We start from the raw sequence: 56952 nt of genomic DNA on the forward strand, positions 1-56952 counted from the left end.
GGATGTGGATGCCCGGTTCGCGCGTGTCGACGGGATCGTTGCTGCTGACCTTGCTGGTGACCTGCGGTGTCGCGCTGTTCTTCACCAGTCGCGCCCGCCTGTTGAAGGCCGAGACGGCGACGGCAACCGAGCGGGCGCGAGCGGAGGCCGTCGAGCGCCAGGCTTTACAGGCGCAGCTTCAGCTGCTTCAGGCGCAGATCGAACCACACATGCTGTTCAATACGCTGGCGAACCTGCAGGGGCTCATTGCGCTCGATCCCGCGCGCGCGCAGCAGATGCTCGACCAGCTCATCCAGTTTTTACGTGGCACGCTGTCGTCGTCGCGCGCGGCCGAGACGACACTGGCGCAGGAGTTCGCGCTGCTGGAAGCGTATCTCGGGCTGATGGCGGTGCGGATGGGCGAGCGGCTGAGCTATTCGTTCGCGCTGCCGGACGAGCTGCGCAACGTGGCCATCCCGCCGATGCTGCTGCAGCCGCTGGTGGAGAATGCGATCGCGCACGGGCTGGAGCCGACGATCGATGGTGGCCAGATCCGTATCGAGGCGGCACGGCACGATGGCATGCTGACGCTATCGGTATCCGACAATGGCCGCGGCCTGGACGCCGGTCCCGGCAAGGCGGGTACCAGTGTCGGCCTGGCCAATACCCGTGCGCGGCTGGCCGCCCTGTTCGGCCAGCGCGCCGCCGTTACACTGGCGCCAGCCGATGGCGGCGGCGCTGTCTCCCGCATCACCATCCCTCTCTGAAGACCATGACGACTGCCCTGATCGCCGAAGACGAACCGATACTGGCCGCTACGCTGGCTGCTGCCTTGACGCGCCTGTGGCCCGAGCTGCAGATCATCGCGACATGCCCGCATGGCGTGGCGGCGCTGGACAAGGCGCTGGCGCTCCAGCCGGACGTGCTGTTCCTCGACATCAAGATGCCCGGCAAGACGGGGCTGGAAGTGGCGGAAGAACTGGCCGAAGGGTGGCCTGGTGCGAAGCCGTTTCCGCAGGTGGTGTTCGTCACGGCGTACGATGAATTCGCGTTGCAGGCCTTCGACAAGGCGGCTGCCGATTATGTGCTGAAGCCTGTCAGCGATGAGCGCCTGGGCCGCACCGTCGCACGGCTGCGCCAGCGGCTCGATGCGCCGAAGGCGGCCGATGGCATGGACGCGCTGGTGGCGCAGTTGCGCGCATTGGCGCTGCCGGTCGCCGCGCCGGTCGAGCGGCTGCCGGTGATCCGCGCGGCCGTCGGCAACCAGGTGCGCATGATCCCGATCGGGGAGGTCGTGTACTTCGAGGCGCTCGACAAGTACGTCAATGTGGTCACCGCGAACAGCGAGGCGCTGATTCGCACGAGCCTGAAGGAGCTGCTGCCGCAGCTCGATGACAAGGTGTTCTGGCAGGTCCACCGGGGCACGATCGTCAACGCCGGCTGCGTGCTGGCGGCCGAGCGCGACGAGGCGGGCAAGCTGTCGCTGCACATGAAGCATCGGCCGGAGAAGGTGCGCGTCAGTCCTCTCTATGCACACCTCTTCCGCCAGATGTAGCGCCACATTCCACGGCCGAGCCCGTGTCCATGTCGGGGTCTGACCCCAAGGTGGACACGAACTCGGCCGTAAGTGGCGCGGCTATCTCACCACATACACCATCCCCGCGCCGCCCACGTTCATGCCCTGGCTGTTCTGCTGCGCCACGCCCAGCATGAACTGCTGGCCGGCGGTGGCGGTGCCGGGGATCGTGGTGCGCACGGCCAGCGGGTAGACGATGCCGGGTGCTTTCTCCATCGTGATGCTGACCAGCGGCTGCTTGATGTCGACGAAGCGCTGGCCGTTGCGCACGACGACGTCGCCGCCCTGCACGCTGATGTTGCGCAGTTCGTGCTTGCGCTTGCAGTCGAAGCGCGAGCCCTTGCCCAGCGTGAGGATGCCGTTGCAGCAGCCGAAGCGGGTCTTGATCTTCGTCTCGGACAGGAATTCGAGGCCGTCGCAGGCCGCGTTTTCCGTCGTCTCGCCCGGTTCCACCTGGCCTTCGAAGTCGATGGCGGGGAAGGCGATCCCCGGTTCATCGAGCGACAGCGTGACCCCCATGCCGGCCGGCAGGCGGCTGCGGTCGACCTGCAGGGTCATGCGGCTCTCCAGGTTGAAGCGGTTGCCGGCAATGAAGTGGAACACGGCCGGTGAATTGGCCAGCACGTCGATGACGGACAGGTTGCGCTGTGCGAGGTTGTTGCGCCGGGCCGTGATCGGGTCGCCCGTCAGCGGCGCGGTGGCGAACGCATAGTCGTTGTCGGCATTGACGACGGCCATCAGGCAGCCGTGCCAGCCGTTGTTGGCCACCCAGCCGTACAGGGTTTCCGTCTGCGCCGCTTCGATGCGGAACTTGGCCAGGGCCGAGGCGCCCGGGGCCAGCGTGCCGAAGCTGGTCGTGATGCCGGTCGGCGCCACGTGGGTGGCATCGGTCAGCGTCCAGTCCTGCGGGTAGATGAACTGCGTGCCGACATACGGCGTGATGCGCGTGCCGATGGTGACATTGCGCGCTTCCCGCGAACCGGTATTCGTCACGCGCACGTAGATGTAATTGGCCTGGCCCCGTTCCACGTTCTTCGACTGCAGCGGATCGCCCGGCTGGAACACGCCGTCGTCCGTGATGCGCACGACGATGTCGGAAAAGTCCCAGAAATTGCCGCCCGTGTAGGGTTCGTTGCCGTTGTCGGCGGGCGCGTCGCGGATCATCACGTCCGCTTCGTCGAGGGCGCGGTAGACGTTGATGCGGCCGTAGCCCGTCTCCTGGTTCCAGCTACCGTTCGGGCGGCCCACCGTGTCCGCGTAGGCGACTGCGCCCACCTTCTGCGCGGTGCGTTCGATGTGGGCGCGCACCTGCACATTGGTCAGCGTGGGATAGGCGCTGCGGATCAGCGCTGCAAGGCCGGCGACGTGCGGCGTGGCGGACGAGGTGCCGTTGAACACCAGGTCATAGTCGCCCGCATCGTAGCCGCCGGCGCCCTGGATGTCGGTGGTGGGGATGTGCACGCCCGGTGCGACGACGGAGATCTCCGGGCCGAAGTTCGAGCCCCAGGGTTCGCCGTCCGGCGACAGCGGCGTCTTGCGGTTGTCGATCTCGTCCGAGGCGCCCACCGCGATCACCAGCGGATTGGTGGCGGGGTAGGTGATCGGGCCGTTGTAGTTGTGGGTGGCCACGCACATCACCACGTCGTTGTTGAACGCGTTCTGGATGGCGGGGTCGATGATGGCCGGGCTCCACGCATTCCAGCCGAAGCTCATGCTGATGATGCTGGCGCCGTTGGCGCTGGCGTAGTTGATGCCGGCGGCCACTTCCACGTCCGTCCACGCATCGAAGGCGACCGGCAGGATGCGCGAATTGCCGGCCACGCCGGTCACGCCGGTGCCGTTGTCATAGGTGGCCGCCACGATGCCGGCGCAGGCCGTGCCGTGGTTGCCGGTGGGGGAGCCGTCCGGCACCATCGTGCCCAGGTTGATGCCGGGGTCGGCGAAGCGCAGGTCGGGGTGGGTCAGGTCGCAGCCTTCGTCCAGCACGCAGACGACCACGGTCGCGACGCCGGTGGTGATGTCCCAGCCGGTGGTGCCGGGGCCGCCGGCCTCGATGCGCGTCATGTCCCACTGCTGCGGGAACAGCGTGTCGTTCGGGGCGATCGACGTGGGGGTGAGCAGGGGCATGGTTTCGAACTGGAAGTCGAGCAGGGCGCCGTTCGGGGCCTGGCGCACGCGGTCGCGCAGTTCATAGGCGTTCACTTCGCGGGCGTTGGTGATCTGGTAGTAGCGGAAGCCGTTCAGGTACTTCGATTTTTCCGGGATCTCGCGCAGCACCGGCGCCGGCTGGTTGTCACGGCGCAGCACGTCGGCCAAAGGGACGCGGCCGTTGTCCGGATCATGGTTGTCGCGCAGGCGGATCACGCCCACGTTGGGCAGCGGCGCCATCAGCGCGCGGCGGCCTTCCTGGCCGGCCATGCGGTACACGGGGCCGAGGAAGTCCAGCCCGATCGGCCCGCCGGCCTGTTCGATCTTGCGCAGGCGTTCGTCGTCCAGCGGGCGGCGCGACTGCGCCCAGAACCTGGTCTTCGTATGGTTGACCCGTTCGCCCGGAATCCTGTCGCCGTCGTTGCCGCCTTCCGGTTCGTCTTCCAGGTACATGTCCTGGCTGCGCAGGAACTGTTCGACATCGGTCCGTTCGCGCGGCGCCTTCAGCGCCAGCAGGATGCGGCCGCTGTCCAGCACCAATGGCGCGCCGGTGGCGTGGGCCATCATTTTGGGGTAAATGCTCATGGCGTGTCCTTGAGGGTTGATCCTTGTGGTGGGGATGTCCCTCGGCCGGGGAGACGTGATCGCTGCGGGCGATCGACCCCAGTCTAGGCCCTTTGGCGGGGCATTCAACCAGCCTTTTGTCTTTATCTGAATCCGATTTGAGACAACTCATGACAGTTTTCACAAAATTGGTGTTGTTGACTTAGCTGGGCGCCGCTATAATGCGGCCTCTTTTCCCTGATAGCTCAGTCGGTAGAGCGACGGACTGTTAATCCGCAGGTCCCTGGTTCGAGTCCAGGTCGGGGAGCCAGAATAAAAACAACAGGCCGCGTTCATACGCGGCTTTTTGTTTATCACGGCATTCGACTCGCAGCACACACATGAGGCGCCCACGAAGGCAGCCCGGACACGAGCACGGAGACAGTTGTAACCCTTGCAGGCTTCTACTATCTAAACCAGGAAAACACATGATGAAACTGTCCAAGATGCACAAGCGTCTCCTTGCTCTGACGGCCGCCCTGCCGATGGCCGCCATGGCCCAGGATGCCACCCAGTCCAGCACGCAGGCGAATGCCCAGCAGAACGCCGCCAGCGGCCAGCTGGAAACGGTGACCGTGACGGCGCAGCGCCGTACCGAGAACATCAAGGATGTGCCGGTGTCCGTGTCCACCATCGCCAACGAGAAGCTGGACGTGATCCTGTCCGGCGGCGAGGACGTGCGCGTCCTGTCCGGCAAGGTGCCGAGCCTGAACATCGAATCGTCGACCGGCCGCGTGTTCCCGCGCTTCTACATCCGCGGCTACGGCAATGCCGACTTCTCGATCTTCGCTTCGCAGCCCGTCTCGCTGATCTATGACGACGTGGTGCAGGAGAACCCGATCCTGAAGGGTTACCCGATGTACGACCTGGCCAACGTGGAAGTGCTGCGCGGCCCGCAGGGCACGCTGTTCGGCCGCAACACGCCGGCCGGCGTGGTGAAGTTCGAATCGGCCAAGCCGAGCCTGAAGGGCACGGAAGGCTACTACAACTTCTCCGTTGCCTCGCACGGCACCACCAACGTCGAAGCGGCCGCCAACGTGCCGCTGTCGAACGAATGGGCGGTGCGCGTCTCCACGCTGCGCCAGCACCGCGATGACTACGTGTCGAACGGCCTGGCGGGCGACGGCAAGGACAGCCTGGAAGGCTACAACGAACACGCCGAACGCGTGCAGGTGCTGTACCAGCCGAACGGCACGTTCAACGCGCTGTTCAACATCCACCAGCGCACCACCGAAGGCAGCGCCCGTCTGTTCCGCGCCAACATCATCAAGAAGGGCACCAACAGCTTCGTCGACAACTTCGACGACGGCACGGTGTTCACCAACGGCCAGAACTACCAGAACCTGACGACGCGCGGCGGCAGCCTGCGCCTGTCGTGGGACCTGGGCGGCGTGAAGCTGTACTCGGTCACCGGCTATGAAACCATCGCCGAATACAACAGCCGCGGCGACATCGACGGCGGCTACAACGGCGGCCCCGGCGTGGTGCCGTTCCAGGTCGAGACGGCCTCCGTGCTGCCGGACCTGAAGCAGTACTCGCAGGAGTTCCGTGTCGAATCGAAGAACGAAGGTCCGCTGAACTGGCAGGCCGGCGTGTACTACTTCGACGAAGACGCCACCGGCGGCAGCGACAACTTCAACTCGACGACCGGCGTGCGCACCAGCCGCGTGCTGAGCAACCAGAAGAACAAGGCCTGGGCCGCGTTCGGTTCGGTGAACTACGCCGTGACGGACGCACTGACCGTGCGCGGCGGCGTGCGCTACACGAACGACAAGAAGGATTTCCACACGATCGAAGCCTCCGGCACCACGCTGCAGGGCCCGTCGACGATCAACTCGGAAAAGCACAAGACCAACTGGGATCTGTCGGCAACCTACGCGATCAACCAGGACGTGTCGGCCTACGCCCGCGTGGCGACCGGCTTCCGTGCCCCGTCGATCGGCGCGCCGTCGGCCTCCGGCCCGGCCACCATCGCCGATGCGGAAACCATCACCTCGTATGAAGCCGGCATCAAGGCGGACCTGCTGAACCGCCGTGCCCGCGCTTCGCTGTCGATCTTCGACTACGACGTGAAGAACCAGCAGCTGACGGTCGTCGGCGGCAATTCGAACGTGACCGCGCTGATCAACGCCGACAAGACCAAGGGCCGCGGCATCGAAGCGGAAATCGAAGGTTTCGTCACGCCGGACTTCAAGCTGGCCGCCTCGACCAGCTACAACTACACGAAGATCGACGATCCTTCGCTGTCCGTGAACCGCTGCGCTTCGTGCACGATCCTCGATCCGATCAATGCTGCCGGCCGCGTCGTCATCAACGGCAATGCGCTGCCGCAGGCACCGAAGTGGATCGTCAACCTGTCCGGCCGCTACAACTGGCCGCTGGCAGAGGGCAACCTGTTCGTGCTGACCGACTGGTCGTACCGCAGCAAGGTCAACTTCTTCCTGTACGAAGCGGCCGAGTTCACCGGCAAGCCGCTGACGGAAGGCGGCCTGCGCGTGGGCTACAACTGGGCGGGCGGCAAGTATGAAGTGGCTGCCTTCGGCCGCAACATCACCGACCAGCAGCGCATCACCGGCGCCATCGACTTCAACAACCTGACGGGCTTCATCAACGAGCCGCGTCAATGGGGTGTGCAAGTGAAGGGCGCCTTCTAAAGGCGAGCGGCTGGCACGGGGGACAGTATTCCCTTGCCAGCAGCAAACCGGGCCGCTATAATGCGGCCTCTTTTCCCTGATAGCTCAGTCGGTAGAGCGACGGACTGTTAATCCGCAGGTCCCTGGTTCGAGTCCAGGTCGGGGAGCCAGAATTTAGCAAGCACGAAGCCCAGCCCGCAACGGTTGGGCTTTTTGCTTTACGGGACAATCGGGGGAAACGACATGGACAACGACGATCAGCGCTACCTGGTGCAACAGAACAAGATCAGCGACGGCGACACGAAACCGCCCGTCTTCGCGAAGGTCATGCGCAGCAAGGAGGGCGTCTTCGAGGGCGTCTCCTTCATCCGCAACAAGGACAAGGCCACCGTGATGACGGTGGCGCAGGCGCAGGAAGTCATCGACTGGGCCGCGAAGAAGAAGGCGGCTGCCAGGGAATACGTGACGAAGATTATCTGCCTGGGGCAGTGAGGCATCGCACTGCGTAAAACAAGGCGCTGTCACCGCAGCCTGTGGAAACCACGGCGTCCCGCCAGTGGTCGGGCCCGATGCCACAACGTGCGGTGACAGCGCCTAAAGCAAAGCCCGGCTCGCACAGCCGGGCTTTGTCGTTACAGCGGACCTGGATCAGCCGCCCGTCAGCTGCTGCAGGATGGCCTTGTTGAAGGCCGGGATATCGTCCGGCTTGCGGCTGGTGACCAGCTTGCCGTCGACGACGACCTGCTCATCGGTCCACTCGGCACCCGCGTTCTGCAGGTCCAGCCGCAGGGTCGGCCAGCTGGTCAGGCGCTTGCCCTTGGCGAGGCCGGCGTCGATCAGCGTCCACGGGCCGTGGCAGATCGCCGCGACCGGCTTGTCCGCCGCGCCGAATGCGCGGATGAACGCGATCGATTCCTTCGACTGGCGCAGCTTGTCCGGGTTGGCCACGCCGCCCGGCAGCACCAGCGCATCGTAGTCGCCTGCGACGGCATCCTCGACCGCCAGTTCCACGCCGAATTTCTTGTCGGGGTCCAGCTGGTCGAAGCCCTGGACCTGTTCGCCCTTGGCCTTCGGCGACACCAGCGTCACCTGCGCGCCGTGCTCTTCCAGGAAGGTGCGTGGTCCCGTGTATTCCACCTGCTCCACCCCGTCCGTCATGAGGATGGCGATCTTCTTGCCATTCAGTTCTGTTGCCATCGTGTTTCTCCTTCCATTGATGAGAATGCGAAACTGAATGGTGCCACGATGCGCACCGCGCCGATGTGCGCGCACGAACACTTCAGGACTGAAGTATCTTTCAGGTGGCGGGGAACGGTCGGGCCCGTGTCCTGGTGCCTGGCACCAGGACACGGGCTGAACCGGATGCCTAGTCGGCGCGGCAGGCGGGTTCGGCCGGCGCGGCGGCGCAGATGCGGGCGCGGCACACGCGGTGTTCTTCGCCGGGCAGCGTGGCACAGCGCCCCAGCATGGCGGCCGTGTCGGCGATGGGGGGCGTTTCGCGGTGGCGCTTGCCCGCATTGGCATGGGCCACCAGTGCGGCCAGCAGCGTGACGTCGCTGTCCTGGGAAGGTGCCGCGGTTGGACGGGCAGGGGCAGGGGGATTGTTGCGCACGGGTGGTTTGATGCGCGCGACGGGTTCCTTGCGTGGCGGTTTGACGGAAGGCTTGCGCGGCGCCGGTTCGCTGCGCATGACGACGGAGGCAATCGGCGTCGTCGCCAGCGCCGCTGCCGCGACCTGCCGCGTGGTTTCGCCAGGCGGCGGCGTGTCGTTGATGATTGCCGCCGCTTCCGGCTCAGCGGGCGGTGCCGGATGGGCGGCAAGCGGCGGGGCGGGTGACGTGGCTGGCGGCAGGGCTGCCCCGCGCAGTGGATCCTGCACCAGCAGCGGCGACGGCCCGCTCAGTACCCACCACGCCAGCAGCAGCGCCAGCAGTAGCCCGCCCGCACCGATGAACGCGGCGCCACGCGCACCGGGGGTGGTGGTACGGCGGGGCGCCGCCACCGCCCGCTGCTCCAGGCTGGCCAGGATGCCCTTGCCGGGTTTTGACGTATCCACCATGCACCTCCAAAGCTTGATATAGGCGTCCTCTACAGTGCGGTTCGACCGGTACGATGATCGATCCGCCCCGCTCGTTAGTGTCGCGCGGGCATCATCGGCTGGCCTTGACGGAGCGCACCATGTTTCTCGTTTCGATGCTGCTGTTGTTTGCCGCTGCCTGCGTGGCCGGCTGGCTGCTGATGTTCCCGGCGGGCCGCGATGCGCTGGGTGCCTCACTACTGGGGCTGGGGCGCGGGATCGAACATCGCTGGCGCGGAATGGCCCGGCATGGCGTGCGCGGCGCGCGGTCCGTGAGCGACAGAGCGGCCGGCATCCTCGTCACCGTCATCGCGTGGGCGCGGCATCATGCGCTGCTGTCGGGTAGCGCGGCGGCCCTGGTGCTCGTGCCGCCGCTGCTCGCCCTGTTCCTGGGCGGGCGCGCGGCGCTGCCGGATGCCGGCACGGGCGAACGCGCCGTCGACGAGCAGATCGCCTCGCTGCTGCGCGGCGAGCGGCTGGTGGCGCCGCCGCCGTTGCCGCCGGCCGTCTTCACGACGGCGGAGGTCACGCTGTTGCGTCCGCAACTGGCGGGCGCGAACCGCAACTGGGACCTGCTCGATCCGGACTTCACCCAGCGCCTGCTGCTCGTCTTCAAGGTGATGCGCGAGCAGTACGGCTATGAAATGGTGCTGCTGGAAGGCTATCGCAGTCCCGCGCGCCAGAACGAGCTGGCCGATGCCGGCAGCCACGTGACGAATGCCCGCGCCTTCCAGAGCTGGCACCAGTTCGGCCTGGCCGGCGACTGCGCCTTCCTGCGCGACGGCAAGGTGGTGATTTCCGAACGGGACCCCTGGGCGATGCGCGGCTACCAGCTGTATGGCCAGGTGGCCGAGGCGGCCGGGCTGACATGGGGCGGGCGCTGGAAGCTGTTGGATTTCGGTCACGTCGAACTGCCGAACCGGCGGCGCTGAGCGGTCCGGCGCACTGCACAGGTTGCGCAACGTCAATAAATTGCCCTAGGGCAGGTGGCACCATCATCCGATCCGAACCACGCGGGTGCCGCCATGATGCGCAGACTCTGGATCTTCCTGACCGACTCCCGCCACCTCACCGTGCTGGGCCTGGTGGCACTGGCAGCCATCTACTACCTGGGGGGGGAGGCGCTGGAACTGGCGCTCGTCTGGGCGATTGCTGCCACCGCCGTCACGCTGCTGGCGTGGCTGCTGGTCTGGTGGTTGCGCCGCCGCCTGGCCACGCGCCGCGCCGCCACGCTGGAAGGGGCGATCGAGGCGACGGCCGGCACGCCCGAGGGCACGGCCGAACGCGGCGACCTGCACGTGCTGCGCACCGGCCTGCTGGGCGCCATCGACACCATCCGCACGTCGAAACTGGGCATCCGTTCCGGCAGCCGCGCGCTCTACGAACTGCCGTGGTACATGATCATCGGGAACCCGGCGGCCGGCAAGAGCAGCGCCATCGTCAACTCGGGCCTGCAGTTTCCCATCGCCGAAGCGAAGGTGGTGCAGGGCGTGGGCGGCACGCGCAACTGCGACTGGTTCTTCACCACCGAGGGCATCCTGCTCGACACGGCCGGCCGCTATTCCGTCGAGGACGAGCACCGCGGCGAATGGCACGGCTTCCTGGACCTGCTGAAGAAGCACCGCGCGCGCGCCCCCGTCAACGGCATCCTCATCGCGGTCAGCATCGCCGAACTGCGCGGCGCCGATGCCGATGCCGGCCTGCGGCTGGCACGCAGCCTGCGCAAGCGCGTGCAGGACCTGATCGAGCGGCTGGAGATCTTCGCGCCCGTCTACGTGGTGTTCACCAAGGCCGACCTGGTGGCCGGCTTCTCGGAGTTCTTCGCCTGGTTCGAGAAGGGCGAACGGGAACGCGCCTGGGGCGCCACCATGCCCTACCAGCGCAGGACCGGCACGCAGGAGATCCTCGCCTTCTTCGACCAGGCCTTCGACGAGCTGCACGAGGGCCTGAAGGAGACCTGCATCGCCAACCTCACGCTGCAGCGCCGTGGCGAACTGCCGGCCGGCGTGCTGACGTTCCCGCTGGAGTTCGCGTCGCTGCGCGTGCCGCTGCGCGCCTTCCTGGCCACGCTGTTCGAGGAAAACCCGTTCCAGTTCAAGCCCCTGTTCCGCGGCTTCTACTTCACCAGCGCGCTGCAGGAAGGCGTGCCGGCCTGTACCCAGTCGCAGCGCGTGGCCGAACGCTTCCACCTGTCGTTCGACGCGGCGGCACGCGCCCAGGAGGGCGTGCGCCAGACCGGCTACTTCCTGCTCGACCTGTTCCGCAAGGTGATCTTCGAGGACCGCAACCTGGTGTCGCAATATGCCAGCCGCGCCAGGCTGCAGTGGAAATATGCCGGTTTCGTGGCGGTGGCCGTGGTGCTGGGCGTGTCGCTGGCCGGCTGGAGCTGGTCGTATCTCGCCAACCGGCAGCTGCTGGCCACCGTGCAGGCCGACCTGGACAAGGTCGTCCGGCTGCAGGACCGCCGGCTCGACCTGCAGCCCCGCCTGCAGGCACTGGAGCTGCTGCAGGACCGCATCGAACAGCTGGAGCGCTACCGCCACGAACGCCCGCTGGCGCTCGGCCTCGGCCTGTACCAGGGCGAACTGCTGGAGCGCAAGCTGCGCGAGGAATTCTTCGGCGGCATCCGCGAAGTGATGATCAAGCCGGTGGCCGCCAGCCTCGAAGCGCTGCTGTACGAGATGAACGCGAATCCCGACCAGCTGGCGGTGCCCGCCGCGAAAGGCGCGCAGCCGCCATCGGCCACGCGCGCCTATGCCGATGCTTCGCCAGCGAATGTCGAGGATGCGTACAACGCGCTGAAGACCTACCTGATGCTGGCCGATCCCGCGCACGTGGAGCCGGGCCACCTGAACGACCAGCTGACGCGCTTCTGGCGCGGCTGGCTGGAAGCGAACCGCGGCGCGATGCCGCGCGAGCAGATGATCCGCAGCGCCGAGCGCCTGCTGACGTTCCACCTGGCGCAGGCGCGCGACCCGTCCTGGCCGCGCATCGAACAGAAGCTGGCGCTGGTGGACACGGCGCGCGACAACCTGCGCCGCGTGGTGCGCGGCATGCCGGCGCGCGACCGCGTGTACGCCGAGATCCGTGCCCGCGCCGCCACGCGCTTCCCGGCGATGACGGTGGGCCGCATCGTCGGCGAACAGGACAGCGCGCTGATCGCGGGCAGCCACGCGATCTCCGGCACGTTCACCCGCGAGGCCTGGGAAAAATACGTGGAGGGTGCGATCCGCGAGGCGTCGGCAAAGGAACTGCAAAGCACCGACTGGGTCCTGAAGACCGCCAGCCACGACGACCTGACCCTGGAGGGCAGCCCGGAACAGATCCAGAAGCACCTGGTGGACCTGTACAAGGCGGACTACGTGAAGGAGTGGCAGAAGTTCGTGCAGGGCATCGCGATTGCCGACATGAACGGCTTCAATGGCGCCGTCGCGGCGATGAACCGTCTCGGCGATCCGCAGTCCTCGCCCATCGCGAAGATCCTCACCACCATCAACGAGCAGACCGCGTGGGACAACCCGGGCGAGATGAACGCGCGCATGAAGGAGGCGCAGACCGGGTTCGTCAACTGGATCAAGACGCACATCCTGCGCCGCGCGCCATCGCCGGTCAGTTCGAACGTGAACGTCAACATCCAGCTCGACACAAGCCGCTTCGAAAAAGTGATGGGACCAATCGGCCGCGAGTTCGCGCCCGTGTCCCGTATCGTTGCCACCCGCGACCGCGACGGTTCGCTGCTGCGCTCCTACCTCGATGCGCTGTCGCGCTTACGCACGCGCCTGAACCAGCTGAAGAACCAGGGCGATCCCGGTCCCGGCGCCAAGCAGTTCATGCAGCAGACGCTGGAGGGCAGCGGCTCGGAACTGGCCGATGCGCTGCGCTTCGTCGACGAGCAGATGCTCAACGGGATCGGCGAGTCGCAAAAGGCCGCCGTGCGGCCGCTGCTGGTGCGCCCGCTGATGCAGACGTTTGCCGTGATCGTGGCGCCGGCCGAAGCGGAGATCAACAAGACCTGGCTGGCGCAGGTGTACGAGCCGTTCAGCCGCACGCTGGCCAGCAAGTATCCGTTCACGCCGTCGGCCCGCATCGAGGCCAGCCAGGCCGAGATCGCCCAGTTCTTCGGGCCGGACGGGCTGGTGGCCAGGTTCGTCAACACGTCGATGGGACCACTGGTGGTGCGGCGCGGCGACGTGCTGGCGCCGCGCACCTGGGCCGACATGGGCATCACGCTGCAGCCGCAGGCCGTGCAGCGCTTCCCGGCGTGGATCGCGCCGGCCGGTGCCGGCGGCGTGCAATCGGCCACGGCGCAGACGGTGTTCCAGCTGCTGCCGATTCCCGCCAGCGGCGTGCTCGAATACACGGTGGAGATCGACGGCCAGCAGCTGCGCTACCGGAACACGCCGCCGCAGTGGGCCAGCATGGTCCATCCCGGCGCGCAGGGCGTGCCCGGCGCACGCATCACGGCCGTCGCCTTCGATGGCCGCACGATCGAACTGTTCAACGAGCCGGGCGGGTTCGGCCTGAAGCGGATGATCGATGCGGCCACCAGGCAGCGCAAGGAGGGCGGCGTGCACGAACTGCGCTGGAGTGCCGGCGGGGTCACCGTGGCGGTCGATCTGCGCATCACCAGCAGCCCCGCCGTGAATGCCGGCGGCGCCGCGCCGGGAGCGGGCTTTTCCGGCATGCGGCTGCCGGAGACCATCGTCGGCACCGGCACGCCGGCGCTCGCTGCGCCGGTGGCCACCAGTCCTGCGGCGCCGGTGGTGCCCGCAGCGGGTGCCAAGGTCATCAACGCCGCCATCCCCATCAACACCGTCAATGCAGCCAACGCAGGAGGACTCCAGTGAAGACCCCGTTCCGTATCGGTTACTTCGGCAAGCTGCCGGCCCGCTCCGACTTCGTCAAGGGCGGCGCCCAGCACGAGCTGACCGGCCTGCTCGACGACTGGCTGGCCGCGACGATGCAGCAGCTGGCCGCCAACCCGCGCTGGAAGCAGCATTACGATGCGGCCGAGCCGCTGCACTTTGCCTTCGTCGGCCCGCGCAGCCGGCTGGCCGTGGCCGGGCATCTGGCGGCCAGCAACGACCAGTCCGGACGCCGCTTCCCGTTCATCGCCGTCGGCACGCTGGAGGTACCGCGGCCGGAGGACTTCGTCGCCATCAGCCCGCTGGCCCTGGCGCCGCTGTGGCAGCGGCTCGGCAGCCTGGCGGACGATGCGCTGACGTCCACCGAACCGGCCGCGCCTTTGCAGGTGCTCGGTGCAGCCGTGCTGGAAGGCGATGCGGAGTGCGATGGGGACAGCGATGGCCACGGCACCGCCTTGCGCCGTTTCGCCGAACAGACCGACCTGGCAGCGCTGGAGGCGCTGCTGGCCCATGCCGGCCAGGCCTATTCGGCGCGCGGCATCCTGCTCGGCATCGGCCTGCTGCTGCAGCCGTTCGAATGGAGCGGCAGCACGCGGCTCGACAAGGGCCTGGCGCTGCCGCTGCCGCGCGCAGGTGCAGCGCAGGCGGCCGTGGCAGCGTTCTGGCTGGCGCTGATCATGCCGTTCCTGCGCCGCGTCGAGATCGAGCTGGCCCTGTTCGTGGCCGAGATCCGCGGCCAGGCGACGCTGGTGGTGGGCTTCTCCGGTGCCACGCCCGGCACGCTGCACGCCATCCTGGATCCGGAAGCGGCCGGCGACAGGCTGATCGCGTTCGATGAAACACGCTGGGTCGACGACATGATCGAACACGATCCGGCCGTGCTGCGGCTGTCGGCCTGCCTGGCGCAGCGCGACCTGTCGCTGGCCGCCGCGCGCCAGCTGTTCCGCGAAACGTTCACCTGATGGAGGCGGTATGAAGAAGGCAGCGCTGTTCATGATGCTGGCGGCCACCGCCGCGTCGGCGCAGGTGCCGGCACCGCAGACGCCGATGCCCGGCCAGGTCCTCGTCAGCGGCACCGTGCCGGACGAAGCGACCAAGGCCGCCATGCTGGCGCGGGTACGCGAGCTGTATGGTGCCGAGCGCGTGGTCGACCAGATCGCCATCGGCAACGTGGTGCAGCCGCCCAACTGGAACGGCTATGTGCAGAAGCTGATCCAGCCGAACCTGAAGCTGATCAGCAAGGGGCAGCTGAAGGTCGATGGCAACAATGTCAGCCTGCAGGGCGAGGTGGCCAACGAGGCGCAGCGCCAGCAGATCGCCAGCGACATCGCCGCCAGCCTGAATCCCACGTACACGGTGCGCAACGGCCTGCGCGTCAGTGCCGCTGAACAGAACCTGCTCGATGCCACGCTGGCCAAGCGCATCATCGAGTTCGAGAGCGGGCAGGCGGTGATCCGGCCGTCCGGCACGCAGATCCTCGACGAGATGGCGGCCGCGCTGCTGAAGGTGAAGGGCAAGAAGGTGGAGGTGATCGGCCACACGGACAATACCGGTCTGCGGGAAAGCAACCTGGCGCTGTCGCTGGCCCGTGCCGAAGCGGTACGGACCTACCTGTCGGCGAAGGCGATCGATCCGGCGATGATCACGGTGTCCGGCCAGGGCCCGGACCGCCCCGTGGCGGACAACGCGTCCGCCGACGGGCGGGCCCGCAACCGCCGCATCGAGTTCCGCGTCGCCGACTGATCAGGGCAGCGTGATCGTCACGCTGGCCGGGCGGGGCGCCAGCTTGACGAGGTCCGCGTAGGCCGAAAGCGTGGTCTGCGCATCCCGTTGCAGCGACGCGCGCAGTCCCGTGAATACCCCCAGGCCCACCAGCGCGAAGACGGCGCACACGGCCCACAGCGGCACGTTGCTGCGCAGTTTGTTGACCACCTGGTCCGGCCTGGCCGCACGCGGCGCAAAGCCGCCGCTCCGGCCCTTGATGTGGGCGATCTCGTCGCCCAGGCGCGCCGTCATGTAGGCCAGCTTGTCGCTGCCGTCCAGCGCGTACTTGCCGTGGAAGCCCAGCAGCAGGCACATATGGAACACCTGCAGCGCCTGCAGCCGCGTGCTGCCCTTGCTGCGCAGCGCATCGAGGCGGTCGAAGAAGTGCTCGCCGGCCAGCTGGTCGCCGAACAGGGCCAGCTGCAGCGGGCGCCGCTCCCAGGCGGCGCGCAGGCCGAACTGCGACGACAGGATGGTCTCGTCCAGCGCCGCGCAGTAGGCATACTTGGCCGCATCGATGTCCTCGCCTTGCGCGCGCAGGTCCTTCGCTTCCCGTTCGAAGCCGTCCAGGAAGGTGCGCACGCGGTCCATGAACTCCGTCTCGCCGGGCGGCGCCGAGCCGCTTTTCAGCAGCACCAGCAGATGAAACCCTTCGTGCATCAGGTCGAGCAGCGAATGGATGCGCATGCCGTCCGGCGAGGCGGGGCGGGCGCCGAACAGCGACGGTGCGGCGCGGCGTTCGATCTGCGGCGCCGTCATGGCGCCACCGTGCATGGGGATGGGGGCATGGTCTCTCCTGGTTGATGTCAGGCGCAATGCGCGCCACTGCGAACCGTGTTCTCGGGACGCGCCGCGGCACCCTGGCCGACCGTCATCGAGCAGCCGGTCAGGCCGATCGTGATGCCGGCCTTCTCCGCATCGAGCACGGGAAATGCGGCGCGCCAGCGCTGGCCGCCGGGATAGCGGAACAGCGCCACCACGCCCACGTAGCCCGCTTCACGGCTGACCTTCTCGGTGACCTCGTGACGCTGGCCGGGAATCAGCAGCACTTCCTTCACTTCCAGCAGGTCCGGCCCGAGCAGTTCGCGTTCCGCATGGACGCTGGTGAACCCTTCGAACGACACGCGCTCGAACGCCTCGGCCTGGCGCAGCTTGTAGATGCGCGCCACCAGCGCCAGCGGCGGACCGGCATCGCCGCCATTGAGCGTGCCGGCCGCATGCAGGCGGATCGTGACATTGCGGGGTGGTTTCTGCGCTTCGGGTACTTCGGGCGGACGGTGCATACCGGCCACCTGCAGCATGGCGCCGGCGAGCGTGCCGCCGGCGCCGCAGCCGCAAAGCGACAGGGCCAGCGCGCCGGTGGCAAGGCAAGTCGATGTGTTCATCTGGGCTCCTCCTCGGGTCACCCATTTAACCGAAGGCATCTTTTGAACTTATTGCGCCGACGCAAGCATGCTGCAGCGGGCTTGCGACAGCGCAACTTGGGCCCCGGCGGGCTCCTCAATAATGGCCACCACCCGACAGCCCGGAGGTCCCATGAAAGCACGCCTGCAGTCCCATTTGAAAGCCCATCTCATCCCGTCCATTGCCAGCGCGCTGCTGCTGTGCGCCTGCACCGCTACCCCCACCAAGCCGGAAGCCCCCGTCACCGCCACGCTGGCCAGCGCGATGGCCGACGCCGAGCGCAGTGTCGCCGCCGGCGATGCCGACAGGGCCTACGCGATCCTGAAGAACGCCGGCACGCGCTTCCCGGCCGAGAAGGCGCCGTGGGTGCAGCTGGCACAGCTGAAATTCGACCGCGGCGCCTACGGCGATGCGATCAGCAATGCCATCGAGGCGCTGCAGCGCGATCCGAAGGACCGGCAGGGCAACAGCATCCTGGCCGTGGCCGGCCTGCGGCTGTCGACCAAGGCGGTGGCGGACCTGAGCCAGCAGAACAACCTGGCCGGGCCGCTGCGTACCGAGGCCCAGCAGCTGGCCAACCTGCTGCGCACCACGCTGGGCGAGGACGTGCTGGTACCGAAGCCCGTCAAGCCCGTCACCCCGGCGCGCAAGCCGGCCGGCAGCAACCAGGTGAAGAAAACCACGGCATCCAGCCAACCCAGTGCCGATCCGTTCGGCGCGCTGAAATAGGAGCCACCATGGCAAACGGCGACAGCATACAGAAGCGCCTGAACAAGGTTCGGCCGCCACGGGTGCAGATGACCTACGACGTCGAGATCGGCGACGCCATCGAGAACAAGGAACTGCCGTTCGTGCTGGGCGTGGTGGGCGACTACGGCGGCAATGCGCAGAAGGAGCAGAAGCGGCTGAAGGACCGCCGCTTCGTCAACATCGACAACGACAATTTCGACGAGGTGCTGGCCGGCGTGGAACCGGTGGCGCAGTTCCAGGCGCCGAACCGGCTGACGGGCGACGGCGACCTGGCCGTCGAACTGCACTTCCGCTCGATGGCCGACTTCCGGCCCGAGGCCATCGTCCAGCAGGTCGAACCGCTGGCCCGGCTGCTCGATGCGCGCAGCAAGCTGGCCGACCTGCGCAACAAGCTGGCCGGGAACGACCGCCTGGAAGACATCCTCACCGACGTGCTGCAGAACACCGACCAGCTGGCGAAGCTGAAACCGGCGGCGGAGGAATGACCATGTCCGCACAACTGCAAGCCGCCGGCTACGCGTCCGCGGCAGAAGGCACGGCGCTGCTGGACGAGATCGTCGAACTCAGCAAGGTCGCCAAGTCCAGCGCCGAATTCGCGCGCGCCAAGGACATCATCGGTGAACTGGTGCACCAGGTGCTGGACGGTACCGTGATCGTCTCGCACAACCTGTCGGCCACCATCGATGCGCGCGTCGCGGAACTGGACCGCGTGATCTCCGAGCAGCTGTCCGCCATCATGCATGCGCCGGCCTTCCAGAAGCTGGAGCAGAGCTGGACCGGCCTGCACTACCTGGTGCGCAACACGGCCACGGGACGCGGCCTGAAGATCCGCATGCTGAACGCCACCAAGCGCGAACTGGTGCGTGACTTCCAGAGCGCGCTGGAGTTCGACCAGAGCACCATGTTCAAGAAGATCTACGAAGAGGAATTCGGTACGTTCGGCGGGGCCCCCTACGGCGCTTTGCTGGGCGACTTCGAGATCTCGCGCCAGCCGGAGGACATGTACTTCATCGAGCAGATGTCGCACGTGGCAGCGGCCGCGCACGCGCCGTTCATCAGTGCCGCCGCGCCCGAGCTGTTCGGCCTGGAAGGCTACGCCGACCTGGGCAAGCCGCGCGACTTGGCGAAAGTGTTCGACACGATGGAATACGCGAAGTGGAAGGCGTTCCGCGAATCGGAGGATTCCCGCTACGTGGGCCTGACCCTGCCGCGCTTCCTGGGCCGCCTGCCGTTCAACCCGGTGGACGGCACCACCGTCGACGGCTTCAATTTCGTCGAGGAGGTCGACGGCACCGACCATGCGAAATACCTGTGGTGCAACGCGGCCTATGCGTTCGGCGCCAAGCTGACCAAGGCGTTCGAGGAATTCGGCTGGTGCGCGGCGATCCGCGGCGTCGAGGGCGGCGGGCTGGTGGACGACCTGCCGACCCACACGTTCAAGACCGACGAAGGCGAGATCGCCCTGAAGTGTCCGACGGAGGTGGCCATCACGGACCGGCGCGAGAAGGAACTGTCGGACCTGGGCTTCATCTCGCTGGTGCACTGCAAGAACACGTCGTATGCGGCGTTCTTCGGCGCGCAGTCGACGCAGAAGGCCCGCCGCTACAGCAGCGAAGCCGCCAATGCGAATGCCGTGCTGTCCTCGCAGTTGCAGTACATCTTCGCCGTCTCGCGCATCGCCCACTACATGAAGGCCATGATGCGCGACAAGATCGGCAGCTTCAGTTCGGCGTCCAATGTCGAGGACTTTCTGAACCGCTGGCTGATGCGCTACGTGCTGCTGGACGATAACGCCAGCCAGGAACAGAAGGCGCAGTTCCCGCTGCGCGAGGCGTCGGTGCAGGTGCACGAAGTGGCCGGCCGGCCCGGCGTGTACCGCGCCGTCAGCTTCCTGCGGCCGCACTTCCAGCTCGACGAACTGACCGTGTCGCTGCGCCTCGTCGCGGAGCTGCCGAAGGCCACGAGCTGATTTTCCGATCGCATCACGTCACCCGTTTTTCAACCGCAGAAGAGGAGCACGCAATGGCAATTGACGTCTATCTGTACATCGACGGCATCAAGGGCGAGTCGGCCGACGACCGCCACAAGGACTGGATCGAGTGCAAGTCGGTCAACTGGGGCGTGGAGCAGCCGAAATCGGCCACGTCGTCCACCGGTGGCGGCCACACGGCGGAACGCTGCGAGCACCACGACATCGTCGTCACCAAGCTGGCCGACCTGGCCTCGCCGATCCTGCTGCAGACCTGCTCGGCCGGCCGCACGATCCCGAAGGCGAAGTTCGAGTTCATGCGCGCCGATGCGCAGGGCGAGCGCGTCAAGTACTACGAGATCGAGATCGAGAACGTGCTGATCGGCGCCGTGTCGCCGTCAGTGGAGCAGGGCGACATCCTCACCGAATCGGTCGCGCTGAAGTTCTCGAAGATCCGCTGGCGCTACACGCAGCAGAAGATCTCCGGCGGCGCCGGTGGCAATACCTCGGGTGGCTGGGACCTGGCCGCAAATCGGATCGTGTGAGCGGATCGTCCAAGCGCATCGTCCGACCGCATCCCGCAGCACGTTTGAACCCGTAGGGCGACTTTGGCCGCGGCTTGCCGCGGCTCTTTTTTTGGAGAGTGCCATGCATGCCAATGGACCCGCGCTGTTCGACCGCCTGCTCGGCACGGCCGGCCACGACGGCCCGCAGACGCTGGAACAGCTGAAGGACGCGGTGGCGCGCGACCTGGAAGACCTGCTGAACACGCGCTCGGCCTTGCCGGAAGAACTGCTGGCCGCCTGGCCCGAATGCGCCGCGTCGATCGTCAGCTATGGCCTGCTCGACATCGCCGGCCTGTGCCTGTCCAGCAGCGACGACCGCCGCCGCATCTGCGACAGCCTGCGCCTGGCGATCGAACGCCATGAGCCGCGTCTGCGCCAGGTGCGTGCGCGGGTCGAACTGGCGCCCGGCACCGTCAACCGCATCAACTTCGTCATCACCGGCGTGCTGCTGGGCCCCGGCCTGCAGGAGCCCATCAACTTCGACGCCGTGCTGCAGCCCTCCACGCTGCATTACGCGATCCGCCGCCACCACCGCCAGTCCGACTAAGCCAAGGAGAACACCATGCTCGATATCGACCAGCTGCTCGTACCGATCAGCGTCACGCAGGTCAGCGGCGAGGACCTGAGCTTTTCCACCGAAGTCGACAGCATCGCCCACGCGCGCCGCCACGACGATCCCGCGCTCGACCAGGGCGAATGGGTGGAGACGCTGAAGGAGGCCGACTGGCCGTATGTGGCGAACCACTGCGAGCGGCTGATCCGCTTGCGCAGCAAGGACCTGCGGCTGGCCGTCTGGCTGGCCGAGGCCCATGCGAAGACGCGCCATTTCCGCGGCCTGGGCGATGGCTACGCGCTCTTGGCCGGCCTGTGCGAGCGCTTCTGGGACAGCCTGTATCCCTCGGCCGACGGCGACGACCACGAGCAGCGCGTCGGCAACCTGTTCTGGCTGCTGGCCCGCTCGCCGCAGCTGGTGAAGGAGGTGCCCGTCACCGAGGAAGGCGATATCTGCCTGGCGGACTTCGACGCGGCCCGGCTGCGCGCCGCCAATCCGCAGGGGCCGGACGAGTGGGGCAAGTCGCCCGAGCCGCTGGGCCCCACGGTGGAGGAGCTGGATGCCCGGCGCCGCCGCAACTCGGCCGACTTCAATGTCACGCTGCTGGCCGATGCGCGGTACTGCCTCGCATCGCTCGATGCGCTCGATGCGGCCGTCGACCAGCGCCTCGGCAACGCCGGCCCCAGTTTCGCCGCGGCCCGCGAGGCGCTGCAGCACGCGATCGACTTCATCGGCCTGCTGGCACCGGCAGATACTGTTGAAACGGTCGACAGCGGCGGCGCACCGGTCGCGAAGGCGGCGCGCGGTGACGGCACGATCGCGTCGCGCCAGCAGGCCATCGACCAGCTGCGCCGGGTAGCCGACTACTTCCGCCGCACCGAGCCGCACAGCCCCGTCGCTTATCTTGCCGACAAGGCGGCCAGCTGGGCCGGCATGCCGCTGCATCAATGGCTGCAGGCCGTCGTCAAGGACCAGGGCCAGCTGGCGCAGCTGAACGAGCTGCTGGGTACTGTTGCGTCCGAAACGGAAGGTTAATTGCTCAGCGGCTTTTTTCTTGCAATCTCCCCCGCTTGGCGGCAGACTGGATTCACAACAGGCGGCACCAGAACAACACAGGGAGACAAACATGACGAATCTTCGCATCGGTGCCCGGCTCGGGCTGGGTTTCGCGGTCGTGCTGTTGCTGCTGGCGGCCATGACGGCGGTGGGCGTGCTGCGCATGCAGGGTGCCAGCCGCCTCACCACCGAACTGGTCGACGAACGCGTGCACCACGAGCGCCTGATGGCGGAGTGGACCAAGATCATCGAGGTCAACGCGGCCCGTGCCAATGCGGCCTACCTGGCCGCCGATCCCGCCGAACAGGCGCGCATCGAGGCCGTGATGGCCGAGTCCTCCAAACGCGCCACCGAGATCCAGGACCTGCTGGGCCGCCTCCTCACGGACGAGGCCTCGGTGCGCGGCCACGCAGCCGTGATTGCCGCGCGCCAGAAGTATGTCGCCGTGCGCAAGACGGTGCTGACCGCGAAGCGGGGCGGCGAGATGGCCACCGCCGCGCAACTGTACGCGACGGACCTGAACACCACGCGCGACGAATATCTGGCCGCGCTGACAGCCCTGCTCAAGATCCAGCAGGGCGCGCTCGATGATACCGCGGCCGAGATCCAGGCCAACTACGCGGCCGGCCGCAACCTGCTCATCATGCTGGGCCTCGGCGCCATCGTCGCCGGCGTGCTGCTCGCATGGCGCATCACCCGCACCATCACGGCACCGCTGGCGCAGGCGGTGCTCGTGGCCGAAAGCGTCTCGTCCGGCGATCTCACCAGCACCATCGATACGGCGAGCAGCGATGAAACGGGCCAGCTGATGCGCGCGCTCGAGAAGATGAACGGCAGCCTGAAGACCATCGTGGGCCAGGTGCGCAGCGGCACCGAGACGATCACCGTCGCCTCGTCCGAGATCGCGGCCGGGAACATGGACCTGTCGTCGCGCACGGAGGAGCAGGCCAGCTCGCTGCAGCACACGGCATCGACGATGGAGGAGCTCACTTCCACCGTGCGCCTGAACACGGACAATGCGCGCCAGGCCCGCGAGCTGGCCCATGGCGCGGCGCAGATCGCCGGGCAGGGCGGGGCGGTGGTGGCCGACGTGGTGCGCACGATGAACGACATCAATGCCTCGTCCGGCCGCATCGTCGACATCATTGCCGTCATCGACGGCATCGCGTTCCAGACCAATATCCTGGCCCTGAATGCCGCCGTCGAAGCGGCGCGCGCCGGTGAACAGGGCCGCGGCTTCGCGGTCGTTGCTTCCGAAGTGCGGGCACTGGCGGCACGGTCGGCTGCCGCGGCGAAGGAAATCAAGGAACTGATCGGCGACTCGGTGCTGAAGGTGCAGGCTGGCAGCGCGCTGGTGGACCGGGCCGGCACCACGATGGACGACATCGTGGCCGCCATCGGGCGCGTGTCGCAGATCATCGGCGAGATCGCCAACGCCAGCGCCGAACAGCAGTCCGGCATCGAGCAGGTCAACGATTCGCTCACGCAGATGGACCAGGTGACGCAGCAGAATGCGGCGCTGGTCGAGGAAGCGGCAGCGGCGGCGGCGGCCATGCAGGACCAGGCCGTGCGGCTGGCCGGTGCGGTGGCGGTGTTCCGCCTCGACACGCTGGTGCCGGTGCGGCGCCATTCGGATCACGCGCTGGCACTGACCTAACGCGGCAACGCCGGCTACAATGCCGGCATGAACGACGTGATCCGGCGCCCCCAATGCATCACCTGCCTGCGGCCCGCGAGCCACTGCATCTGCGGCTGCATCCGGCCAGTGGATGACGCAGGCACCGGCCGCGCCCCGGTGCTGATCCTGCAGCATCCGCTGGAAGTGACCAATGTGAAGAATAGCGCGCGGCTGCTGCATCTGTGCCTGCCCGGCAGCACGCTGGTGACCGGCGAGGCATTCGAGCCGGCGGCGCTGGCAGCGCTGCTGGCCGGCCCGCGCCGTGCGGTGCTGCTGTATCCCGACACGCCGGGCGACCGTTCGCTTGGCATCGCGCCGCCCCCGACCTACGAACCGGCCGATGCGGAGGAGTTGCTGCTGGTGGTGCTGGATGCCACGTGGCGCAAGAGCCGCAAGATGCTGTACCTGAATCCCGCCTTGCAGGCATTGCCCCGGCTGGCGTTGCAGGACGTGCCGCCATCGCGCTACCTGGTCCGGAAAGCGCATGCACCGGGCCAGCTGTCCACGCTGGAGGCCACGGCCTATGCACTGGCGCAGATCGAAGCGGATGAGAAAAAGTTCGCGCCGCTGATCGACGCATTCGACTGTTTCGTCGGCCGTTTGCAGGCGGCCGAAGCGGCCCACCGGCACGCAGGCTAGGCCAGCAGCTTCAGCCCCGGTGGCAGTGCGTCGCCGAACATGCGCTGTTCGCTGGCCTGGTCCAGTTCCACCACCTGCCGCACCATCGCGCTCCACGTGGCCGGCGCGCCGACCGCCGTCATGCGCGCCAGGATCTGTTCACGCAATGCCGGCGCGATGTCGCGCGAGCGGTCGCCCGTCATGCGCGCCAGGTGGGCGGCCGCGAAGCCGGCCGGTTCGATCTTCTTCCAGTCCAGTTTCAGCAGCGACTCCAGCCAGTTCTGCACGTCCTGCACCGGGGCCACTTCGTGCGCGCTGCCATGGAAGGGATGCCGCGCGCCGACGCGGCCGAGCGCCCACAGGTAGCGCGTAAAGGAAGCCAGCGTGCGCGCATCGAACTTCGGGCCGGACACCGGCAGCGCGTTCACCTTGCCGATCATCCAGTTGCCGATCTCCGCCTTGTAGGCGGCCGGGATGCGTTCCAGCGAGGCGCCCAGGCGCAGCATGTCTTCCTCGCCGCCGTCGACCAGCGTGGCGGGACGGCGGCCGCGCTCGGACGCATCCGCTTGCAGGTTGAACGCGAAATCGTCCAGCAGCCGCAGCTGCGCTTCGGTGGCCAGGCCGCCGGCCACGCGGCGCCACAGGGTCCACCACTCGCCGCGCACCTGGCCATCCTTGAAGTATTGCGCGCCGCTGTCGAACAGGGCCCACAGCTGGCCGATGCGCCAGTCGTCCAGCGGCGCGCCGAAGCCGGGCCGCAGGCACCAGCCGGCCAGGTTCAGCCACACGCGCTCGTGCTCGGGCGAACGCCGGCGGCCCTTGGCGCGCGCCATCAGCGCATCGAACAGATGGCGCAATAACGGCGTCGGCCATTTCTCGCGGCTGCCCAGCAGGTGTTCCAGCTGGCTGCGCAATTGGCGCACCTCCTTGCCCTCCACCTGCAGGGTGCGGGTGCCGAAGATGCGGTCGATCTTCTCGACGGCGTCGGCATAGCGCGCTGGCGGCACTTCCGGCGGTTCTTCGGCCTCGTCTTCGCCGCGCAGCTGGAATTCGAGCAGCCAGCGCTGGCCGCTCGCTTCGTCCACGCAGTGCACTTCCAGCGTGCCCAGCTCGGACAGTGCCGCGGCCAGCCGCACCGGAATCTCCTTCATCACGCGGCTATCGCCCGCCTTCAGTACCGTCGAGACGGTGGGCAGTGCAACGAAGTCGGCCGGGTCGAGTTCGGCCAGGTCGCCGGCGCCATGGCGCAGGTCGGTGACGGTGGAGACGAGGTGGAAGCGCACCGGCCGGCCCAGGCGCAAGCCGAAGCTGCGTTCCTTCAGCGTGACCTCGATGCCCGGCTGCGCACCGCGCGGCAGCAGGCAGACGGCCCGCCGCTTCACGCCCGGTGCCTTGTCGCCATCGAGCAGCAGGTAGTAGCTGCGCGGCGAACCGCCGCCGATCGACGGCGCCAGTCCCTGCCGCGCCAGGCCGTAGGCCACGCCGCCACGGGCCACGGCCACGTCCGGATCGTCGTTGTGCAGGAGGCGCAGCGGCGCGCCGCGCCAGCCGGCCAGCGTGTCGGCCAGCCGCTGCGCCAGTGCGTCGGCGCGGAACACGCCGCCGTTCAGCAGCAGCGCATCGGGAACGGGCAAGCTGCCGTCGTCTTCAATGCCGAGTGCGGCCCGCGCCGCCGCGGCATGCTGGCGCAGGAAGCTGGCCAGGTGGCGCGTGACGGCCGCATCGCTGGCATACGGCAGGCCGAATTCGACGATGCCGCCGCGCGTGCGTCTTGCCTCGGCCTGTTCGGCGTTCAGGGGGAAGAAACCATCCACGACGATCTGGCGCACGTCGTCCCGTGTGAGCATCACGGAACGGCTGCCGCCGATCAGCTTCGAGCCGCTGCCCAGCAGGGTCACGGCCACCTGTTCCGGACCACCGGCGGCCAGCAGCTGTTCCTTCGCGGCGCGGCAGCGTTCCGTCAGCTGCGCCAGCCGCCCGGCCGACAGACGTTGCGGCGTTTCGGCTGCTGCATTCGATGATGATGAAAGGCGCGTCTCCACCAGATGCGCCAGCGCCAGGTCCATATTGTCGCCGCCGAGGATCAGGTGGTTGCCCACGCCGATCCGCTCCAGCACCGGCTCGCCATGTTCCAGCGTGACCTTGACCAGCGAGAAATCGGTGGTGCCGCCGCCCACGTCGGCCACCAGCACCAGCTTCACGCCGGCCAGATGTTCGGCGAGTGCCGTGCGATGGCGGTACAGCCAGTCGTACAGCGCGGCCTGCGGTTCCTCGACGAGGCGCAGCGCCGTGCCGTGGCCCTGCAGGCCGGCCAGCCGCGCCGCTTCCAGCGTCAGCGCACGCGCGCCTTCGTCGAACGACGCGGGCACAGTCAGCACGATCTGCTGGCGTTCCAGGGGATAGTCGGGGAATCGGGTATTCCACGCGCCGCGCACATGCGCCAGGTAGCTGGCGCTGGCGGCCACCGGCGAGACTTTTGGCACGCCCTCGTCGGCGCCCCAGGGCAGGATGGCTGCGGTGCGGTCCACGCCCGGATGCGACAGCCAGCTTTTCGCACTACCGACCATGCGGCCCGGTACCTGCGCGCCGCGCGTGCGGGCCAGGCGGCCGACGATGACGTCCGCAACGCCGGCCACGTCGCGCTGCAGCCAGGGCAGCTGCAACTCGCCCGGCGCCAGTTCGCCTTCCGCAGGGTGATAGCGGGTGGACGGCAGCAGCAGCGCGCCGTGCACCTCGCCGGGCGCCGTCAGCTGGTCGATCCCGAACAGCGCCACGTCGGCACTGTGCGGCGCCGCGTAGGCCAGCACCGTGTTGGTGGTGCCCAGATCGATGCTGACGAGGTAGGGCGTCATTACCCTTCGGCGCCGCCGCGCACGTCGAACTCGACCTTCCAGCGCTGCCCGTCATTGGCAACCGCCAGCAGCTCCAGCGTGCCCGCTTCCGTTGCATGGGCATGCAGGCGCACCTGCACCACGTCGCCCGGCGTGCGGCCTTCGGGCGAGAGCGTGGCCTGGATCTCGTTCAGTTCCACCAGCTCGTCCGGACCCCAGAAATCGAGCACGGTGCCGATCGCGTCCTGGCGGCGCGTGGAGGAGCCGAAGAAGCGGAAGTGCACCGGCTCGCCGACGACCAGGCCGAATTCCTGGGCCGGCAGTTCCAGCTCGCTGCCTTCCTCCATGCCGAACGGTGCCACGCACAGCGCCTGGATCGGCGGCTCCATGCCGGGGATGGCCGGCATGGACGATTCGATGGCCACGTAGTAGGAACGGGCCGTGCCGCCGCGGATGCGCACGCCGGTGCCACGGCGCGCGTAGCTGTAGTACGCGGCGCCACGCGCCACGGCCAGGTCCAGGTCCGCGCCGCCCAGCATGCGGGCCGGCTCGGCGCCTTCCATGTACAGCCAGTCGTTGATCGTGTCGAGCACGCGCCCCGCCAGCAGGGCGGACTTGAACACGCCGCCATTGAACAGGATCGCGCTCGGGTGCAGGAAGGAGTGGTCCGGGTTCAGGCGGTCGGCAAAGCCCGCCAGTTCGGCCGTCGCGCCTTTCTGGCGGCCCAGGAAGGCGGCCAGGTGGCGCGTGATGGCCGCATCCTGCGCATACGGCAGGCCTAGTTGCGTCAGGCCGGCGCGGGTGCGCACGGCGGGGCGCGCGGTCGCTTCCACTTTCGGGAAGAAGCCGTCCGTGATGAAGGTGGTGACTTCGTCGCGCGTGAGCTCCGTGCGGATCGAACCGCCGATCAGCTTCGAGCCGCGGCTCGGCACCACGATCGGCCAGGTCTCGGCGCTGGCATCGGCCAGCAGGTGTTCCTTGGCGGCGCGGCAGCCGTAGGTGAGGGCGCGCAGCTGCCAGGCATCGAGCTGCGTGCCGTTCTGGGCCAGCTTGCGGGCGACCAGGTGGGCCAGGGCGAGATCCATATTGTCGCCGCCCAGCAGGATGTGGTCGCCCACCGCCACGCGGTGCGGCTCCAGCACGCCATCGCGCTCCAGGATGGCGATCAGCGAGAAGTCGCTGGTGCCGCCGCCCACGTCGACGACGAGGATGATGTCGCCCGGCCTGACTTCCTTGCGCCAGCGGCCTTGGCTGCCCTGGATCCAGCTGTACAGCGCGGCCTGCGGTTCTTCCAGCAGCGTGACGGCTTCGTAGCCGGCGGTGCGTGCCGCTTCGGCGGTCAGCTCGCGCGCGGCCGGATCGAACGATGCCGGGATCGTCACCGTCACGGACTGCTGCGTGAACGGCGCGTCCGGATGGGCCGCATCCCAGGCCTTGCGCAGGTGCGACAGGTAGCGCGTGGACGCTTCCAGCGGCGACACGCGCTGCACTTCTTCCGGCGCATCGTTGGGCAGGATCGCGGCGCGGCGATCCACGCCCGGGTGGCACAGCCAGCTCTTGGCGCTCGAGACGAGGCGGATCGGCGTGGTGGCGCCGCGCGCGCGGGCCATCTCGCCGGCGACCGCGGTTTCGCCGTCGGTGGACCATGGCAGCACCAGGTCGCCCTGGGCCAGTTCGTCCGGATGCGGCAGGTACAGGAAGGATGGCAGCAGCGCCAGGTCTTCCACGGTGCCCGGTGCCGTCAGCTGGGGGATGCCCAGCACGGACTGCTGCGTCCTTTCGCCATCGCTGGCGGCCAGGTCGACATACGACAGCGCGCTGTGCGTGGTGCCCAGGTCGATGCCGATGGCGTAGCGCGGTTCCGCGCCGCCGTTGTTCGCGTCATGGTTCACAATGTCATTCAGTGCTTCGCTCACAGCTCCACCTCGGCCGGTGCCAGGATCTTCGCATCGTGCGCTTCGGCCAGCTTCGGCAGGCGCACGCCCGTGGCGCGCCAGCCGCGGTGGCTCAGCGTGCCCGTGAACGGCGCCCTGCCGACCACGTTGCCCGTCAGGCGCACGCTGGCGGCATCGAAGCCTTCGTCCAGCGTCACGCGGCTGCCTTCGGCCTCGGTGCGCACCGCCTCGATCGTGAAGTGCTCCTTGAGGACCTTGCCGCAGCCTTCATGCACGACGCGGGCGGCGGCGCCGATGTCGGCATCCGAATACCCGGCCAGGTTCTCCTGCGTGAAGTCGATCAGGCGCGCTTCGCGCTGCAGCAGCGACAGCAGTTGCAGGGCGGCGTCCGGCGTGGCTTCGCGCAGTGGCACAGGGGGCGTGAATGCGGGTGGGGCGACTGGCGCAGGGGCAGGGGCCGGTGCCGGCGCTGGCGCGCTCACGGGGCCGACCTGGTCATTCTGGTAACGTCCGGCGAATTCGGCATTGCCCAGCGTGCGGAAGAATGCGCTGAAGGCGAGGGGAATCCTGGCCAGGAAGGACGGAGTAGTTGTGCTCATTTTTGCTCTTGAAAATGGGCGTCCGGCGGTGGGCGGACGCGGAAGGGCGCATCATACCAGTTGGCGAACTGCCAAGGCACGCACGGCGGTTGCGGGGCGCGGCCAACCGGTCTAGAATACTGGATATATATACAGTATTCGTCGCCATCCCTCCCATGACCCGCCCTTTCAATCACGAGCACGAGCACGAGCCCGAGCACGATCGCGACCCGCAAGCCGAACAGGTGATGATCCCGCCGCGCTCCCTGAAAGCGCAGAAGGGGCGCGGCGCCGTCACGAACCTGCAGGGGCGTTACGAGGTGGACGTGCGCGAGTCCTTCGACGACGGCTGGGAGCACGAGGAAGAGGCGCCGAAGGTCTGGCGCACCCACGTGACGGAGGAAACGGCACGTACCATCCTGTCGCGCAACCAGTCGCCGGACATTCCGTTCGGCGTGTCGCTGAACCCGTACCGGGGATGCGAGCATGGCTGCATCTATTGCTTCGCGCGGCCGTCGCACGCCTACCTGGGTCTGTCACCGGGGCTCGATTTCGAGAGCAGGCTGTATGCGAAGACGAATGCCGCGGAACTGCTGCGCAGCGAGCTGTCCAGGCCCGGTTACCAGGTCGAGTCGATCGCGCTGGGCGTCAACACGGATGCCTACCAGCCGATCGAGCGCGAGCTGCAGCTCACGCGCCGCGTGCTGGAAGTGCTGCAGGAATGCGACCACCCGGTGGGGCTGATCACCAAATCGTCGCTGATCGAACGCGATATCGACATCCTCGCGCCGATGGCGGCCAGGCGCCTCGCCTCCGCCGCGATCACCATGACCACGCTCGATCCCCACATTGCCCGCACGCTGGAGCCGCGTGCCGCCGCCCCGGCGCGCCGCCTGCGCACGATCCGCACGCTGGCCGAGGCGGGCATTCCGGTCGGCGTCAGCATCGCGCCGATCATCCCGTTCGTCACCGAGCCCGATATCGAACGCATCGTCGAGGCGGCGTTCGAAGCCGGCGCATCGCGCGTCAGCTACGTCGTGCTGCGGCTGCCGTGGGAAGTCGCGCCGCTGTTCCGCGACTGGCTGGAAGCGCACTTCCCGGACCGCGCCGCGCGCGTGATGAACCGCGTGCGCGACATGCGCGGCGGGAAGGACTACGACGCCAGCTTCGGCTCGCGCATGCACGGGGAGGGCGTGTGGGCGGACCTGATCCGCCAGCGCGTGGAGAAGGCCATCGCGCGCCACGGCATGGCGGGGCGGGGCAGCTTCAAGTCGATGGATTGCAGCCTGTTCAGGCGCCCGCTGGTGGTGCCACCGCTCGGCGCCAAGGCGAAGCGGGCCGCGGCGGCGGGGCAGATGGACCTGTTCTGACGACCGGCAGGTCAGCCGGCCGTGCGGGCCAGATGCGCCTCGATCGCAAACACGTGTTCATCCTCGTGCCCCAGCTCGCGCAGCGCCTGCGCCAGGTGCAGCAGGTAGTCCGCATTCGGTCCGCTCGGGCCATGCGCGGTGGCGATCTGGCGGGCGATGTCGCGCTCCGGGGCTGCGCCGAGGAAGGCGGCATTGTCCTGCCGCGCAATGTAGACGAGACCGAGCACGCTGCCGCCGCCATCGAAGACGATGTCGATCGGCACGCGCAGGTAGCCGTTCTTTTCGCGGTGATCGAGGTGGGCGAATTCTTCCGGCGTGACGAGGTAGGCCATGCCGTGGCAGGTGGCGCCCTCCTGCGGCACGAGCGTCACGACGCGGCCCGGTGCCTCGGGCGTGCCGCGGTGGTCGTGCGAGCCCTGCCAGAAGCGCCGCACCCAGCCGGCGATGCTGGCCGGGCGGCGTTCGAGGAACGGGAAATCGGCCTTCCAGATCAGCGAGCCATAGCCGAACAGCCACACGCTGTGGTGGCCGTCGAACAGGTCCATGGAACGGTTGATGGCGCTGGTATCGAGGGACATGGAGCGCAGCAGGCAAAGAGTCGATTATAGGACAGCCGGCGGTTCCGCACCGGCAGTGCCGGCATCGTGGCGCAGGCTCGCCAGCACGGTGCCGGCGCCGGCATCGTGGCACGGCGCGCCCGCTGCGGATGGCGCCAGCGAAGGGCTGCTGCTGCTCCACCAGATGCTGGCCACCACGCCTCGGCCGCGGGCAGGCGCCGGCGGCGCATGCGGGTCACCCTTCGGCCAGCGCCTGCAGGTCGATCGCGCTGACGGGTTTGGCGAGGTGGGCGGAAAAACCTGCCGCGGCGGCCCGTTCCCGGTCGGCCTGCTGGCCGTAGGCAGTGAGGGCGACCAGGCGGGTGTGCTGCAGGTGCGGGCGGCGCCGCAGTTCCGCCGCCAGCTCGTAGCCGTCCATGCCGGGCAGGCCGATGTCGAGGATGGCCAGGTCCGGCGTCAGCGTGTCCGCCAGGCGCAGCGCACTGGCCGGATCGGGCACCGCATGCACCTCGTGGCCGCGCAGTTCCAGCAGTTCGCGCAGCGAGTCCAGGACGTCCGGGTTGTCGTCCACCAGCATGATGCGGCTGCGTACCGCGGCCGGCGGCATGGCTGCGACCTCCGGGGAGTCCGCATCGGCATGGCCATCCGCGCACGGTACGCGCACCTCGAACACGCTGCCCTGGTCGGCGCCATCGCTGCGCGCCTGCACGCTGCCGCCATGCAGGGCGACGATGCTGCGCACGATCGCCAGCCCCAGCCCCAGGCCGCCGCGCGAGCGGTCCAGCGCCTGGCGCTCCTGCACGAACTTGTCGAACAGCTGCGACAGCATCTCGCGGTTGATGCCGATGCCGTTGTCGCTGACGGCGATGACGATCTCGCCGCCTTCGCGCCAGGCGCGCAGCGCGATGTCGCCGCCGTTGTTGGTGTACTTGGCCGCATTCGTCAGCAGGTTGGACAGCACCTGCACGAAGCGCACCGGATCGGCATCGACTTCCATGCCGGATGCGGGCACGTCGAGCGTGAGCCGGTGGCTGCGTTCCTCCAGCAGCGGGCTGGCCGTTTCCACCGCGCGCGTGACCAGTCCCGCCAGTTCCACGCGCTCGCGGCGCAGCTCGAACTTGCCCTGGGCGATGCGCGCCACGTCCAGCAAATCGTCGACCAGGCGCACCAGATGGCTGGCCTGGCGCTGGATGACGGCGTGCTCCTTCTCGATGCCCGGCACTTTTTTCAGCCGCATCAGTTCCAGCGCCACCAGGATCGGCGACAGGGGATTGCGCAGCTCGTGGCCCAGCATGGCCAGGAACTCGTCCTTGGCGCGGTTCGCCACTTCGGCATCGCGGCGCGCCCGCACCAGCGCCGTCACTTCGAAGGACACGATGGCCACGCGGTCGATGCGGCCGGCCGCATTGCGTACCGGCTGGTGCACGTAATCGAAGAAGCATTCCTCCGCGCTGCCGCCGGTGCCGCGCGCCAGCATCACGCGCCGGGCCGTGCCGGTGGCCGGCTCGCCGCTCGCCAGCACGCCTTCCAGCTCCTCGAAGATGCCCTGGTCGGCCAGTTCCGGCAATGCCTGGCGCATCGGCATGCCCTGCACCTCGCGCCAGCCGATCAGCTCCGCATACAGTTCATTGACGGATTCGAACACGAGGCTGGGGCCGCGCAGGATGGCGATCGCCGCCGGTGCCTGCATGAACACTTCCGCCATGCGTTCCGCGTGTTCGCGCTCCACCTGGCGGATGCGGTTGCGGATCAGCTGGGAGTCGATGCGCGTGAGCAGTTCGCGCGCGGAGAACGGCTTGACGAGGTAATCGTCGGCGCCCGCGTTCAGGCCCTCGATGCGGGCTTCCTCGCCAGCGCGGGCGGACAGCAGCAGCACCGGCGTGTCGTGCAGCGTGTCGTCGGCGCGCAGCGCGGCGATCAGGCCGAAACCATCCAGGCCCGGCATCATCACGTCCGACACGATCAGGTCCGGCCGTTCGCGGTAGGCCGCTTCCAGCGCCGCGTAGCCATCCGCGACGGCCGTCACGCGCCAGCGCTGGCGCAGCAGGCGTTCCAGGTAGCCGCGCATGTCCGCGTTGTCGTCCACCACCAGCACGTGGGCGCCGTGCGACAGCAGGTCGTGGTCGTCGTCCTCCGCCGCCACCTCGGCAGGCAGCCAGCGCCGTGCTTCCGCCGTGTAGGCCTGCAGCGTGGCGGCCGATGGCGCGCCGTCGGTGCGCGTGGCGATGTGGTCCTCCGGCAGGTGGGCGCGGCCCAGCGGCAGCGTCACGGTGAAGGCGGTGCCGGTGCCGTGTTCGCTGCGCACGGCGATCTCGCCATGGTGCAGGTCCACCAGGTCGCGCACCAGCGCAAGGCCGATGCCGGAGCCTTCGTGCGAGCGCGACCGGGCGCCTTCCACGCGCTGGAAGCGTTCGAAGATGGTGGCCAGGTGGGCGGCCGGAATGCCCACGCCGCTGTCCTGCACTGTCAGCACGGCATGATGGTCCTGCTGCCGCAGCGTGACGGCAATGCCGCCATCGAAGGTGAACTTGAACGCGTTCGACAGCAGGTTCAGCACGATCTTTTCCCACATCGAGGCGTCGACCCAGGCACTCACGGCCAGCGGCGGGCAATCGACCGTCAGCGTCAGGCCGGCGCTCTCGACGATCGAGCGGAAGCCGCTGGCCAGGTCGCCCGTCAGCGCGGCCAGGTCCACCTCGGCGTACGAGGCCTGCATGCGGCCGGCCTGCACGCGCGAGAAATCGAGCAGCGTGTTGACGAGCTTCTGCAGCCGCAGCGCATTGCCGTGGGCCAGTTCCAGGCGGCTGCGGTGGGCTGCCGGCAGGGGCGTCGCGGCATCGGCCAGGGCATCCTCGACGGGGCCCAGCATCAGTGTCAGCGGCGTGCGGAATTCGTGGCTCACGTTCGAGAAGAACATCGTCTTGGCGCGGTCCAGTTCCGCCAGTGCTTCGGTGCGGCGGCGCTGTTCCTCGGCCGCCGTGGCGTTCTGCAGCGCGGCGGCCACCTGGCCGGCCACCAGCTCGAAGAAGGTACGGTATTCGGTGTCGAGCCGCCGCGCCGGATTCACGCCCAGCACGAGCACGCCCGCGGTGGATTTCGCCGCGGCGCTCCGGCCGGGATACACCAGCGGCAGTGCGATGGCCTGCCGGATCTCCTGCGACGCCAGGCCGGTCGGCAAGCCGGCCAGCGCGGCGACATTGACGACGACCGGTGCGCTGCCCTCGCACACGTCGCGCAGCGGCCACGGGCCGGTGTCGCCCTCCAGTGGCACGGCGGCAGGCGCCAGGCCGGCGGACGGCGGCAGGTGCACGGCCCCCTGCAGCAGGGCGGTGCCGCCCGCGTCGTCGAGCAGGTAGAGCAGGGCGAACGGCATGTCCTGCGGATTGCGGGCGATGGTGGCCATGGCCGTTTCGCTGGCGCTGGCCACGCTGTCCTCGCGCAGCGCGGCCGCCGACAGCGCGGACAGCGAAGCGAGGCGGCGCGTGTTCAGGTTGCTCGCCGTGACATTCGTCGACGGGCAGAACAGGCCGCCCACGCCGCCCGATTCGTCGACGATCGGGCTGTACGAGAACGAATACCAGGTTTCTTCCAGATAGCTGCCGCGGTTCATGAACAGCTGCACGTTCGCCACGTAGGTGGCCTCGGCCTGCTGGAAGACCTTGTCGGCCAGCGGTCCGCAGAAATCCCAGATCTCGGCCCAGACCTCGGCAGCCGGCAGGCCCAGGGCCCACGGGTGCTTGGCGGCGCTCAGCACCTCCACATAGGCGTCGTTGTACAGGAAGATGGCATGCGGGCCCCAGCCGATCCAGAGCGGATGGCTGGAATTGAGCATCAGGCTGACGGTCGTGCGCAGGCTCTGTGGCCATCCGGTCAATGGACCGAGCGGCGTGGTGGACCAGTCGTGTTCGGCAATCAGCCGGCCCATCTCGCCGGGTGCGGCCAGGAAACTCAGGTGGGCTGGCAGGTGGGGGCGCGCTGGCAGTTGGTGCTCCGTCAAGGCGGTCTCCGTCTCAGGTGCCAGTCGAAATAATACCAGCGGCAGCAATCTTGATAATAAGTTACTTTACGTGACACCGTTACGCCAGACAAGGGCGCACGATTGCCTGTCCAGTCACGCCGGGCGATTATAGGGCAACCATAGGGTATTCGCCTGACAACAGTGTTGCTTTCCGGATGCGTTGACAGCACGCCAGGCGCGCCCGATACTTTCCCCGCCGATTCTCCAGCCCCGCCATGGCATCCACCATCCTCTTACCGATCCGCAAGGAATGCCCGCCCGGGGCCTGTGTCTGCGAGCGCGAACTGCTCGAGGCGGACCCCGCTGCCGACAAGCGCGTGCTGCGCCTGACGCGCGAGGAAGAGAAGCGGCTGATCGCACGCATCGAGGCGATCGCCAGCTATGAAGAGCTGTTACGGCTGGGCCAGCGGCTGAACGACAACCTCGGTGTCACCCTCAGTATCGCGCCCGGTCCGAACGAGGTGCGCACCGTGCGCGGCTTCGCGATCGAGCTGGCGCCGCGCCCCGGCCTGTGCCGCAAGACGCGCCAAGCCGTGCCGGCCGCCATCCGCCGCTGCCTGGATGCCCATCCCGACATCGCCTACGCCATCCTGGACGCGCACGACCTGTTCGGCCCGCGCTGACCTTCTTGTTGCAGTGCTTTCAGTCCATTGCCGGCGGCGGACGCGCGCCGGCCGGGCAGTCATGCTGCATTGCAAAGAAAATCGGGAGGCGGCAGGCAAGCTTTTTTCAAAGCTGGTATACTTGACTAAATCGTTCAACTAATAAGGGTTTTATTCGTTGCTCGCCGGGAGTTTCGCAAGAGATCCAGTGGAGCCCGCGATTTTACCCCAGTTGCCGTCCGGCTTGCATAGCGAGGGGCGGATGGACGAACCCGATGGCTGATGAAGAGGTTGTAATGCGTCTGACTACGAAAGGCCGTTTTGCCGTGACCGCGATGATCGACCTGGCGATGCGCCAGGGCAAGGGTCCCGTCACGCTCTCTGGCATCAGCCAGCGCCAGGCCATCTCGCTGTCCTACCTGGAGCAGCTGTTCGGCAAGCTGCGCCGCCACGAGATCGTCGAATCGATCCGCGGCCCGGGCGGCGGCTACAGCCTGGCCCGCAAGGCGGACAAGGTGACGGTGGCGGACATCATCATCGCCGTCGACGAGCCGCTCGATGCCACGCAGTGCGGCGGCAAGGAAAACTGCCACGGCGCCGATGCCGCGGCCGGCGTGCGCTGCATGACCCACGAGCTGTGGGCCACGCTGAACGAAAAGATGGTCGATTACCTGGACTCGGTCTCGCTGCAGGACCTGGTGGACCAGCAAAAACAGAAGAACGCCGAGCCAAGCGTGGTGGTCATGCACCGCAACCACGCCGTCGGATAAGCAAGGCTAAACCACACGCTGCAAAGCATTGGAGTGATACAGATGAACGCCCCTGAACAAAACGTCGCCAAGGTTGCCCCGGTCGATTTCAAGACCGCGCCGCACTTCCCGATCTACATGGACTACTCGGCCACCACGCCGATCGATCCACGCGTCGCGGACAAGATGATCCCGTACCTGCGCGAGCAGTTCGGCAATCCCGCCTCGCGCAGCCACATGTACGGCTGGACGGCGGAAGCGGCCGTGGAAGAGGCGCGCGGCCACGTGGCGGCGCTGATCAACGCCGACCCGCGCGAAATCATCTGGACCTCCGGCGCCACCGAGAGCAACAACCTGGCGATCAAGGGTGCGGCGCAGTTCTACAAAACCAAGGGCAAGCACATCATCACGGTCAAGACGGAGCACAAGGCCGTGCTGGACACCGTGCGCGAGCTGGAACGCCAGGGCTTCGAAGCAACCTACCTGGACCCGCAGGACAATGGCCTGATCACCGTCGAGCAGCTGGCTGCGGCCGTGCGTCCGGACACGATCCTGGTCTCCGTCATGCTGGTCAATAACGAGATCGGCGTGGTCCAGCCGGTCGGCGAGATCGCCGCCTTCTGCCGCAGCAAGGGCATCATCTTCCATTGCGACGCGGCCCAGGCCACCGGCAAGGTGGTGATCGACGTGCAGGCCCTGAAGGTCGACCTGATGACGTTCACGGCGCATAAAACGTATGGCCCGAAAGGCATCGGCGCGCTGTACGTGTGCCGCAAGCCGCGCGTGCGCATCGAAGCACAGATGCACGGCGGTGGCCACGAGCGCGGCCTGCGTTCCGGCACGCTGCCGGTGCACCAGATCGTCGGCATGGGCGAAGCGTTCCGCCTGGCCAAGGTCGAGATGGACGACGAGATCGCCCGCATCCGCGCGCTGCGCGACCGCCTGGCCAAGGGCCTGCAGGAGATCGAAGAGGTCTACATCAACGGCGACATGGATCACCGCGTGCCCCACAACCTGAACGTCTCGTTCAACTACGTGGAAGGCGAGTCGCTGATCATGGCCGTGAAGGACCTGGCCGTGTCGTCCGGTTCGGCCTGCACCTCGGCCAGCCTGGAGCCCTCGTACGTGCTGCGCGCCCTGGGCCGCAGCGACGAACTGGCGCACAGCTCGATCCGCTTCACGATCGGCCGCTTCACGACGGAACAGGACATCGACTTTGCCGTGGAACTGATGAAGTCGAAGGTGGGCAAGCTGCGCGAACTGTCGCCGCTGTGGGACATGTTTAAGGAAGGGATCGACATCAATTCGATCCAGTGGGCCGCGCACTGAGCGCGCCAATAACGAATCCAACGAATCTATCAGGAGCACAAAATGGCTTATTCGGACAAAGTACTCGATCACTACGAAAACCCGCGCAACGTGGGCGCCTTTGAAAAGGGCGACGACACCGTGGGTACCGGCATGGTCGGCGCGCCGGCCTGCGGCGACGTGATGAAACTGCAGATCAAGGTCGGTGCCGACGGCCTGATCGAAGACGCGAAATTCAAGACCTACGGCTGCGGCTCGGCGATCGCATCCAGCTCGCTGGTGACCGAATGGGTCAAGGGCAAGTCGCTGGACGAAGCGCTGGCCATCAAGAACACGCAGATCGCCGAAGAACTGGCGCTGCCACCGGTAAAAATTCACTGCTCGATCCTGGCGGAAGATGCCATCAAGGCAGCAGTGAGCGACTACAAGGCCAAGCACGCGGCTTGAGCCGTGGTTGAGCTGAAGCGATAACGGTGCCCGCGGTGCGGGTGCCGACGATGGAGGAAATGGCATGGCAATCACCCTGACCGAAAAAGCAGCAAAGCACATCTCCCGCTACATCGAACGGCGCGGCAAGGGCATCGGCCTGCGCTTCGGCGTGCGCACGACGGGCTGCTCGGGGCTGGCCTACAAGCTGGAGTATGTCGACGACGTGGCCGATGAGGACAGCGTGTTCGAATCGCACGGCGTGAAGGTGTTCGTGGATCCGAAAAGCCTGCCGTACATCGACGGCACGGAGCTGGACTTCGCCCGCGAAGGCCTGAACGAGGGCTTCAAGTTCCACAATCCGAACGAGAAAGACAACTGCGGCTGCGGCGAGAGTTTCCGCGTTTGACCTTCCGCGTTTGATGTGCCGCGCCCAGTCGCATCTCCGTCTTCTTCTTCATTTCACACCGTGCAGAATCACTTCGAGCTATTCCACCTGCCGCAGCAGTTCGCCATCGACGCGGCCGCGCTGGACGCCGCCTACCGCGAAGTCCAGGGCCGCGTGCATCCCGATAAATTCGTGAACGCCACGGACGCCGAAAAGCGCGTGGCGATGCAGTGGGCCACCCGCGCCAACGAGGCGTACCAGACCCTCAAGGCCCCGCAGAAGCGTGCGCAGTACCTGTGCGAACTGAATGGGGTCGATCTGCAGACCGAATCGAACACGGCGATGCCGATGGCCTTCCTGATGCAGCAGATGGAATGGCGCGAGGAGCTGGCCGAGGCGCGCGCCGGCAAGGATGGCGACGCGCTCGACCGCCTCGACACGCAACTGCGGGCCACGCGCAAATCGCAACTGAAGGACATCGCGGCGCAGCTCGATGCCGGTGACTTCACGGCCGCCGCCCAGGGCGTGCGTGCGCTGATGTTCCTCGACAAATTCGGCGACGAAGTGAGCTTTGCGCGCGACGCCATCGAAGTGTAATCGGGGCTCGGCCAGCGTCCGTCGTCGCCCGGCCTCACGTCCATCCCCGGCTCCACGTTCATCACTGGCTCCACGATCACCACCGGCTCCACGTTCATCACCGGCTCTACGTCCAAAACAACAACAGGTTTCACATGGCTCTCCTGCAAATTTCCGAACCGGGCATGTCCACGGCACCGCACCAGCACCGGCTGGCGGTCGGGATCGACCTGGGCACGACGAACTCGCTGGTCGCCACCGTGCGCTCGTCGATCCCCGAAGTGCTGAACGACGAGGACGGCCGCCCGCTGCTGCCGTCCGTCGTGCGCTACCTGCCGAACGGCCACGCCCATATCGGCTACAAGGCGCAGGCTGCACAGACGGTTGATCCGAAGAACACGGTCGTCTCCGTGAAGCGTTTCATGGGCCGCGGCCTGAAGGACATCGCGTACGCGGAAAACCTGCCGTACGATTTCGTGGATGCGCCCGGGATGGTGCAATTGAAGACGGTGGCCGGCATCAAGAGCCCGGTCGAGACGTCCGCACAGATCCTCGCAACGCTGCGCCAGCGCGCCGAGGATGCACTGGGCGACGACCTGGTCGGCGCCGTCATCACCGTGCCGGCGTACTTCGACGACGCCCAGCGGCAGGCCACCAAGGACGCGGCCCAGCTGGCCGGCCTGAACGTGCTGCGCCTGCTGTCCGAACCGACCGCCGCCGCGATCGCGTATGGCCTCGACAACGGCTCGGAAGGCCTCTTCGCCGTCTACGACCTGGGCGGCGGCACGTTCGACATCTCGATCCTGCGCCTGTCGAAAGGCGTGTTCGAAGTGCTTTCCACCGGCGGCGATTCCGCGCTGGGCGGCGACGACTTCGACCACCGCCTGTTCTGCTACATCCACGAACAGGAAAAACTGGCGCCCTTGAACGACGAAGACACCGCCGTGCTGATGGTGAAGGCGCGCGAAGCGAAGGAGCTGCTGTCGACCAAGGCCGAAGTGATCGTCGATGCCAGCCTGTCGTCCGGCGAGAACGTGCACCTGAAGGTCACGGCCGAGAAATTCGTCGAGATCACGAAGCACCTCGTCGCCAAGACGATGAACGCGGTGAAGAAAGCGCTGCGCGATGCGAACGTGGATGCCGACGATGTCGATGGCGTGGTGATGGTGGGCGGCGCCACGCGCATGCCGCACGTGCAGCGCGCCGTGGGCGAGTACTTCCACACGATCCCGCATGCGAACATCGATCCGGACAAGGTGGTGGCGCTGGGCGCCGCCATCCAGGCCAATCTGCTGGCCGGCAATCGCGCCGCCGGCGACGACTGGCTGCTGCTGGACGTGATTCCGCTGTCGCTGGGCATCGAGACGATGGGCGGCCTGGTCGAGAAGATCATCCCGCGCAACTCGACGATCCCGTGCGCCCGCGCGCAGGAATTCACCACCTTCAAGGATGGCCAGACGGCGCTGGCCGTGCACGTGCTGCAGGGCGAGCGCGAGCTGGTGTCCGACTGCCGTTCGCTGGCCCGCTTCGAGCTGCGCGGCATCCCGCCGATGGCGGCCGGCGCGGCACGCATCCGCATCACCTACCAGGTCGATGCGGATGGCCTGCTGAGCGTCTCGGCCCGCGAGCTGCGCTCGAACGTGGAGGCCTCCATCACGGTCAAACCGTCGTACGGCCTGGGCGACGACGACGTGGCGCGCATGCTGCAGGATTCGTACAGCGCCGCCGCCAGCGACATGCAGGCCCGCGCGATGCGCGAGGAACAGGTCGAGGCCGAACGCATCCTGCTGGCCACCCAGTCGGCGCTGGACGAGGATGCGAACCTGCTGTCGGCTGAGGAACGCGCCGATGTCGACGTGCTCATGCAGAAGACACGCGACGTGGTCGCGCAGTCGCAGGCCGGCGCCGTCGACCATGGCGCCGTGAAGGCGGCCGTGGAAGCGCTGGCGCACGGCACCGAGGAATTCGCCTCGCGCCGCATGGACCGCAGCGTGCGCAGCGCACTGGCCGGCAAGTCGCTGGACCAGGTGTAACAGCCAGCTTGCCCAGCAGTTTGCCTGCCCAGCTCGCCCAAGAACAATCATTCAGAGGTCATACCGTGCCACAAATCGTCATCCTGCCCCACGCAAAGTTGTGCCCCGAAGGCGCCGTCATCGAAACCGAAGCGGGCAAGTCCGTCTGCGATGTCCTGCTGGACAACGACATCCATATCGAGCACGCCTGCGAAAAATCGTGCGCCTGCACCACCTGCCACATCATCGTGCGGGAAGGCTTCGCATCGCTGAACGAGGCGACCGAAACGGAAGAAGACCTGCTGGACAAGGCCTGGGGCCTGGAAGCGCAGTCGCGCCTGTCGTGCCAGGCGATCGTGGCCGAGGAAGACCTGGTCGTCGAGATTCCGAAGTACACCATCAACCACGCCAGCGAAGGCAGCCACTGACCATGAAATGGACGGACATCACGGCGATCGCGGAAGCGCTGTATGACAAATATCCGCACATGGATCCGACCACGATCCGCTTCACCGACCTGCACCATTGGGTCGTGACCCTGGACGGTTTTACCGACGACCCGAAGCGCAGCGGCGAGAAGATCCTGGAAGCGATCCAGCAGGCGTGGATCGATGAAGCGCAATAAGGCCGACAAGGGCGCACCGGCGCCGCTGGCGAAGTTGCCGACGACCGTCACGGACATCCCGGAAGTCCGGCCGGGCCAGTCCGTCGCGCTGCTGCAGGAACTGCACATCCTCACGCGCGACGGCAAATTGAATCAGGACAGCCGCCGCAAACTGAAACAGGTCTACCACCTGTACCAGTTCATCGAACCGCTGCTGAACGATGTCGTGAAGGAGAAGGGCACCGTGTCGCTGGTCGACCACGGCGCGGGCAAGTCGTACCTGGGGTTTATCCTGTACGACCTGTTCTTCAAGGCGTTGCAGAACGATTCGCATATCTACGGCATCGAAACGCGCGACGAACTCGTGCAGCGTTCGCGCGAGCTGGCGGCGAAATTCGCCTTCCCCGGCATGTCGTTCCTGCCGCTGTCGGTGGCCGAGTCCACCACGTCCACCGAACTGCCGCCCACGATCGATGTCGTCACCGCGCTGCATGCCTGTAACACGGCCACGGACGATGCGATCGACTTCGCGCTGAAGAAGCACGCGAAGCACATCGTGCTGGTGCCGTGCTGCCAGGCCGAAGTAGCCTCCGTCCTGAAGAAGAACAAGGGCCAGTCGCTGGGCAGGAGCGCGCTGACGGAGATCTGGCGCCACCCGATCCACACACGCGAATTCGGCAGCCAGGTCACCAATGTGCTGCGCTGTCTGCAGCTCGAAGCCCATGGTTACCAGGTCAACGTGACGGAGCTGGTAGGCTGGGAGCACTCGATGAAGAACGAGCTGATCATCGCTACCTATAAAAACCTGCCGCGCCGCCGGCCGGCCGAACGCCTGCAGGAAGTGCTGGAGACGGTGGGCCTGCAGGAGATGCGCGAGCGTTTCTATACCGCTGAAATCGAACAAGCTGGAGCCTGATGTGAACGACTGGATCGACCTGCGCAGCGACACCGTCACCCAACCTTGCGCCGCGATGCGCGATGCGATGGCCGGCGCCCGCGTGGGCGACGACGTGTATGGCGACGACCCTACTGTCAACGCGCTGCAGGAGTACGCGGCCGAGCTGTTCGGCTACGAGGCGGCGCTGTTCGCGCCGTCCGGCACGCAGACGAACCTGATCGCGTTGCTGGCCCACTGCGGCCGCGGCGACGAATACCTGGTCGGGCAGGAAGCGCACACGTTCCGCTACGAAGGCGGTGGCGCGGCCGTACTGGGGTCGATCCAGCCGCAGCCCATCACCAACCAGGCCGACGGCAGCCTGGCGCTGGCGGACATCGCCGCGCAGATCAAGCCGCGCGATTTCCATTTCGCGCGCACCAGGCTGCTGGCGCTGGAAAACACCATCGGCGGCCGGGTGCTGCCGCGCGAATACGTGGCCGCGGCCACGGCGCTCGCCCACGAGCGGGGCCTGGCCACGCACCTGGATGGCGCCCGTGTCTGCAACGCCGCCGTGAAGTCGGGCCTGTCGCTGCGCGAGGCGGTGGCCGGCTTCGATACGGTGTCCGTCTGCCTGTCGAAGGGGCTGGGCGCGCCGGTCGGTTCGGTGCTGTGCGGTCCGCGCGAATTCATCGAGGAAGGCAAGCGCTGGCGCAAGATGCTGGGCGGCGGCATGCGCCAGTCCGGCGGTCTCGCTGCGGCGGGCCTGTACGCGCTGCGGCACAATGTGCAGCGCCTCGCCGAGGATCACGACAACGCGGCATTCCTGGCCGCCGAGCTGTCCGCCATCCCGGGCCTGGCGGTGAGTACGCCGCAAACGAATATCTTCTACGTCGATGTGCCGGCCGAGCATTGCGCGCCGCTGGCCGAAGCACTGGCTGCGGAACGCATCCGCGTGTCGATGGCGCCGCGCCTGCGCCTGGTCACGCACCTCGACGTCCACCGCGAACAGCTGCGCCAGGTCGCGGCCGTGTTTGCCCACTATTTCAAGAACTGACCCATGACCGACGACACGACCATCCGCCTCTCGAAACGCGTGGCGGAGCAGGTGCCCTGTTCGCGCCGCGAGGCCGAGCTGTACATCGAAGGCGGCTTCGTGAAGGTCGACGGCGTGGTCGTCGAAGAATCGGGCGCTCGGGTCGCGCCTGAGCAGACCGTCACGCTGGCGCCTGATGCCACGCTGCTGGAAATCTCGCCGGTCACGATCCTGCTGCACAAGCCGGCCGGCGTCGATGCGCTCAGCTGCCTGACGCCCGAAGCGCGCAGTGCCCCGGCGCAGAAGGAACGCTTCCTGAAGCGCCACCTCGTCAACCTGACGGAAGCGCTGCCGATGGACCGCCCGGCCAGCGGCCTGGTCGTCTTCACGCAGGATTTCCGGGTGGCCCGCAAGCTGGTCGACGAAGGCAATACCGTCGAGCAGGAGCTGTACGTGGACGTGCGCGGCGCGATTGTCGAGAACGGCCTGGCGCAGCTGAACCTGGGCGCGACGAAAGTCAGCTGGCAGAACGAAGGCCGGCTGCGCTTCGCCGTGAAAGGCCCGAAGCCGACCCAGATCGCCCGCATGTGCGAAGCCGTGGGCCTGACGCCCGTCGCCGTCAAACGCCTGCGCCTCGGCCGCATCTCGCTGGGCGGCCTGCCGGCCGGCGAGTGGCGCTACCTGCAGGGCTACGAACGTTTCTGAAAAAATGGGGACAGACCCCATTTTTCAGGAAATTTTTCCCTGGAAAGCGGCAAGCGGGGACAGTCCGGCTATTTCCGTTTCTTGCTGTTGGCAGTGGCCGTCGGCGCCCAGAACTCGGGCGCCTTCTTCGCCACCCAGTCGATGAATATCCGGATATCCTCGTGCTCGCGCAGCTTTTCCCAAGTGTGATACGTGCGGAACAGCTCGCGCTCGGTGAACACGGAGTGGATCTTGCGATGGCAGATCTTATGGATGGGGAACTGCTCGCGGCCCTTGAACGATTTCGGCACCAGGTGATGGCGGTCGATGTGCTCGGTGCCGAGCGGGCGGCCGCACAGCGGGCAGTCTGGCGGCGAGGAGGAAATTGCCTGCGGCTTCATCCACCGCAGGTGAGGGCGGCGCTGCCCGCCGCAAGGTCAGGCGGGTGAACTTTTCTTCACAGGCTTGGCCAGCTGCACCAGCCGCGTGCCGGCCAGCCGGTCGTGCAGGAACTGGCGGCCCGGATCGAGATAGGCGGTCAGCGCCCAACCCACGATGCCGATGCCCAGCGCGCCCAGCGCATCCCAGTGCTGCAGGCCGAACGCCCAGCTGGCCAGCAGCGCCGGCAGCACCCACAGCCATGCCAGCAGGTAGCGCAGCATCGCGCGTTGCAGGGGCAGCGGCGCGCCATCCGGCAGCGTGACGCGCAGGCGCCAGGTCTGCATGGCCAGGGTCTGGCCCTTGCGGTGCCACTGGTGGATGAAATACAGGCCCAGCACGATGAAGGCCAGCGCCTGGCGGCCATGTTCGACGGCGGTCGCATGGCTGGCCTTGAACAGCATCTCGAACACCAGGAACGGCAGGAAAAGCACGGCAAAGCCCAGCAGCAGCTCGTAGACCATCGAGATCAGCCGGCGCCTCACCGAGGGGACGCCAACCACGGTCGCATCGGACAGGAACGCCGCCGGTGGAGCCACAGGGGCGGTACCCGCAGGCGTGGGCCGCGGCTTATTTGCCGGCATTCGCGGCCTGCGGTGCGGGAGCAGGGGAAGGACCCTGCGCAGGGCCGGGAGCAGCGACGGGCGCTGCCGGAGGAGGTGCCGGCGTCGGCTGCATCGCGGCTGGCGTCGCGGCACCTTCCAGCGGATACACCATTTCCTGTACCGGCGCAGGTGCCGGCGCGGGAACCGGTGCAGGTGCCGGCGGCGGCGGCGCGACCGGCGGCGTGGCGACGACGGCCGGCGGCGTGGGCAGGAGTGGCGCCACGTGCGGCTTGATCGGCTGCGGCGTCTTCACCAGGCTTTGCGTCGGCGTTGGCGGTTTCGCCACCTGCTGCTGCTTCTTGGTGGCGTTGGCGGCGGCGACCAGCTTGCGCCGCTCGTCGTCCGGCAGCAGCAGGTACTGTTCCCACTGCTCGGCCTTGTTGTCCGTTCCCGTGATCTTCTTGGCGCGCGCGTAGTTTTCGCGCACCGCGCGGCGCTCTTCCGGCGACATGGCCACCCACTCGCGCATGCGTTCATGCACGCGCTTCTGTTCGGGCGGTTTCATCGTCGCGTAACGGGCCGCGATGTCGAGCCACTTCTGCTTGCGCACGGGGCCGATCTTCTCCCAGCCGGCCTTCAGCGGCTCGAGCGCCTGCTGCTGCGCGGGCGTGAGGTCGCTCCAGCGGTATTCGGCCGCGGCAGGGGCGAGGAGGGCGGATGCGGCCGATGCGGCCGTGCCGTCCGGCCGCTCGTGGCGCAGCACGGCCGCGCCGAAGGCGACCGCCACGACGGCCACTGCGGCACCGCTCCACCACCAGACACGTTTCATGGGCGCCACCCTGAGCGCCATGCTTATTGCTCGCGGGTTTCGAGGTAGGCGTTGAAGCCGTGGTCGAGGTAAGCGGACAGGGGCAGTTCATCGGACAGCACGGCCGCATCCATTTCCGCCAGTTCGGCGATGGACTGCTGCTGCTCGTACTGGTAGACGCCAACCATGCCGCCCACCACCAGCAGCAGCGGCAGGGCGAACGACAGGCGGCTCACCCAGCCGAGCGGACCGGACAGCGAAGCGACGCCGCCCCGGGTGCTAGCCGTTTGCGTGGCGACGCTCGTGACGCGCACTTCCACGTGGGCTTTCTTGCGGGCCAGGGCCGCCTGGCGGGCAGCGGCAAGGCGGTCGGTGGTCGAGGCCGGCAAATCGTCCAGCTTCTCGTTGAGCGCATGGCGCACGCGGTAAGCGAAATTGATTTCTTCGGTATTCATAGTTTGATTCCCTTGGCTTTGAGTGCTTCGGCAAGAGTGTGTGTTGCTCGCGAGCAATGTGTTTTCACGCTCCCTTCGGAACATCCCATCGCTTCGGCCGTCTCGGCGACATCCATATCCTGCCAGTAACGCATAAGGAAGGCTTCCCGTTGACGCGTGGGGAGCTTTTGCACCTCGTCGTCGATGAGTTGCAGGACCTGCATGCGTTCGACCTGGTCGGCGCTGGACTCGGCCGCCTGGGTGCCGTGTTCGGGCTCGTACGATTCGAGGAGATCGAAGTCGTCGTTGTCCTCCTGGCTGTTGCCCAGCCCGGAAAACAGGCTGACCCAGGTGTTCCGGACCTTTTCGCGGCGGAAGTAATCGAGGATGGTGTTCTGCAGGATGCGCTGGAACAGCAGAGGCAGTTCCGCGGCCGGCTTGTCGCCGTACTTCTCGGCCAGCTTGATCATCGCGTCCTGCACGATGTCCAGCGCCGATTCATCCTTGCGCACCGCATAGACCGCCTGCTTGAAGGCTCGTCGCTCGACGTTTTCCAGAAAGTCGGAAAGTTCTTTGTCTGTGGCCATCAGGTGGGTGGTGCGGTGCCGTTGAGGTCTTGTGAATCTGCGCATGCTAGCAAAGTTCACGTGTTTCCGCAGGGTTTTACGCTTTTTCGCGACGGATCGGACGTTGCACCGGCGTGCACGGGCTTGCTGATACGAAAAAGTCACGATAGCGCTTGACCGGATTGCTGCGACGCAGTACCGTACCGAATGCTTCGCACACCACGAGGCTCCCAGATCGCGCGTAGGGTTGCACACAACGCCGCCTTGCCCGGTCCGCTTTCATATGTCAGCAGTTTGCTCCAGCCCGTGCCAAAAGCGCGAGAGGTCGATCCAACCGCTGCAGAAACTCAGGCCCAATGACGTGCTTACAGCGTCCATCCCGCACCCCACTACGGTTGGGGGAACCGATGGCGTGACCGCACCGACGAGCAGGCGTGAGGGAGCTGTGGCGCAAGGTCCGCTTCGACAGGCAAGAGCATCCGTTCAATCTCCTATGGACCTTGAAAGGAATGTTTCATGAACACCGAAGCAGCCATCACCGGCGCCGAGATCCTCGTGCGCTGTCTGGCCGAAGAGGGCGTCGAACACGTCTTCGGCTATCCGGGCGGTGCCGTCCTCTACATCTACGACGCCATCTTCAAGCAGGACAAATTCCAGCACATCCTGGTGCGCCATGAACAGGCGGCCATCCATGCAGCCGACGCGTATTCGCGCAGCTCGCAGAAGACCGGCGTGGCCATCGTCACCTCCGGTCCCGGCGTCACCAATGCGGTGACGGGACTGTCGACCGCCTACATGGACTCCGTGCCGATGGTCGTCATTTCCGGCCAGGTGCCCAGCCATGCGATCGGCCAGGATGCCTTCCAGGAATGCGACACGGTCGGCATCACGCGCCCCGTCGTCAAGCACAACTTCCTCGTCAAGGACGTCAAGGACCTGGCCGAAACGGTCAAGAAGGCCTTCTATATCGCCCGCACCGGCCGTCCCGGTCCCGTGCTGGTCGATATCCCGAAGGACATCTCGATGCACAAGCACGTGTTCTCCTACCCCAAGGAGATCGAGATGCGTTCCTACCGTCCCGTCGACAAGGGCCACTCCGGCCAGATCCGCAAGGCGGTCCAGCTGCTGCTGGCGGCCGAGCGCCCGATGATCTACACGGGCGGCGGCGTGATCCTGGCCAATGCGTCGAACGAGCTGAACAAGCTGGTCGAACGCCTCGGCTTCCCCGTCACCAATACGCTGATGGGCCTGGGCGGTTCGCGCGCCTCGAGCGACCAGTACGTGGGCATGCCCGGCATGCACGGTACGTATGAAGCCAACATGGCGATGCAGCACTGCGACGTGCTGATCGCGATCGGCGCCCGCTTCGACGACCGCGTGATCGGCAACCCGAAACACTTCGCGTCAAACCCGCGCAAGATCATCCACGTGGACATCGATCCGTCGTCGATCTCCAAGCGCGTGAAGGTGGACATTCCCATCGTCGGCAACGTCAAGGACGTGCTGGTGGAATTCCTCGCCCAGCTCGATGCGGCCGAACACAAGGCCAATCCGGCGCAGCTGTCGAAGTGGTGGAACCAGATCACCGAATGGCGCGGCCGCGACTGCCTGAAGTATCCGGGCTCGGACACCATCATCAAGCCGCAGTCCGTCGTCGAGAAGGTCTACGAGATCACCCGCGGCGATGCGTTCGTCACGTCGGACGTGGGCCAGCACCAGATGTGGGCCGCGCAGTACTACCGCTTCGACAAGCCGCGCCGCTGGATCAATTCCGGCGGCCTGGGCACCATGGGCGTGGGCCTGCCGTACGCGATGGGCGTGCAGATGGCGAACCCCGGCGCCACGGTGGCCTGCATCACGGGCGAAGGCTCGATCCAGATGAACATCCAGGAACTGGCCACCTGCAAGCAGTACCACCTGACGCCGAAGATCATCCTGCTGAACAACCGCTTCCTCGGCATGGTGCGGCAGTGGCAGGAGCTCGACTACGGTTCGCGCTATTCCGAGTCGTACATGGATTCGCTGCCGGACTTCGAAAAGCTGGCCGAGGCCTATGGCCACGTGGGCATGCGCATCGAGAAACCGGGCGATGTCGACGGCGCGCTGCGCGAAGGCTTCGGCCTGAAGGACCGCCTGGTGTTCATGAACTTCATTACCGACCAGAGCGAGAACGTCTGGCCGATGGTCCAGGCGGGCAAGGGGCTGTCCGAAATGCTGCTCGGTTCGGAGGACCTCTGACATGCGACACATCATCTCTGTATTGCTGGAAAACGAAGCGGGCGCACTGTCCCGCGTCGTCGGCCTGTTCTCCGCACGCGGCTACAACATCGAGACGCTGACGGTGGCGCCGACGGAAGACGCCACGCTGTCGCGCATGACGATCGTCACCAGCGGCTCGGACGACATCATCGAACAGATCACCAAGCACCTGAACCGCCTCATCGAGGTCGTCAAGGTGGTGGACCTGACCGAGGGCCAGCACATCGAGCGCGAGCTCATGCTGATCAAGGTGCGGGCCGTGGGCAAGGAGCGCGAGGAAATGAAGCGCACCGCCGACATCTTCCGCGGCCGCATCATCGACGTGACCGAGAAGACCTACACGATCGAGCTGACGGGCGCCAAGAGCAAGCTCGATGCGTTCATCGATGCGATTGACCGCACGTCGATCCTGGAAACCGTCCGCACGGGTGGTTCCGGCATCGGCCGCGGTGAACGGATCCTGAAGATCTGATTCTCACGAATTGATTTAAACGATTAATACGATTTACATAATATTTTAGGAATGATCATGAAAGTTTTCTACGACAAAGACGCCGACCTCTCCCTGATCAAGGGTAAAAACGTGGCCATCATCGGCTACGGCTCGCAGGGTCACGCGCACGCGCAGAACCTGACCGAATCCGGCGTCAACGTGACGGTCGGCCTGCGCAAGGGTGGCGCGTCGTGGTCGAAGGTCGAAGCGGCCGGCATCAAGGTCGCGGAAGTGGACGAGGCAGTCAAGGCGGCCGACGTCGTCATGATCCTGCTGCCGGACGAGAACATCGCCCAGGTCTACAACGAGAACGTGGCCCCGAACATCAAGGAAGGCGCCGTGCTGGCCTTCGCGCACGGCTTCAACGTGCACTACGGTCAGGTGGTGCCGCGCGCCGACCTGGACGTGATCATGGTCGCGCCGAAAGCGCCAGGCCACACCGTGCGCAACACGTACAAGCAGGGTGGCGGCGTGCCGCACCTGATCGCCGTCTACCAGGACAAGTCCGGCAGCGCCCGCGACATCGCCCTGTCGTATGCCTCGGCGAACGGCGGCGGCAAGGCCGGCATCATCGAAACGAACTTCCGTGAAGAGACGGAGACCGACCTGTTCGGCGAACAGGCCGTGCTGTGCGGCGGCGCCGTGGAGCTGATCAAGGCCGGTTTCGAAACGCTGACGGAAGCGGGCTACGCGCCGGAAATGGCGTACTTCGAATGCCTGCACGAGCTGAAGCTGATCGTCGACCTGATCTACGAAGGCGGCATCGCCAACATGAACTACTCGATCTCGAACAACGCCGAATACGGCGAATACGTGACGGGCCCGCGCGTGGTGACCGCCGAAACGAAGGAAGCGATGCGCCAGTGCCTGAAGGACATCCAGACTGGCGAATACGCCAAGTCCTTCATCCTGGAAAACAAGGCCGGCGCACCGACGCTGATCTCGCGCCGCCGCCTGACGGCCGAGCACCCGATCGAGGAAGTGGGCGCCAAGCTGCGCGCGATGATGCCGTGGATCGCCGCCAACAAGATGGTCGACAAGTCGAAGAACTAAGCAGTCTTCTGCTGAACCAGAGCGGCCCTGCGGGGCCGCTTTTTTTGGCGCTGTCACCCGAGCTTGTGGAAATTTCCTGTATTAACCCGACTCGACCGTGTTGTGGCCCAGGGCTGCGATGAGGCAGTGAGCCGACGTAGCCCAGCGCGCCCCTTCGAGTCCATGCCGCCACCCGAGGTAGTTCGGCAGATAACGGCTGGCCACGCCGTTGAAGCGGGCCAGCCACCCATGAAAGCGGCTGTGATAGCCGTTGATGTTCTGCAGGTGGACGGCGTCCCGTATCCGCACGCCGGCGCGCAGGTTCACCGTTTCATGCCGAAGCCCGGCTGCGCTGGCGAAGGCGCGATAGGCCGCCGCACTATCCGTCACCAGCATCACGTCCTCGGGCAGGATGGGCCCCAGATGCTGGTGCAATTGCTGCGCCGTCACCAGCCCGCGGCCGCACATGAAATCGCGCGTCCGGCCGCCGCGGTCGCGCGCCACCAGGATGCAATCAAGCTCCCGTGAAATGCCCCGCCGTTTGGCTTTGCCGCCGCGGTGCCGTGCGGGACGGGTCAGGTGCCGGCTGCCCTTCTGCGATTCCAGCAGATAGGTTTCATCCGCTTCGACGATGCCCTGCAGCTTGGCGGGCCGGTCGTCCCTCGCCCACTCCAGGAAACGGTGGCGCCAGCGAAAGCTGGTGTTGCGGTGGATGGCCACCCTGTCCGCGGCAGCGCGCACCGTCACGGAATCGAGCAGGCATTGCAGGAAGGGCAGCCACTTGCCACGCAGGCGCAGATACGCCAGCGGCGTGTTGGTCAGCTTGTTGAAGGTGCGGTGGCAGGCGCAGCATCGATAACGCTGCAGGCCGTAGGAGAAGCCATGCCGGTACGTGCGCGGATGGTTGCAATGCGGGCAGATGCGGCAGTCGTTCCCATATTGCTCGATCAACTGCAAGCAGGCCGCCAGCATCGATGCGGGTATCACGCTCGCTTGCAAGGTCGCCAGCTGGGCGGCCGTCAGGCGCTCCAGCTGCTGCTTGACGTGCGTGAGAAACTGGATGAATCCACCGTCGTTCATGGGAACCTCCGTCATCAACATTTGTTGAGACAGCTATTCCGGCGAATGGTTCAGTTCATTCCACAGGTGCGGGTGACAGCGCCCTTTTTTTTGCCGGCCCGCCTGGCGCGTGTGCCCTGAAGCCGGCCTGGGCTACAATGGCCGTTGCCGATCAATTAATGTTGCTTTCTCTCATGCCGCCAAGGCCCCATGCGCATCCGTAACCGCCTGCTGCTGCTGATCCTGTCGATCCTGCTGCCTGCCTTCGTCGTGGCCTCCGTCGCGGTGTGGTACGTCTACCAGGAGCAGCGCAAGGCCGAAGTGGCGGGCATGAAGGAAACCGTGCGCGCGCTGTCGTTGCTGGCGGACCGCGAGCTGCTGGCGATGGAAGCGGTTCTGCGCACGCTGGCCGCCTCGCCCGCCATGCAGCGCGGCGACCTGCGCGAATTCTACGAGCAGGCGCGCCGCGTGGCTTCGCCCGAGTATTCCGCGGTGGTCGTCAGCGACCCGTCCGGCAAGCCGCTGCTCAATACCCGCCAGGCTTTCGACGTGGAGGCGCCGCAGGGCCAGGCCGACCTGATGGCGCTGCGCCGCAAGGCCGGCGCCGACGGCATGGTGGTCTCCGACCTGTTCATCTCCACCGTCAGCCGGCGGCCCGACGTCGCCGTGCAGATTCCCGTCTTCGTCGACGGGCGCCTGCGTTACTACCTGGCGATGGGCATGGCGGCGGAGCGCCTGGTGCCGCTGCTTGTGCAGCAGGGCCTGCCCGGCGAATGGTCGGCCACGCTGGCGGACCGCCAGGGCCGCGTGATCGCGCGCAGCCGCGAAGCGGAGAAATTCACGGGCCAGCCGGTGCGGGCCGGGCTGCGCGCGCGCATCCTGGCCGGCGAGGGCGCCGGCGTGCACCTGGGCGTGACACTGAGCGGCATTCCCACCATGGCGTTCTTCAGCCGCGCGCCGCTGTCTGACTGGACGGTGGTGCTGAGCGTGCCGCAGATGGCCATGCGCCAGCCGGCCATGTACGCGGCGGCCGGCTCCGCCGTGCTGCTGCTGGTGATCCTGGGGCTGGCCATCGTTGGCGCGCACTGGTATGCGCTGCGCACGGCGGCACCGATCGAGCGCTTGCGCGGCGCCGCCACAGCGCTGGGGCAGGGCGAGGAAGTGGCCCCGTTCACGTCCGGCATGGCCGAAGCCGACGCCGTGAGCGCCGCACTGGCCAAGGCGAGCGAGGAGATCCGCAACAACAAGCAGGAGCTGGAACGCAAGGTGGCCGATGCGGTGGCCGCCGCCGAACGGGCCCAGCGCGCGCTGTTGCAGGGCCAGAAGCTGGAAGCCCTGGGCCGCCTGACGGCCGGCATCGCGCACGACTTCAACAATATCCTGCAGACGCTGTCCGGCGCGCTGCAGCTGATCCCGTTGACGCACGACCCGGCGCGCATCCGCATGCTGGCCGAGACCTGCCAGCGCGCCATCGCCCGCGCCACCAAGCTGACGGGCCAGATGCGCTCCTTCGGCATGGCGCAGGATGCGCGGCTGGCCACCGTCGATGCCGGTGTCGCCGTGGGAAATGTGCTGCCGATGCTGCACAGCGCACTGCCGCCGAACATCGACCTGGCGGCGGACGTGCCGGCCGGCCTGTGGCCCGTGACGGTCGATGCGCTGCAGATGGAACTGGCGCTGCTGAACCTCGTGCTGAACGCGCGCGACGCCATGCCCGATGGCGGCCAGGTGCGGCTGGCTGTACGCAACGAGGTGCTTTCCGAGCGGACCACCGCGCTGGCGGCGGGCGACTACGTGTGCATCGCGCTGTCCGACACGGGCAGCGGCATGGGCCCGGAAACGCTGGCCCGCGCGCTGGAGCCGTTCTTCACCACGAAGGCGGTGGACAAGGGCACGGGCTTGGGCCTGCCGCAGGCCTACGGCTTCGCCAACCAGTCGAACGGCACGCTGGCGCTGGACAGCCAGCCCGGCGTGGGCACCACGGTGACGATCTGGCTGCCCCGTGCGGCGGGAGAGGCCGATGGCGTGGAGGAGGGCGCCGTGGCCGGCCAGATCGACATGACGGCGACTGCCGGCCTGGTGCTGTTCGTGGAGGACGACGCGCTGGTGCGCGAGACGATGCTGGCGGCACTGGCCACGGCCGGCTTCGAGGTGACGGCGGCGGCCAGCGGCGAGGAAGCGCTGGCCGTGCTGGAATCGGGCGCGCCGGTGCGCCAGGTGTTTTCCGACATCGTGATGCCCGGCGCGATCGGCGGCGTGGAACTGGCGCGCATCGTGCTCACCCGCTATCCGGACGTGCACATCGTGCTGGCCACCGGCTACACGGACAGCCGCGTCAACCTGCCCGGTGTGCGACTGCTGGCCAAGCCCTACGACATCGCCGAACTGTTCCAGGCGCTGCGGGGTTGAAACGGCAGCGCGGATACGTCCACGGCGATCCTGCCACGCCGATCCTGCCATGTTCACCCAGCAGGACCGATCCTGCCGGGCGGCCTTCTACCTTCTACATTAGGCAGGAGCGATCCTGCCGGACGGCCCTTTACATTACTGCGCGGGCTTGAGGATCTCGGTCAGCACGCGGCCTTCGGCACCGGCCGGCGGGCGCACGCGCAGGATCGCGGCCAGCGTCGGCGCAATGTCCACCACTTCCGCATACTGGCTGTAGCTGCCCGGCGCGATCCACCGTTTGCCCATCATCAGCAGCGGCACATTGGTGTCGTACGCGTACGGCGTGCCGTGCGTGGCGCCGCTCGTGCCGGAGCCGAACGACCAGTAGGGCCGTGGCACCAGCACGAGGTCGCCCGATTCGCCGCGGTGCCAGGCGCGGCGCAGCAGCAGGTCGATGCGCGTGCCCGTCGCACCGCTTTCCTCGAAGCGCGTGCGCGTGTACACCTCGGCGATGCCTGTCTGGGCCAGCAGCCAGGCGCGCGCCGCGGTTTCGACATCGGCGCGCTTCACGCCGGCCTTGTCCAGCGCCGGCTGGTCGAAGTACACGTTCGGCAGCGAGAAGTTGGCGATCGGCTTGATGCCCTTGAACGTGGCGGCCAGATGCTCGGCCAGGCCGGCCATCAGTTTCTTCGGATCGACGCGGCCGGCATCGATGTGCTGCTGCTGCGAGAATTCGGCGGTGTTGGCGAAGCCGTGATCGGCCGTCAGCACGACTACCCAGCCATCGCTGCCCACGCGCTTGTCCAGGTCCGCGAAGAAGCCGGCCAGCATGCGGTCCAGGCGCTGCAGGTGGTCGTGCGACATGCGGCTCTCCGGGCCGTACGCATGGTTCACGTAGTCGTGCGCGGAGAGGCTCACGCCCAGCAGGTCCGGCACGCCGGCCGGATTGCGGCCCAGGTTTTCGCCGTCGATCGCGGCGCGCGCGAACTCCAGCGTCAGCTCGTCGAGATACGGGCCTTCCTTCAGGCGCTTGTAGAACGCGGCATCCGGCTGGCCGCTTTCGCTGTAGTAGGACAGGGCGAACACGGGGCCTTCCGCATCGTTCGCATACGCGCTGTCGGCCAGCAGTGGCCGCCACGTCCTGCCGTAGTAGCGCTCCTGCGGCTTGCCGGCGTGGAAGGCCTGCACCCAGGCCGGATGCTGCGCCATGTAGTAGCTGCTGGTGGCGAAATTGCCGCTGCCTTCCATGTACATATAGGCGGTGCCGCCTTTCCCGGCCAGCAGGATCGCGCCGCGGTCCTTGCCCGACACGGCCAGCACCTTGGCGCGGTTGCCGGTGGCGTAGCGCAGCTGGTCGCCCAGGGTGTCGACCTTCAGGCGGGCCGGCGAAGTGCCGTCGTTCGGCTTGGTGTCTTCACCCAGGTACTTGAACGCGCGGTCCTCGGTGCAGTAGATCTCCTCGCCGGTGGCGCGGTCGATCCAGTTGTTGGCCACGATGCCGTGCTGGTACGGGTAGGCGCCGGTGAGGATGGCCGTGTGGCCGACCGCCGTGACGGTGGTGCCGTGCGCCTGGTGCGCATTGCCGAACCAGGCGCCCTGTTCCAGCAGGCGGCGGAACCCGCCCTGGCCGAACTGCTCGCGGTAGCGCACCAGCTGTTCCTGGGGCAGCCCGTCGACGGCCATCACGACGACGAGTTTCGGCGCCGCGGCCGGCTTGGCAGGGGCGGCATGGACAGTCACAGCGCTGGACAGCGCCAGGGAGAAGAAGATGGCAGTTCTCATGGTCGGAAGTGGAGGTTGAAAGAGACGGTCAGCTTGCCATGATCGCAGAACAAAATGTCGGCCCGATGACATCGGGCTGTTACAAACGTTCACCAACTGTTGCAGGAACAGGGCGCCGTATCGGTTAATGTGTGGCCACCACAACACAACAGGAGAGAGCACATGACGCTGAAGAAAACCCTGGCCGCCGTTGCCATCGCTGCCGCCACCATGGGGGCCCACGCGCAGACCCCGGCCCCCGCGGCCGGCACGCTGGTGGTGGTGCCCGCCTACGGTGAAGTGACGGCGCCGAACGACGAAGCGGTGGCCACGCTGGCGATCGAGGAGCAGGACAAGGACAAGGCCGCCGCCGCATCGCGCGTAAACCAGAAGATGAAGCAGGGCCTGGAGATCCTCAAGCG

The 56952-nt window shown here is 67.1% G+C and carries 52 protein-coding genes and 2 tRNA genes (2 of these 54 cut by a window edge); 36 read left to right on the forward strand and 18 right to left on the reverse strand.

The window, feature by feature from the left end; genetic code table 11:
- Together IP91_RS11245 and IP91_RS11250 are read left to right on the forward strand one after the other, a co-directional pair.
- Positions 1–746, forward strand: partial view of a sensor histidine kinase gene (locus IP91_RS11245; RefSeq protein ID WP_158643127.1) — the 3' portion only. It extends 346 nt beyond the left edge of the window; only the last 746 of its 1092 coding nucleotides appear in the window; the start codon falls outside the window, past its left edge; its stop codon occupies positions 744–746.
- Between the two features lie 5 nt (positions 747–751).
- Positions 752–1534, forward strand: a complete 783-nt coding sequence (locus IP91_RS11250; protein ID WP_145649056.1) for a LytR/AlgR family response regulator transcription factor — start codon at positions 752–754, stop codon at positions 1532–1534.
- 81 nt (positions 1535–1615) lie between these two features.
- Here the strand turns inward: IP91_RS11250 and IP91_RS11255 are convergent, their stop codons facing one another.
- Positions 1616–4288: a S8 family serine peptidase gene (locus IP91_RS11255; protein WP_145649057.1), complete on the reverse strand. Its 2673-nt coding sequence runs from the start codon at positions 4286–4288 to the stop codon at positions 1616–1618.
- A 213-nt stretch (positions 4289–4501) separates the two neighbouring features.
- Here IP91_RS11255 and IP91_RS11260 point away from each other — a divergent pair.
- From IP91_RS11260 to IP91_RS11275, 4 genes are all read left to right on the forward strand, one after another.
- Positions 4502–4577: transfer RNA gene (locus IP91_RS11260), tRNA-Asn, on the forward strand.
- Positions 4578–4734: 157 nt separating this feature from the next.
- Positions 4735–6960, forward strand: coding sequence for a TonB-dependent receptor (locus IP91_RS11265; RefSeq protein WP_145649058.1), 2226 nt, complete (start codon positions 4735–4737; stop codon positions 6958–6960).
- Positions 6961–7033: 73 nt separating this feature from the next.
- Positions 7034–7109 (forward strand) — tRNA-Asn (locus tag IP91_RS11270).
- 73 nt (positions 7110–7182) lie between these two features.
- On the forward strand, positions 7183–7431 hold the full coding sequence (locus tag IP91_RS11275) for a hypothetical protein (RefSeq protein ID WP_145649059.1): 249 nt from the start codon (positions 7183–7185) through the stop codon (positions 7429–7431).
- Positions 7432–7587: 156 nt separating this feature from the next.
- Here IP91_RS11275 and IP91_RS11280 read toward each other — a convergent pair whose 3' ends face one another.
- Both IP91_RS11280 and IP91_RS11285 read right to left on the reverse strand, forming a co-directional pair.
- Positions 7588–8136, reverse strand: coding sequence for a type 1 glutamine amidotransferase domain-containing protein (locus IP91_RS11280; protein WP_145649060.1), 549 nt, complete (start codon positions 8134–8136; stop codon positions 7588–7590).
- A 169-nt stretch (positions 8137–8305) separates the two neighbouring features.
- Entirely contained in the window at positions 8306–8998 is a 693-nt protein-coding gene (locus tag IP91_RS11285) for a hypothetical protein (protein WP_145649061.1), read from the reverse strand.
- 119 nt (positions 8999–9117) lie between these two features.
- Here IP91_RS11285 and IP91_RS11290 point away from each other — a divergent pair, with 119 nt between their 5' ends.
- From IP91_RS11290 to IP91_RS11305, 4 genes are all read left to right on the forward strand, one after another.
- Positions 9118–9948: a M15 family metallopeptidase gene (locus IP91_RS11290; RefSeq protein ID WP_145649062.1), complete on the forward strand. Its 831-nt coding sequence runs from the start codon at positions 9118–9120 to the stop codon at positions 9946–9948.
- A gap of 96 nt (positions 9949–10044) precedes the next feature.
- Positions 10045–13863, forward strand: coding sequence for a type VI secretion system membrane subunit TssM (tssM, locus tag IP91_RS11295; protein ID WP_145649285.1), 3819 nt, complete (start codon positions 10045–10047; stop codon positions 13861–13863).
- A complete protein-coding gene (gene tagF, locus IP91_RS11300; RefSeq protein WP_145649063.1) occupies positions 13860–14843 on the forward strand; it encodes a type VI secretion system-associated protein TagF in 984 nt (327 codons plus the stop codon). The genes tssM and tagF overlap by 4 nt, the downstream gene beginning before the upstream one ends.
- A gap of 10 nt (positions 14844–14853) precedes the next feature.
- Positions 14854–15624 (forward strand): OmpA family protein, encoded by a 771-nt coding sequence (locus IP91_RS11305; RefSeq protein WP_145649064.1) that lies wholly within the window; start codon positions 14854–14856, stop codon positions 15622–15624.
- Here IP91_RS11305 and icmH read toward each other — a convergent pair whose 3' ends face one another.
- Positions 15625–16404: a type IVB secretion system protein IcmH/DotU gene (icmH, locus tag IP91_RS11310; RefSeq protein WP_145649065.1), complete on the reverse strand. Its 780-nt coding sequence runs from the start codon at positions 16402–16404 to the stop codon at positions 15625–15627.
- Between the two features lie 47 nt (positions 16405–16451).
- A complete protein-coding gene (tssJ, locus tag IP91_RS11315) occupies positions 16452–17030 on the reverse strand; it encodes a type VI secretion system lipoprotein TssJ (RefSeq protein ID WP_145649066.1) in 579 nt (192 codons plus the stop codon).
- A gap of 151 nt (positions 17031–17181) precedes the next feature.
- On the opposite strand from tssJ, the gene IP91_RS11320 reads away from it, so the two are divergent.
- The 8 genes from IP91_RS11320 to IP91_RS11355 all read left to right on the forward strand — a co-directional run bounded on the left by IP91_RS11320 (position 17182) and on the right by IP91_RS11355 (position 24260).
- Positions 17182–17778: a tetratricopeptide repeat protein gene (locus IP91_RS11320; protein ID WP_229474260.1), complete on the forward strand. Its 597-nt coding sequence runs from the start codon at positions 17182–17184 to the stop codon at positions 17776–17778.
- A gap of 8 nt (positions 17779–17786) precedes the next feature.
- On the forward strand, positions 17787–18284 hold the full coding sequence (tssB, locus tag IP91_RS11325) for a type VI secretion system contractile sheath small subunit (RefSeq protein ID WP_145649067.1): 498 nt from the start codon (positions 17787–17789) through the stop codon (positions 18282–18284).
- 2 nt (positions 18285–18286) lie between these two features.
- Complete coding sequence (tssC, locus tag IP91_RS11330) at positions 18287–19768, forward strand: type VI secretion system contractile sheath large subunit (RefSeq protein WP_145649068.1); 1482 nt, start codon at positions 18287–18289, stop codon at positions 19766–19768.
- Between the two features lie 53 nt (positions 19769–19821).
- Positions 19822–20313: an Hcp family type VI secretion system effector gene (locus IP91_RS11335; RefSeq protein ID WP_145649069.1), complete on the forward strand. Its 492-nt coding sequence runs from the start codon at positions 19822–19824 to the stop codon at positions 20311–20313.
- 103 nt (positions 20314–20416) lie between these two features.
- Positions 20417–20881: a type VI secretion system baseplate subunit TssE gene (gene tssE, locus IP91_RS11340; RefSeq protein ID WP_145649070.1), complete on the forward strand. Its 465-nt coding sequence runs from the start codon at positions 20417–20419 to the stop codon at positions 20879–20881.
- A 15-nt stretch (positions 20882–20896) separates the two neighbouring features.
- A complete protein-coding gene (gene tssA / locus IP91_RS11345; RefSeq protein ID WP_145649071.1) occupies positions 20897–21922 on the forward strand; it encodes a type VI secretion system protein TssA in 1026 nt (341 codons plus the stop codon).
- A 91-nt stretch (positions 21923–22013) separates the two neighbouring features.
- Entirely contained in the window at positions 22014–23600 is a 1587-nt protein-coding gene (locus tag IP91_RS11350; RefSeq protein ID WP_145649072.1) for a methyl-accepting chemotaxis protein, read from the forward strand.
- A 27-nt stretch (positions 23601–23627) separates the two neighbouring features.
- Positions 23628–24260, forward strand: coding sequence for a tRNA-uridine aminocarboxypropyltransferase (locus tag IP91_RS11355; protein WP_145649073.1), 633 nt, complete (start codon positions 23628–23630; stop codon positions 24258–24260).
- Here the strand turns inward: IP91_RS11355 and IP91_RS11360 are convergent.
- Genes IP91_RS11360 through IP91_RS11370 form a run of 3 tightly spaced genes read right to left on the reverse strand, consistent with a single transcriptional unit; the run spans position 24257 to position 29564 of the window.
- A complete protein-coding gene (locus tag IP91_RS11360) occupies positions 24257–27091 on the reverse strand; it encodes an Hsp70 family protein (RefSeq protein WP_145649074.1) in 2835 nt (944 codons plus the stop codon). The two genes, IP91_RS11355 and IP91_RS11360, sit on opposite strands and share 4 nt — an antisense overlap.
- Entirely contained in the window at positions 27091–28962 is a 1872-nt protein-coding gene (locus tag IP91_RS11365; RefSeq protein ID WP_145649287.1) for an Hsp70 family protein, read from the reverse strand. Before IP91_RS11365 ends, IP91_RS11360 begins: the two co-directional genes overlap by 1 nt.
- Positions 28963–28982: 20 nt before the next feature.
- Positions 28983–29564 (reverse strand): DUF2760 domain-containing protein, encoded by a 582-nt coding sequence (locus tag IP91_RS11370; protein WP_145649075.1) that lies wholly within the window; start codon positions 29562–29564, stop codon positions 28983–28985.
- A 155-nt stretch (positions 29565–29719) separates the two neighbouring features.
- Between IP91_RS11370 and IP91_RS11375 the strand changes: the two genes are divergently transcribed.
- Entirely contained in the window at positions 29720–30913 is a 1194-nt protein-coding gene (locus IP91_RS11375) for a PA0069 family radical SAM protein (RefSeq protein WP_371860614.1), read from the forward strand.
- An 11-nt stretch (positions 30914–30924) separates the two neighbouring features.
- Here IP91_RS11375 and IP91_RS11380 read toward each other — a convergent pair whose 3' ends face one another.
- The 3 genes from IP91_RS11380 to IP91_RS11385 are packed head-to-tail and all read right to left on the reverse strand — an operon-like array spanning position 30925 to position 35467.
- The gene (locus IP91_RS11380) at positions 30925–31491 is read right to left on the reverse strand and encodes a gamma-glutamylcyclotransferase (protein ID WP_145649076.1); all 567 of its coding nucleotides are present in this window, start codon (positions 31489–31491) and stop codon (positions 30925–30927) included.
- A 24-nt stretch (positions 31492–31515) separates the two neighbouring features.
- Positions 31516–31665 carry a hypothetical protein gene (locus IP91_RS26020; RefSeq protein WP_158643128.1) on the reverse strand — a complete coding sequence of 50 codons (150 nt, stop codon included), beginning with the start codon at positions 31663–31665 and terminating at the stop codon, positions 31516–31518.
- A gap of 40 nt (positions 31666–31705) precedes the next feature.
- A complete protein-coding gene (locus IP91_RS11385) occupies positions 31706–35467 on the reverse strand; it encodes an ATP-binding protein (protein ID WP_199754574.1) in 3762 nt (1253 codons plus the stop codon).
- Positions 35468–35703: 236 nt separating this feature from the next.
- Here IP91_RS11385 and IP91_RS11390 point away from each other — a divergent pair, with 236 nt between their 5' ends.
- The 12 genes from IP91_RS11390 to IP91_RS11445 all read left to right on the forward strand — a co-directional run bounded on the left by IP91_RS11390 (position 35704) and on the right by IP91_RS11445 (position 44768).
- Positions 35704–36111, forward strand: coding sequence for a hypothetical protein (locus IP91_RS11390; protein ID WP_145649077.1), 408 nt, complete (start codon positions 35704–35706; stop codon positions 36109–36111).
- Positions 36112–36386: 275 nt separating this feature from the next.
- Positions 36387–36860, forward strand: a complete 474-nt coding sequence (gene iscR, locus IP91_RS11395) for a Fe-S cluster assembly transcriptional regulator IscR (RefSeq protein ID WP_145649078.1) — start codon at positions 36387–36389, stop codon at positions 36858–36860.
- A gap of 42 nt (positions 36861–36902) precedes the next feature.
- The gene (locus IP91_RS11400) at positions 36903–38168 is read left to right on the forward strand and encodes an IscS subfamily cysteine desulfurase (protein WP_145649079.1); all 1266 of its coding nucleotides are present in this window, start codon (positions 36903–36905) and stop codon (positions 38166–38168) included.
- A 42-nt stretch (positions 38169–38210) separates the two neighbouring features.
- Complete coding sequence (gene iscU / locus IP91_RS11405) at positions 38211–38594, forward strand: Fe-S cluster assembly scaffold IscU (RefSeq protein ID WP_145649080.1); 384 nt, start codon at positions 38211–38213, stop codon at positions 38592–38594.
- 64 nt (positions 38595–38658) lie between these two features.
- Positions 38659–38982 (forward strand): iron-sulfur cluster assembly protein IscA, encoded by a 324-nt coding sequence (gene iscA / locus IP91_RS11410; RefSeq protein ID WP_145649081.1) that lies wholly within the window; start codon positions 38659–38661, stop codon positions 38980–38982.
- A gap of 60 nt (positions 38983–39042) precedes the next feature.
- Positions 39043–39558 carry a Fe-S protein assembly co-chaperone HscB gene (gene hscB / locus IP91_RS11415; RefSeq protein WP_145649082.1) on the forward strand — a complete coding sequence of 172 codons (516 nt, stop codon included), beginning with the start codon at positions 39043–39045 and terminating at the stop codon, positions 39556–39558.
- Positions 39559–39692: 134 nt separating this feature from the next.
- The gene (gene hscA, locus IP91_RS11420; protein ID WP_145649083.1) at positions 39693–41570 is read left to right on the forward strand and encodes a Fe-S protein assembly chaperone HscA; all 1878 of its coding nucleotides are present in this window, start codon (positions 39693–39695) and stop codon (positions 41568–41570) included.
- Positions 41571–41635: 65 nt separating this feature from the next.
- Positions 41636–41977, forward strand: coding sequence for an ISC system 2Fe-2S type ferredoxin (fdx, locus tag IP91_RS11425; protein ID WP_145649084.1), 342 nt, complete (start codon positions 41636–41638; stop codon positions 41975–41977).
- Between the two features lie 2 nt (positions 41978–41979).
- A complete protein-coding gene (iscX, locus tag IP91_RS11430; RefSeq protein WP_145649085.1) occupies positions 41980–42174 on the forward strand; it encodes a Fe-S cluster assembly protein IscX in 195 nt (64 codons plus the stop codon).
- Complete coding sequence (locus IP91_RS11435; RefSeq protein WP_145649086.1) at positions 42161–43069, forward strand: class I SAM-dependent methyltransferase; 909 nt, start codon at positions 42161–42163, stop codon at positions 43067–43069. Before iscX ends, IP91_RS11435 begins: the two co-directional genes overlap by 14 nt.
- A gap of 1 nt (position 43070) precedes the next feature.
- Positions 43071–44084, forward strand: a complete 1014-nt coding sequence (ltaE, locus tag IP91_RS11440) for a low-specificity L-threonine aldolase (RefSeq protein WP_259772458.1) — start codon at positions 43071–43073, stop codon at positions 44082–44084.
- Positions 44085–44087: 3 nt separating this feature from the next.
- Positions 44088–44768 (forward strand): S4 domain-containing protein, encoded by a 681-nt coding sequence (locus tag IP91_RS11445; RefSeq protein WP_145649087.1) that lies wholly within the window; start codon positions 44088–44090, stop codon positions 44766–44768.
- Positions 44769–44836: 68 nt separating this feature from the next.
- Here the strand turns inward: IP91_RS11445 and IP91_RS11450 are convergent, their stop codons facing one another.
- The 5 genes from IP91_RS11450 to IP91_RS11470 form a co-directional block, all read right to left on the reverse strand.
- Positions 44837–45148 carry an HNH endonuclease signature motif containing protein gene (locus tag IP91_RS11450; protein ID WP_229474262.1) on the reverse strand — a complete coding sequence of 104 codons (312 nt, stop codon included), beginning with the start codon at positions 45146–45148 and terminating at the stop codon, positions 44837–44839.
- Between the two features lie 36 nt (positions 45149–45184).
- Positions 45185–45688 (reverse strand): RDD family protein, encoded by a 504-nt coding sequence (locus tag IP91_RS11455; RefSeq protein WP_229474264.1) that lies wholly within the window; start codon positions 45686–45688, stop codon positions 45185–45187.
- A 67-nt stretch (positions 45689–45755) separates the two neighbouring features.
- Positions 45756–46559 carry a DUF3106 domain-containing protein gene (locus IP91_RS11460; protein ID WP_229474266.1) on the reverse strand — a complete coding sequence of 268 codons (804 nt, stop codon included), beginning with the start codon at positions 46557–46559 and terminating at the stop codon, positions 45756–45758.
- 23 nt (positions 46560–46582) lie between these two features.
- The gene (locus IP91_RS11465; RefSeq protein ID WP_145649090.1) at positions 46583–46993 is read right to left on the reverse strand and encodes a DUF3619 family protein; all 411 of its coding nucleotides are present in this window, start codon (positions 46991–46993) and stop codon (positions 46583–46585) included.
- Positions 46990–47604: an RNA polymerase sigma factor gene (locus IP91_RS11470; RefSeq protein ID WP_259772459.1), complete on the reverse strand. Its 615-nt coding sequence runs from the start codon at positions 47602–47604 to the stop codon at positions 46990–46992. Before IP91_RS11470 ends, IP91_RS11465 begins: the two co-directional genes overlap by 4 nt.
- 450 nt (positions 47605–48054) lie before the next feature.
- On the opposite strand from IP91_RS11470, the gene IP91_RS11475 reads away from it, so the two are divergent.
- The 3 genes from IP91_RS11475 to ilvC are packed head-to-tail and all read left to right on the forward strand — an operon-like array spanning position 48055 to position 51343.
- Entirely contained in the window at positions 48055–49776 is a 1722-nt protein-coding gene (locus IP91_RS11475) for an acetolactate synthase 3 catalytic subunit (protein ID WP_145649092.1), read from the forward strand.
- A gap of 1 nt (position 49777) precedes the next feature.
- Entirely contained in the window at positions 49778–50269 is a 492-nt protein-coding gene (gene ilvN / locus IP91_RS11480) for an acetolactate synthase small subunit (RefSeq protein ID WP_145649093.1), read from the forward strand.
- A 57-nt stretch (positions 50270–50326) separates the two neighbouring features.
- Positions 50327–51343 (forward strand): ketol-acid reductoisomerase, encoded by a 1017-nt coding sequence (gene ilvC, locus IP91_RS11485; protein ID WP_145649094.1) that lies wholly within the window; start codon positions 50327–50329, stop codon positions 51341–51343.
- Positions 51344–51424: 81 nt separating this feature from the next.
- Here the strand turns inward: ilvC and IP91_RS11490 are convergent, their stop codons facing one another.
- On the reverse strand, positions 51425–52402 hold the full coding sequence (locus IP91_RS11490; protein ID WP_145649095.1) for an IS1595 family transposase: 978 nt from the start codon (positions 52400–52402) through the stop codon (positions 51425–51427).
- Positions 52403–52591: 189 nt separating this feature from the next.
- Here IP91_RS11490 and IP91_RS11495 point away from each other — a divergent pair, with 189 nt between their 5' ends.
- Positions 52592–54790 carry an ATP-binding protein gene (locus tag IP91_RS11495; RefSeq protein ID WP_145649096.1) on the forward strand — a complete coding sequence of 733 codons (2199 nt, stop codon included), beginning with the start codon at positions 52592–52594 and terminating at the stop codon, positions 54788–54790.
- A 135-nt stretch (positions 54791–54925) separates the two neighbouring features.
- Here the strand turns inward: IP91_RS11495 and IP91_RS11500 are convergent, their stop codons facing one another.
- Entirely contained in the window at positions 54926–56551 is a 1626-nt protein-coding gene (locus IP91_RS11500; RefSeq protein ID WP_145649097.1) for an alkaline phosphatase family protein, read from the reverse strand.
- 162 nt (positions 56552–56713) lie between these two features.
- On the opposite strand from IP91_RS11500, the gene IP91_RS11505 reads away from it, so the two are divergent.
- Positions 56714–56952, forward strand: partial view of an SIMPL domain-containing protein gene (locus IP91_RS11505; RefSeq protein ID WP_145649098.1) — the beginning only. It continues 523 nt past the right edge of the window; 239 of the gene's 762 nt are visible here — the first part of the coding sequence; it begins with the start codon at positions 56714–56716; the stop codon falls past the right edge of the window.

It is taken from the genome of Pseudoduganella lurida (assembly GCF_007830455.1).
Lineage (GTDB): Bacteria > Pseudomonadota > Gammaproteobacteria > Burkholderiales > Burkholderiaceae_D > Rugamonas > Rugamonas lurida.

Coding starts and splice junctions, on each gene's coding strand:
- IP91_RS11250 (WP_145649056.1), top strand. CDS start 752: ATGACGACTGCCCTGATCGCCGAAGACGAACCGATACTGGCCGCTACG.
- IP91_RS11255 (WP_145649057.1), bottom strand. CDS start 4,288: ATGAGCATTTACCCCAAAATGATGGCCCACGCCACCGGCGCGCCATTG.
- IP91_RS11265 (WP_145649058.1), top strand. CDS start 4,735: ATGATGAAACTGTCCAAGATGCACAAGCGTCTCCTTGCTCTGACGGCC.
- IP91_RS11275 (WP_145649059.1), top strand. CDS start 7,183: ATGGACAACGACGATCAGCGCTACCTGGTGCAACAGAACAAGATCAGC.
- IP91_RS11280 (WP_145649060.1), bottom strand. CDS start 8,136: ATGGCAACAGAACTGAATGGCAAGAAGATCGCCATCCTCATGACGGAC.
- IP91_RS11285 (WP_145649061.1), bottom strand. CDS start 8,998: ATGGTGGATACGTCAAAACCCGGCAAGGGCATCCTGGCCAGCCTGGAG.
- IP91_RS11290 (WP_145649062.1), top strand. CDS start 9,118: ATGTTTCTCGTTTCGATGCTGCTGTTGTTTGCCGCTGCCTGCGTGGCC.
- tssM (WP_145649285.1), top strand. CDS start 10,045: ATGCGCAGACTCTGGATCTTCCTGACCGACTCCCGCCACCTCACCGTG.
- IP91_RS11305 (WP_145649064.1), top strand. CDS start 14,854: ATGAAGAAGGCAGCGCTGTTCATGATGCTGGCGGCCACCGCCGCGTCG.
- icmH (WP_145649065.1), bottom strand. CDS start 16,404: ATGACGGCGCCGCAGATCGAACGCCGCGCCGCACCGTCGCTGTTCGGC.
- tssJ (WP_145649066.1), bottom strand. CDS start 17,030: ATGAACACATCGACTTGCCTTGCCACCGGCGCGCTGGCCCTGTCGCTT.
- IP91_RS11320 (WP_229474260.1), top strand. CDS start 17,182: ATGAAAGCACGCCTGCAGTCCCATTTGAAAGCCCATCTCATCCCGTCC.
- tssB (WP_145649067.1), top strand. CDS start 17,787: ATGGCAAACGGCGACAGCATACAGAAGCGCCTGAACAAGGTTCGGCCG.
- tssC (WP_145649068.1), top strand. CDS start 18,287: ATGTCCGCACAACTGCAAGCCGCCGGCTACGCGTCCGCGGCAGAAGGC.
- IP91_RS11335 (WP_145649069.1), top strand. CDS start 19,822: ATGGCAATTGACGTCTATCTGTACATCGACGGCATCAAGGGCGAGTCG.
- tssE (WP_145649070.1), top strand. CDS start 20,417: ATGCATGCCAATGGACCCGCGCTGTTCGACCGCCTGCTCGGCACGGCC.
- tssA (WP_145649071.1), top strand. CDS start 20,897: ATGCTCGATATCGACCAGCTGCTCGTACCGATCAGCGTCACGCAGGTC.
- IP91_RS11350 (WP_145649072.1), top strand. CDS start 22,014: ATGACGAATCTTCGCATCGGTGCCCGGCTCGGGCTGGGTTTCGCGGTC.
- IP91_RS11355 (WP_145649073.1), top strand. CDS start 23,628: ATGAACGACGTGATCCGGCGCCCCCAATGCATCACCTGCCTGCGGCCC.
- IP91_RS11360 (WP_145649074.1), bottom strand. CDS start 27,091: ATGACGCCCTACCTCGTCAGCATCGATCTGGGCACCACCAACACGGTG.
- IP91_RS11370 (WP_145649075.1), bottom strand. CDS start 29,564: ATGAGCACAACTACTCCGTCCTTCCTGGCCAGGATTCCCCTCGCCTTC.
- IP91_RS11375 (WP_371860614.1), top strand. CDS start 29,720: ATGACCCGCCCTTTCAATCACGAGCACGAGCACGAGCCCGAGCACGAT.
- IP91_RS11380 (WP_145649076.1), bottom strand. CDS start 31,491: ATGTCCCTCGATACCAGCGCCATCAACCGTTCCATGGACCTGTTCGAC.
- IP91_RS11390 (WP_145649077.1), top strand. CDS start 35,704: ATGGCATCCACCATCCTCTTACCGATCCGCAAGGAATGCCCGCCCGGG.
- iscR (WP_145649078.1), top strand. CDS start 36,387: ATGCGTCTGACTACGAAAGGCCGTTTTGCCGTGACCGCGATGATCGAC.
- IP91_RS11400 (WP_145649079.1), top strand. CDS start 36,903: ATGAACGCCCCTGAACAAAACGTCGCCAAGGTTGCCCCGGTCGATTTC.
- iscU (WP_145649080.1), top strand. CDS start 38,211: ATGGCTTATTCGGACAAAGTACTCGATCACTACGAAAACCCGCGCAAC.
- iscA (WP_145649081.1), top strand. CDS start 38,659: ATGGCAATCACCCTGACCGAAAAAGCAGCAAAGCACATCTCCCGCTAC.
- hscA (WP_145649083.1), top strand. CDS start 39,693: ATGGCTCTCCTGCAAATTTCCGAACCGGGCATGTCCACGGCACCGCAC.
- iscX (WP_145649085.1), top strand. CDS start 41,980: ATGAAATGGACGGACATCACGGCGATCGCGGAAGCGCTGTATGACAAA.
- IP91_RS11435 (WP_145649086.1), top strand. CDS start 42,161: ATGAAGCGCAATAAGGCCGACAAGGGCGCACCGGCGCCGCTGGCGAAG.
- IP91_RS11445 (WP_145649087.1), top strand. CDS start 44,088: ATGACCGACGACACGACCATCCGCCTCTCGAAACGCGTGGCGGAGCAG.
- IP91_RS11450 (WP_229474262.1), bottom strand. CDS start 45,148: ATGAAGCCGCAGGCAATTTCCTCCTCGCCGCCAGACTGCCCGCTGTGC.
- IP91_RS11460 (WP_229474266.1), bottom strand. CDS start 46,559: ATGAAACGTGTCTGGTGGTGGAGCGGTGCCGCAGTGGCCGTCGTGGCG.
- IP91_RS11465 (WP_145649090.1), bottom strand. CDS start 46,993: ATGAATACCGAAGAAATCAATTTCGCTTACCGCGTGCGCCATGCGCTC.
- IP91_RS11470 (WP_259772459.1), bottom strand. CDS start 47,604: ATGCGCAGATTCACAAGACCTCAACGGCACCGCACCACCCACCTGATG.
- IP91_RS11475 (WP_145649092.1), top strand. CDS start 48,055: ATGAACACCGAAGCAGCCATCACCGGCGCCGAGATCCTCGTGCGCTGT.
- ilvN (WP_145649093.1), top strand. CDS start 49,778: ATGCGACACATCATCTCTGTATTGCTGGAAAACGAAGCGGGCGCACTG.
- ilvC (WP_145649094.1), top strand. CDS start 50,327: ATGAAAGTTTTCTACGACAAAGACGCCGACCTCTCCCTGATCAAGGGT.
- IP91_RS11490 (WP_145649095.1), bottom strand. CDS start 52,402: ATGAACGACGGTGGATTCATCCAGTTTCTCACGCACGTCAAGCAGCAG.
- IP91_RS11495 (WP_145649096.1), top strand. CDS start 52,592: ATGCGCATCCGTAACCGCCTGCTGCTGCTGATCCTGTCGATCCTGCTG.
- IP91_RS11500 (WP_145649097.1), bottom strand. CDS start 56,551: ATGAGAACTGCCATCTTCTTCTCCCTGGCGCTGTCCAGCGCTGTGACT.